Below are 55,305 nucleotides of genomic sequence, written 5' to 3'. Positions count from 1 at the left end.
CGACGTTCGCACTTTCATAGCACGCGAGAATCCGGCGGCACTCGTGGCGATCGAATCCTGCCTTGCGCGATTGCATGAAGCTGCGCTCTGGAGAACCAGGCGTAATTCGATTGCAGCCGCGCTGCGGGAGGCTTCATGAGCGCGGTTGCGATCAAGGGCTGGTGTCCCGGCGCCTTACGGCCGATGCGGTCGGGGGATGGGCTCGTGGTTCGCATCCGGCCACATCGTGGCCGGCTTGATGCGAAGCAGGCCGCAGGAATTGCGGCTCTCGCCAAGCGCTACGGCAACGGCCTGATCGATCTGACCAGCCGGGGCAACCTGCAAATCAGGGGCGTCAGCGATGAAGGCCACCGGCCTCTGATCGAGGAGCTCTCTAGGCTGCACTTGATCGACCCGGATCCGGAGACGGAGGCGCGGCGCAACATCCTCGTTACGCCGTTCTGGAGTGCGGGCGATGATACCTGTTCGATCGCTACAGAGCTTGAGCAGGGGCTTGCGATGGGACCGCCCGGCCTGCCGACCAAATTCGGCTTCGCTGTCGATTGCGGTATGGAGCGCGCGCTTGTCAGCGCCTCCGCCGATATCCGCATCGAGCGCAGCATCGCGGGAGAGCTGATCGTGCGCCCCGACGGCGCCGCGCATGGTCACCCCGTAACGCGGAGAGACGCCACGAAGGTGGCGCTCGCGCTTGCCGAGTGGTTCGTCACCTCCGGCGGCACCAGAGGCGGGCGAGGGCGGATGGCAGCGTATATCGGGGCAGGCGCAAAATTTCCAAACGCGCTTTGTGGCCACGTTGAGCCGGCTCGAATAATCGCCGAGCCGCGCCCGCGACTCCATCCGCAAGGCGCGATGGTCGGCGCCGCATTTGGGCAGGTGACACATGCGGCGCTCTCCGATCTGGCTGGACGCTCGCCAGGATTACGAATGACGCCGTGGCGCATGATCCTGGCCGAAGAGTTGCGTGAAATGCCCGGTTGTGAGGGCCTAATCACGCAAGTCGACGATCCGATCCTGCGCGCTGTCGCATGCAGTGGTGCGCCCGCCTGCCGCGAGGCTCATGCCGATACCCGCGCATTTGCGGCGGCGCTTGCGCCGCACATTGCCGCCGATTCCCGGCTCCACGTCTCCGGCTGCGCTAAGGGCTGTGCCCATTCCGGCCCGGCTTCGATCACTCTCGTCGCCACCAGAGACGGCTTCGATCTCGTCCGCGGCGGCTCGACGCGGGAGGCGCCGGTCTTAAGTGGACTGAACGCCGATCGCATGATTGCAGATCCTTCCGTTATTACGGGAGAGCGGTGATGCCGCACGTCTATGAGACCAATGGTGCAGCGATTTATCGTCAGTCCTTCGCCACCATACGTGCCGAGGCTGACCTTGAGCGTTTTTCGGCCGAGGAGGAGCCGGTGGTCGTGCGCATGATCCATGCGGCGGGCATCGTTGGTCTCGAATCCTACATCCGCTTCACGCCTAGCATGGCGCGCATCGCGCGGGCTGCGCTGCAGAACGGCGCGGCTATCCTCTGCGATACGCGCATGGTGTTGGAGGGAATCACACGCGCGCGCCTGCCGGCCGGCAACGCCATCATCTGCACACTTGACGATCCCGCAGTGCCGTCGCTAGCGGAATCGATGCGCAACACCCGCTCGGCTGCAGCGCTGGAACTGTGGCGAGTGCATCTAGATGGCGCGATCGTCGCTATCGGTAATGCACCAACCGCGTTGTTTCATCTCCTCAACATGCTGGAAGATCGCAACTGTCCAAGGCCGGCTGCTATCATTGGTTGTCCGGTCGGCTTTGTCGGCGCAGCTGAGGCCAAGGCCGCGCTGATGGTGGACCCGCCCGCACCGGCGCTGACCATCCAGGGACGTCTTGGCGGCTCGTCTATCACGGTTGCCGCCGTGAATGCGCTGGCAAGCCGGAGCGAATAGCGATGGGGCGCATCATTTGTTGCGGCCTCGGGCCAGGCAATCCGGACTTGATGAGCGTGCGTGCCGATCGCGAGGTCCGCGCGGCCAAGCACATTGCTTATTTCCGAAAAAAGGGGCGGCCTGGCCAGGCTCGACGCATTGTCGACGGGCTTCTGGCAGATGACGTCTGCGAATACCCGATGGAATATCCAGTCACCACTGAGATTGCCTTCGATAGTCCGGAATATGTACGCCTCCTGGCTGCCTTCTACGACGAATGGGCGGAGCGTCTTGCGCGGCTGACCCGCGCCATCGACGTCGTCGTGCTCTGCGAGGGCGACCCCTATTTCTATGGTTCCTTCATGCACCTCCACGCCCGTCTGCAGGGACGAGCCGAGATCGAGGTGATCGCGGGCATTCCCGGCATGGCCGGCTGCTGGAATTCGGTCGGTCAACCGATCGCGCTCGGCGACGATGTGATGACCGTGCTGATGGGCACGCTGGCGGAGGACAAGCTCGAACGGCGCGTGCGCAATTCTGATGCGCTCGTCATTATGAAAACCGGGCGCAATCTGCAAAAAGTGCGCCGCGCCCTCCAAGCCGCTGGCCGCCTTGGCGACGCATGGTTGATCGAACGCGGCACCATGCCGGGCGAACGCGTCGTGCGGCTGAAGAATGTGGACGAGACCGAGTGTCCCTATTTCGCGATCGTGCTAGTGCATGGGCATGGCCGGCGAATGAAGGCCGCCGAATGACTGGCACATTGATCATCGCGGGACTTGGGCCGGGTGACGAAGCGCTGGTCACGCCAGAAGTTTCCGACGCGCTCGCCGCCGCGACCGACCTAATGGGCTATGCGCCCTATGTCGCGCGCGTGAAGCCGCGTGAAGGGCTCACGCTGCATCCATCAGACAATCGCATGGAGTTGCAGCGCGCAAATGACGCCTTGCGGCTGGCAGCGGAAGGACGCCGCGTCATCATGGTTTCCTCGGGCGATCCGGGAATATTCGCAATGGCTTCCGCCGTGTTTGAAGCGCTCGAAGCCGCACCGCAATGGAAGGGACTTACTATTCGCGTAATGCCGGGCGTGACCGCGATGCTGGCTGCGGCTGCGCGCGCCGGCGCGCCGCTCGGCCACGATTTTTGCGCGATCAATCTCTCCGATAATTTAAAGCCGTGGTCGATGATCGAGAAACGACTGCGGCTGGCAGCCGAGGCCGACTTCGCAATCGCGATGTACAATCCGCGCTCAGTGAGTCGGCCCGAGGGCTTTGGACGCGCGCTCTCAGTTCTGAAGGAGGCGAGCTGCGGCGAACGCCTAGTGATCTTCGCGCACTCTGTCACTACGCCTGAGGAGCGAATTGAAACGCTGATGCTGCACGATGCTCGGCCGGAGATGGCCGACATGAGAACCCTTGTCATTCTCGGCAATTCCGCGACACGCCGCGTCGGTCCCTGGGTCTATGCGCCGAGGCATGCCCGATGACCAAGCCATTGAATGACCTCGGTCACGCTTCCCACTCGCAGCCTGTCGGGCAAATCGGGCCGCGTGAGCATGACAACGGGAAGACCAAACTCGCGCGCGGCGTCGATCTTGGCACGTGCGCCCGTTCCCCCGGAATTGCGGGCAACGATCCATTCGATGCGGCGCGACCGCATCATCTCCATTTCGCAAGCAAGCTTGAATGGTCCGCGCGACACGATGACATCGGTGTCCGGAAATGGCAGCGATCCATCCGGAGGATCGACAAACCTCAAAGTGTAAACGTGCTGCGGCTTGGTGCTGAAGGCTTCGATATGCTGCCGGCCGATCGAAAGAAGCACCCGCGCGGGATTCTCCGGCAACGCCGCGACAGCGGAGGTGATATCCGCGACCTCAATCCAGTTGTCGCCTGGCACTTTCGCCCAGGGCTCGCGCTCAAGCGCGATCAGCGCTGTTCTGGTCGCCATGCAAGCTGCAACCGCGTTGCGGCTCATCTCGGCCGCGAAGGGATGGGTCGCGTCCACGAGATGCGTAATTCCTTCCCGAATAATGAATTCGGCGAGGCCACTCGCGCCGCCAAACCCACCGATGCGGGTTGGCAGCGACTGAGCGCTCGGAGCTCGCGTCCGTCCGGCATACGAATAGATCGCGTCGAGCCCGGCGCGTGCGGCGGCATCAGCAAGCAGATTAGCATCGCTCGTTCCGCCCAGAATGAGGGCGCGCATCATGGATAATCCTTGGTTAACCATTATCGGCATTGGCGAAGATGGCCTTGTCGGCCTCTCGGAAGCAAGCAGAAAGGCGCTTGGCGAAGCGGAGACCGTGTTCGGCGGCGAACGGCATCTGCTGCGGGCGGGCATTACGGGCCGCGGTCGCCGCTGGCCTATACCCTTCGATGCAGATTGCGTGCTGGCGTGCCGTGGCCGTCCGACGGCGGTGCTCGCCTCGGGCGATCCGTTCTGGCACGGTGTCGGCAGCAACCTCGCGGAGCGGCTGAGCAAGAGTGAATGGATCGCGCATCCCGCTCCCTCGACATTTTCCCTTGCCGCGGCGCGGCTCGGCTGGCGGCTCGAATCTGTCGTTTGTCTCGGACTTCACGCTGCGCCGTTCGAACACCTGGTGCCGTATCTCGCACGCGGAGCCCGTATCGTTTGTCTTGTGCGCGACGGCAGGGCAGCCGGCGATCTTGCCAACTGGTTGACGGCGCGTGGCTGGGGTGCGTCACCGCTCTGGACTCTCGGCGCGCTCGGTGGGCCGCGCGAATCCGTGACGCAGTGTCGTGCCGACAGCTACGCGGCCGATGCGGGCATGGGTCCGCTGGCAGTTGCGCTCGAAGCCAATGGATCGGATGGAGTTCCGCGCAGCTCCGGCCTTTCAGACGCACTCTTCGTGCATGACGGCCAGATCACCAAGAGGCCAATGCGCGCGCTCGCGCTTTCGGCGTTGGCGCCGAGGTCTGGTGAAAGATTGTGGGACATCGGCGCGGGTTCCGGTTCGATATCTGTAGAATGGGCTCTCTGCGGTGGCGCGGCGATCGCAATTGAAGTCCGAGGCGATCGTGCAGTGAACATCCGCAGCAACGCCGCGGCCTTCGGCCTGACGCATCGGATCACGGTGATCCAGGGAGCGGCACCTCAGATCCTTTCAGGCCTTTCGACCCCGCAAGCCGTCTTCATCGGCGGTGGGTTCGACGCCGCGATGTTCGATGCCGTCTGGTCGCGCATCGAGGCAGGAACGCGGATGGTTGCGCACGCAGTCACACTCGAGACAGAAACGCTGCTTTCGGACCTACATCAACAACACGGCGGCGAGCTGATGCGGGTCGAGATCGCGCATGCCGGTCTCCTCGGCCGTTACCGTTCCTGGGAAGTGGCGCGGCCGGTGGTGCAATGGAGTGCTCTGAAGTGAAGGTCGCAGGTTTTGGATTCAGGCGGGACGTCAGGCTTGCTTCGCTGCGGGAAGCGCTCGATGCGGCGGGAGGTTCTGACGGTCTCGCTGCAGTCGCCACCCTCCGCGACAAGGCCGAAACCGCCGCGCTCAAAGCGTTGGCGTATGAATTAAATGTGCCGGTCAGGCCCGTTCCGGCCGATGTCCTGGGTGGCACCGTCACGCCCACACAGTCCGAATTCGTTAAGGCGAAGTTCGGCACCGGCTCCGTCGCTGAAGCTGCGGCGCTGGCCGTAGCCGGCCGTCGCTCGCGCCTTGTTTCGAAGCGGGCCGTTTCGCAGGATCGAATAGCGAGCGCAGCGATCGCGGAAGGGGACGGCGAATGACAGTGCACTTCATAGGTGCCGGACCGGGCGCAGCCGATCTGCTCACCTTGCGCGGACGCGATCTCATCGCCGCCTGTCCGGTCTGCCTCTATGCGGGCTCGCTCGTGCCCGAGGGAGTCCTCGCGTACTGCCCAAAGGATGCGCGCATCGTCAACACTGCACCGCTATCGCTCGACGACATCATATCGGAGCTCGTCACGGCGCATCGTGAGGGCAAGGACGTCGCACGGCTGCATTCTGGAGATCTCTCGATCTGGTCGGCGATGGGCGAGCAATCGCGCCGGCTGAGTGTGCTGCAAATTCCATATTCAATCACGCCAGGCGTGGCGGCCTTTTCCGCCGCCGCGGCAGCGCTCGAGGCCGAGCTCACGCTGCCGGGCCGCTCGCAATCCGTCGTGCTGACGCGAATGGCGGGCAGGGCGAGCGCGATGCCGGAGAGCGAAAAAATCGCAGCCTTCGCTGCCACCGGTGCGGTGCTCGCAATTCATCTCTCGATCCATCTGCTTCTCGAGGTGATTGGCGAGTTGACCCCGTACTATGGAGCGGACTGCCCGGTCGCGATCGTGTGGCGCGCGAGCTGGCCGGACCAACGCATTATTCGCGCCACGCTCGGCACGCTGGATTCTGCTGTAAGCACCGAACTCGAGCGCACGGCCGTCATTCTGGTCGGCCGCACCCTGGGTTCGGAAGATTTCGCAGAAAGCCGCCTGTATGCTGCAGACTATGACCGCCGATATCGGCCGCTAGGGCCGGCGCCGCGCTTTCCAGAAGCCTCGTGATGACAGCGAGCCTCGTCATCTCCGCGCCCGCATCCGGTGTCGGCAAAACGACGCTGACGCTGGCATTGGCACGCGCCTATCGCGATCGCGGGCTGAAGGTGCAGTGCTTCAAGAGCGGGCCCGACTATATCGATCCAACCTTTCATGCCGCCGCCGCGGGACGCACCTCGCTGAATATTGATAGCTGGGCCATGCGTCGTGAGGCGATCGAATCGGTTGTCGCATCGCGCAGCGCCGATGCGGACCTCGTTCTGGCTGAGGGTTCGATGGGTCTATTCGACGGCGTTGCCGCACCGGGCGTCTCGGGGACAGGCGCGACCGCCGATATCGCCGAGATGATGGGCTGGCCGGTCCTGCTCGTGATCGATCCTTCCGGACAGGCGCAAACCGCCGCGGCGGTCGCTGCGGGACTGCGCGATTTCCGCGCGGGCGTGCGTCTTGCCGGCGTCGTTCTCAACCGCGTCGCCAGCGCGCGGCACGAAGACCTGGTGCGCCGTGCCCTGGCAGGCGCCGGCATTCCGGTGTTCGGGGCGTTGCCCCGCCAGGCCGCGATCACCTTGCCGAAGCGTCACCTAGGCCTTGTGCAGGCGGAGGAGCAGGCTGAGGTCGATGGCCTCATTGCAGAGGCCGCGCGGGTCGTCGCCGAGCATGTCGATCTGGATGCGGTGCTGCAATCGGCATGCGCCTGGATGGCGCCATGCGACGCGCATGGCCTAAGCTTCACGCCGCCCGGCCAGCGCATCGCGCTCGCACGCGACGCTGCATTCTCGTTCGTCTATACGCATCTACTGAAGGCCTGGCGCGCAGCCGGAGCCGAGATCGTGACCTTCTCGCCGCTCGCCGATGAAGGCCCTGATGACAGTGCCGACGTCTGCTGGCTGCCCGGCGGCTATCCGGAATTGCACGCTGGCAAACTCGCGACAAATCGCCGATTTCGCCGCGCCCTAACATGCTTTGCGGAGACACGTCCGGTGCATGGCGAATGCGGGGGCTATATGGTGCTGGGCTCCGCCTTGATCGACGCCAACGACGTGCGTCACGAGATGATGGGATTACTCGGCCTGGAAACGAGTTTTGCTCAACGTCGCATGCATCTGGGCTACCGACTTGCTGAGCTTACAGTCTCAATGCCTGGACATCAGGCCGGCGCGCGTCTGCGTGGCCATGAATTCCATTACTCCACGATTGTCTCTCAGCCCGATAAACCCCTGGCTATCGTGCGTGACGCGACCGGCGCGGTCGTTGCGGAGACCGGCTCGCGGCGCGGGTACACTACTGGCACGTTCTTCCACCTCATTGCGGAGGACAGGTGAGCGGCTTTGTTTCCATTGTCTCGGCTGGTCCAGGCGATCCCGAGCTCCTGACGCTCAAGGCGGCCGCGCGTCTGCGCGCCGCCGATGTCGTGCTCTATGACGACCTTGCCTCGGGCGCGATCCTCGATCACGCCCGCCCCGGCGCCAATCTGGTGGCGGTTGGCAAACGTGCGGGCCGGCCCTCGGCCAAACAGGAACACGTCAACCGGCTGCTCATCGACTACGCCGCCGCAGGTGCCCGAGTCGTTCGCTTGAAATCGGGAGACGCCGGCATCTTCGGTCGGCTTGAAGAGGAGATCGAGGTGCTGCGCGCGGCGGGCGTCACCTACGAGATCATTCCGGGCGTTACCTCAGCCTGCGCTGCGGCGGCGCGCTTCGGCATTCCACTGACCCGCCGGCATACCTCGCGCCGCGTCCAGTTCGTGACCGGCGCTGACGTCACTGGCCAATTGCCCGCAAATCTCAATTGGGCGGCCCTGGCCGATCAGGAAGCGACAACCGTGGTCTACATGGGCAAACGGACATTTCCGGCGCTCGTGGCAAGGCTGATCGAGCACGGCATGGGCCCCGATACGCCGTCGGTGATTGCCGAGTCTCTCGGCGGCGCCGAAGAGCGGCTTGTCCGTATGACGATTGCGAAGCTCGCAGAGCAGCTCGCGGAAAGTGGCGCCGCAACGACGCCAGCGCTCATTCTTTTCGGCGCGCTGGCGGGAGAGACTCCGTGTTGATGATGCCGTCGTCCGATCTCGCGTGCCCCTTGACGCGTCCTCGTCGAAAGGCGCACACAGTACAGGCATGGTACTCGAAGCCGGAGCATAATCAGGAATGGCGAAGGGCGGACCTAGTTGCGGCGCCTGAAGACCCGGCCGTCCCCGCGCCTGTTAGCGATGAGGGCTCCGGTCCGCCACTGGCCGTCAGGCTGGGGATGGAAGGAGACCCGTTTCGAACCGCGAGCCAGGAGACCTACCCTGCAGCTTTTAACACCAACGCCGTCGGGTGGGACGGCAGAAGGGACGTAGATATGCATATCGAACCAAGTATCGTTACGGGCGCCAAGCTCGTGCTGGGCTACGCGACAGGTGCCGTCGCCGGTGGCTGCACTTTGAAGCTTGCGGCAGAGACCGTGCGCGAGCAGGGAATCGCTTCACTAGCGGTGCGCATCGTCGCAACAACGGTCCTGGTCTTCTCATTCTTCGAACTCCTGCCGCATTTCCGGGTCGGGGTCTCTGAGGTACATTTCATTCTCGGCTCGACGCTGTTCCTCTTGTTCGGTGCAGCGCCGGCCGCGTTCGGGCTGGCCCTTGGTCTTCTGCTTCAGGGGCTATTCTTCGCACCGGCCGACCTGCCGCAATACGGCATGAATGTGACCACGTTGCTGGTGCCGCTGATTGCGATCTGGGCGCTGGCCGGGCGGATTATTCCCTGCAACACCGCCTATGTAGACCTGCAGTATCGCCAAGCACTGGCGCTTTCGGCCGCCTATCAATCCGGCATCGTGACGTGGGTCGCTTTCTGGGCGCTGTATGGTGCTGGCTTTGCCGCCGAGAACCTCACTTCCATCGCATCTTTCGCCGCTTCCTACGCGGCCGTCGTGGTCATCGAGCCGCTGGCTGATCTGACCGTGCTCGCACTGGCGAAATCGCTGCGTGGCGTGACAGCGGACGGTTTCGTCACCTACCGCCTGCACAACGCCACGTAAGGTTAAGTGAAGGTGGTCGCAGGCAGCGGCCGCCCTCCGCATAACTTATGCTGACGCTCTCCCTGATAGGAATCGGTTGCGGCGATCCCGAGCAGCTAACGCTTGCCGCGGTGCGCGCGATCAACGCCGCCGACCTCGTCCTCATCCCGCGCAAGGGGGACGTGAAATCTGATCTCGCTGAATTGCGGTGGACGATTTGCGCCCAGGTGCTTTCGAACGACCGGACGCGGATCGCCGAGTTCGTCATACCCGTGCGTGACGCCCGCCAAGGAGATTACCGCAAAGGAGTGGACGAATGGCACGATGCCCTAGCGGCGACCTGGTCGCAGGAAATTGCGCAGCATCTCGGGAGTGAGGGGCGAGTTGCCCTGCTGATCTGGGGAGATCCTTCGCTATACGACTCGAGCCTGCGGATCGCGCGAAGGCTCGATCCGTCGCCAGCCATCGAAGTGGTCCCCGGTATCACGTCAATCCAGGCGCTTTGCGCGGCACATTCGCTGCCGCTGAACGACATAGGCGAGCCTTTCCTGGTGACAACGGCACGGCGGCTGCGCGAAGGTGGCTGGCCCCACGGCACGAACACGGTGGTCGTGATGCTAGATGGCGGCGCGGCGTTTCAGTCGCTCGATCCGGCAGGGCTGCACATCTGGTGGGGCGCCTATCTTGGCATGCGTGAGGAGATCACGATGTCAGGTGCGCTCGCCGAAGTGGGTCCAAGCATCGTCGCCGCGCGACAGCAAGCGCGCGGAAGGCATGGCTGGATCATGGACAGCTACATTCTCAAGCGGCTACCCGCGAACGGGCTCGCTCGCTAGCGTTAACATCTAACGGCAGGACATCATGCTACCGGAGTGGGTCTACCAGGAGTGCCCCGACGTTTCGGCCATCCATCGCGATGCAGCGCTGGCCCGCCAAGCTGAACTTACCAAACCGGACGGCGCGCTCGGCCGGCTCGAGCATCTCGCGATCGAACTCGCCGGTCTGCAACAAACGGAGCAGCCGCGGGCTCAACGCGTGCCGATCATCGTCTTCGCCGGCGATCACGGGATCGTCGCTCAGGGCGTATCGGCGTATCCGCAGGAAGTCACGATCGCGATGATGTCCAACTTCGCGTCGGGTGGCGCCGCAATTTCCGTTCTGGCACGCGAGCTAGGCTTGAGTCTCGAGATCGTCGATGCTGGCACGCTCGCGGAAGTTCCGATTGAGGGTGTCGTGATCGATAAGCCGCGGCGGAGTAGCCGCGACTTTAGCGAGGAAGCGGCACTTGAGCCCGCGGAGCTGGCCTTGGCTTTTGACTGCGGCAAGCGCGCAGTTGTGCGGGCTGCAACGACGCAACCCGATCTTCTGATCCTTGGCGACATGGGCATCGGCAATACCACGACTTCGGCAGCAATCGCCGCGGCCCTGCTTGGCGTGAGGGCCGAGCAGGTGGCCGGCAGCGGAACGGGCTTGGATACAGCCAGTCGCGCACGTAAGGCGCAGCTGATAGAGGTTGCGTTGGCTCGTCACGGGCTTACAACACCAGGTACTGCTCCCGAGCGGATCTTGTGCGCGGTCGGCGGTCTGGAAATTGCGGCGATCAGTGGCGCGATCATAGCCGGCGCACAGCGTCGCCTTCCGGTTCTGATCGACGGCTTCATCGTTTCCGTCGCGGCATTAGCAGCGGTACGTCTCAATCCTTCATGTCAGCGATTTCTTTTGTCCTCTCATCAATCGGCAGAGCAAGGCCACCGCCTGGTTCTTCAGGCCTTAGATGTTCAGCCACTATTCAATCTGGATCTTCGGCTCGGCGAGGGATCGGGCGCCGCGCTCGCATTGCCGATCCTGCGGCTTGCATGCGCCCTGCACAACGGCATGACGACCTTCGCGCAGGCCCAGGTTCCGAACCGCTCATAAGGTGACATTCTGATTTACCGACACAACCCGCCAATCGTCCCGCAGCCGATCAATTCGCGTAATGGACAGCGGATGGATAACGAAGCGCAAGGCTGCTTGCGGCGCGATGTCGAGCGCGGTGCAGAGTGCAGCGCGAATGGTGCCAGAATGAACGACGAGCGTTGCCAGACCGGGAGCTATTTTGCGAAGCCCGTGCCGAACCCTGGCAATTTGATCTTCGAAGCTTTCGCCGCCGGGTGGCCTTGAGCGAGCGGCATCCTTCCAGAACTGCGTGTAGCTTTCTCCTCCGCAAGCGGCGAGATCGTCGTGACGTCGGCCGGTCCAATCTCCGAAATTCTGCTCCATGAACTCAGGCACCGAGATCGGATCAAACCGGAGGGCACGCGCTGTATCGAGAGTTCGTTGAGACGGACTAGCATAGCTGAGGGCGTTCTGCGGCAAGCACCTACGCACGGCTTCCAAATGCGTCCGATCACCAAGATCGGCCGGAGCATCGGAAGTGTGAATCGTGCCTCCAGGGCAGTCGACAACCGCATGCCGGACCAGCCAAAGGAAGGTCTCTCCCTGCATTCAAATATCTCCAAAGATGTGACGGTGGCCGTCGCGTGTAGGGCGCAAATGGCCAGCAGCAGACCGCCTTCAGTACCACGACGGACGAACGGCGCCATCCATGTTGACCAAGATCAATGGCGCTGCAGGTTTTTCTGATTATAATGGGTGATCTGGTCATTTGGAGCCACGGAATGTCAGCAACTGAAATCGCAGCACGCCATTTCTCTGCCGCTATTGCGGATGGTACAGGCGCCGGCCACGCGACTGACAGCGTTTGTCGAGCGCTGCTCGGTCTGCTGGTCACAAAATATCTCGAGAGCCGGCCCGTTGCTGACGTTCAGTCGGAGCTGCGCTTTGTGGCCGACAATTGCGACCCCGCCACCGATTTTATGTTCATGCGGCCGTAGTGAGCTGTTTCCTATAATGCGTCGCACTCAGCCCGTCATTGCGACCGTTGGCTCGTAATAACGATGAGGTTTGGCGGGCGAGCCCACCAACAACAGGCAGGCGCGCCCACCATGTCGGCTGCCGCGCCAGTGAGACCGCGGGCGACAGCAGGATGAGCAGCGCCTGCGCGGCGAAGATCGCGGCCCGCCAGATAGAGGCAAGTCTCCGTCCCATCAGCCCGCCGTCGATGGCTCCTAACGCGGAGCCGAGCTGGCGGCCGCCATAGCTCATCAGTGATCGCGAAGATGCGGCCGAGCAGGCGGCGTCACCGATTGCCGCAGCGTCGTCGCGAGATCACCCATCGGATCCCGCCCGCGCTGAGCAGGAAGAAGCTGAGGCCCCCGCGAGGAGCGGCGTCGGCACGATGGTGGTCAGCGCCATCACGGCTGGAGAGATGAATCCCGTCACTGGCCCGAGTCGATCACGATGCCGAAGGCGAGCCGCTGCATCACCCGCGTAGCCGCGAGACCATACATCCCGAGCGTCACGCCGACGGCGGTCGCGGACATGTGGAGGTGCCGGACCGCGGAGGACACGCAGACCGCCAGCAGCAGAGTGAGAGTGGAGTATTCGTGGGGAGCGTCGCACATTGGGTCCACCCGGTGATCCTGAATAGAGACTAGGCCGGCTTGGGACAACGGGGTTTGTACGCGTTCAGTGTTTGCCGCGACCGCGGCGATGCTGGGCGCCGTGGTTAGGGTCGATCAAGCTCAGACATAGCGGGGTCGTTTCCTTTTTGTCGACTGGTATGTCTGGCATCACGTGCTCGGTTTGGTGGACCAGTTGAGCGACGCCGAGCTCAATGCCGCCGCATCCACGCCGCTTGCGTTACTCATTTGGCGCTTCGGAAATAGTTCGCCGGAACAAAGATCTCATTCGGAAGTCGATCCGGAGCTTGCCGGTTTGGCCGAGCAGCCGAGCCCAATTTCCGGGAGCAGGCCGAGGCAGACGAACGACTGGATCGTATCCAGGCGCTATCCTCCAGCCCTCTTTGCGGACGGCTGTTTCCATAATCCCACCAGCCGAGATCAATCAGGGTAGCAGATCAATGCCGCGCAAAACTCCCGTCAAGAAATTGACGTCGTGTCATCTTCATGCAGATCAACCTAAGTTCGAATTGTGGCGCGATCGGTATGATGGCGCAGAGCCGAGGACGGGCAAGAATAGAATATCGTTAAGCGGACTATTGAAATGCCTTGAACCTCACGTAGCGTCAGGTTGTAGCATGCAATCCTGATCAAAACTACACCGCGGTCGCGTCGATGGTGAATGGGTTCGGTCGACGGCTTCGCTGCGGCGTGAAAGGTAATATGGACTGAAGGGTTGTTTGCATCGGCCCATCGCCGTGAAAGGCGCAATAGCGCGAGATTTGGAAGGTCCATATCACCGCATAGGCTGCGCAACGCCTAAGCGGCAATGCATGAAAAAAAACAAGAGGGAGTAAACGTCATGGCGGCAACGATTGCGATGGAGAAGGCGCCGACTGCGCCCGCCGCATCTAAACCGTGGTACCGCATCCTCTACGTTCAGGTGCTGATCGCGATCATGCTCGGTGCCCTCGTTGGCTGGCTCTGGCCAAATCTAGCTACCAATGACTGGATCAAGGCGCTCGGCGATGGCTTCATCAAGCTGATCAAGATGGTGATTGCGCCGATCATCTTCTGCACGGTGGTTTCGGGCATAGCGCACATCCAGGACGCCAAAAAGGTCGGACGCATCGGCATTAAGGCGCTGGTTTATTTCGAGATTGTATCCACTTTCACTCTGGTGATCGGCCTCATCGTCGGCAATCTGGTGCGGCCCGGCGCAGGATTTGGCAGCGCCGCGGCGAACGCACAAGCAGTGGCCAACTACGCGAAGCAGGCGGAGGCGCAGAAGACCGTCGACTTCATCCTGCATATCATTCCCGACACCGTGGTCGGCGCGTTCGCGCAGGGCGAGATCCTGCAGGTGCTGTTGTTCTCAATCCTGTTCGGCTTCGCGCTAATGGGCCTTGGCGAGCGCGGTCAAACCATCCGCTCTTTCATCGACGACGCCGCGCATGGCGTGTTCGGCGTGATCTCGATTGTGATGCACGCGGCGCCGATCGGCGCGTTCGGCGCCATGGCCTACACCATCGGAAAATTCGGCTCCGGTGCGATCCTCAACCTGATCGGGCTGATCGCGACGTTCTATGTCACGGCAGCGCTGTTCGTGTTCGTCGTGCTCGGCATTATCGCACGGATAGCCGGCTTCTCGATCTTCAAGTTCCTGGCCTATATCAAGGATGAACTGCTGATCGTGCTCGGGACCTCCTCCTCGGAAAGCGCGCTGCCGTCCCTGATGGAGAAGCTTGAGCGTCTCGGTTGCTCCAAATCTGTGGTCGGGCTCGTCGTGCCGACGGGATATTCGTTCAACCTCGACGGCACCAACATCTACATGACGCTGGCGACGCTGTTCATTGCGCAGGCGCTCGGCGTCAATATTTCCTTTGGCCAGCAACTGACCATCCTGTTCGTTGCCATGCTGACCTCAAAGGGCGCCTCCGGCATCACCGGCGCGGGCTTCGTTACGCTGGCGGCGACGCTTGCCGTAGTCGATCCGCGGCTGGTGCCGGGCATGGCGATCGTGCTCGGCATCGACAAGTTTATGAGCGAATGCCGCGCGCTCACTAATCTCTGCGGAAATGGCGTCGCCTGCGTGGTCGTCGCCTGGTGGGAAGGTGAACTCGATCGCGAGAAGCTTACGGCCAACCTCAAGAAGCAGATCGATCCAACCGATCTCGAGACCGCCCTGGTAACGGACTTGAATCGGTTTACCCTGCAATCAAACGAATTCACGGGAATCGATAGAAGTCAGGGCAAGCTCAACGGCTGCGCTGACGTTTCTTCGCAAGTCGCTTCTGATTCTAGTATTTGCGTTGCCCGCGACGGACGAACGCCGAACGAGTGGCAACAAGGTGTAGCAATCTCGCCCAAATCGCGAAATCGCTCGACCAGGTGAGGGCACAAGACTGCGGCGATCGAACTGGTTCGGAGCAAACAGAGCGTTGATGCCATCCGGCCGTGGTTCGCGGGCCACGGGACGAGAAGGCAAACAGCATGCCGCAACTGATGCTAATCGTTGTGCGCCAGACAAGGAAGATCGGACAGCGCAGAGCAGCTACCGCCCGGCATTGGCTGAGCGCCGTATCGTCGTTGTGGTTACGGATATCGAACACGGCGCCAATTCGGTAGTTCAAAGCATAGAGGGGCCCTAGAGGGCCCCGCTGGTAACTCTCCTCAATGGAAACACCAACTCTATTCCCAAGGTTCATAGAATGCCCGCCGCTGGTAATTGAATGGGGCGTTCTTCGGAACAGGAACTTGTCTGAACGTAAGGCGCGTGCGGACGACAGCGCTCACGCCGCCTATTAGAACGCCCTACGAGCGCGGCGCAACACACCGCGACGCAAGCAAAGTAGACTGGAAGCAGAATGAGGAATGGGGGCATCGGGACATCTCAGGTTGCGGGCGCTTGCTTCTTCCCAAACACACTGTGGCGCCATCGGCGGGCGCCGATTTTGCTAGGAAGGTCGTACAGCCTAACGTTACGTACGATTCAAGCCCCTCTAAGATCCCGAATAAAATATGCTTAACTCTCGGCTTACAAGAGCGCTGTTCACTCTCATCGGTCGGCCGGACTTCTGTTTTTTCAGTCAAGCGCGCAATTTATCTCTTGAGAGATGCCACTGGTAAGGTGACGGTGGATACGCATAAGTTTTTGTAGTTTTTCAATCAGCGCTCACTCGCGCCGTTTCGCGATTAACGAAATTGGTTTGCCCAACAGCAACACCAAGTGCTTGGTCAATGCGGGCTCCCGGCCCGAATTTGCTCCGTAAATTGTTCGAATGGTTGTGAACAAAGCTGGGTAAGAGACGTGCTCCGACGTCGATCCGCACGTCAACCTCTTGCATTGTGCACTGCCAATGCATATTGGTGCGTAGCGGTAGCGCCGTGCGCTATCGCTGCCCTCCTTGGGCGTTTCCTCCCTAGACTTGGGCCGCTTGTTCATTCAAGCGGCCCTTTTTTCGTGTGCCGAGTATGAAGCCTGAAGGGAGAAGTCCTCTCCCCAGCCTGAGGTCCAATCTCAAATTGGAATCCATGTGTTCTCAGAGAAGCACGTTATGACCACTCGTCAGACCTCTTCATCAGCGCTTGGTCTGGCTGGTTGTAGAAAGCGGGTTCTTGCTGCGCTTTCGGCACCGATTGGCGACCGAAACGCCCAGCTCTGCTCCTCAAAATCCGATGGCCTACTCTTCCGAAAAGCGGAGGCGCTTCACGCTGAGCTGCGGAGTGTCGGAGTTACGACATGTCGCCGCGCCCACGACAACGCAAAGGAAAAATTCCGAGATAAATCAAGTTCCGAAGTTTTGGCACGCGCCTTGAAAGGGAGGAAGACGTCCGGCTCGCCTCCTCAAGGAATCACAGTGATGGCTTACAAGATTATGGCCTCCCAGTGCAGCGTCTGTGGCGCATGTGAGTTCGAATGTCCCAATGCTGCAATCACGCTCAAGAACGACACGTACATGATCGATCCGAAGCAGTGCACGGAATGCGATGAGCATTTCGACACGCCGCAATGCGCTGCCGTCTGTCCGATATCCGATACCTGCGTGCCTGCATAGAGGCGCGGCCGGTGAGTGGGCCTTGCGACGCGGGACAAGATCGAGACTTCGGACTTTCTGATCCGGCTGCTTGATTGGCGTGGTCGCCGGCCCGGAGCGGCGGGTAGGATAAGGGGAGGGTATGCGGCAGAGCCGGCACACAGTAGCCCTCATCGGAAACCGGGACTGTGCTCCCTCGAGCTCCGGGTTGCATGTACAAGAGAAGGTCCCGACCAGTCCAGCGGATCGACGTCGACCAGTATCGATACGGTTCGAGACGTTTATTAAGTCCGACGCGGCTGCCGAAGAAACTGTCTTCGATCGATGAAATTGATCAGGAAATCTCAAGACCTACGAGAAGCTCGGCAGCCCCGTGCGTGAGGTTGCGATCCCAGAAGGGGTCGCACCGGCCCGGCGAAGAGCCGTCAGGGCAGCGCAAGATCGCCCGTCGACGCCGTGTTCGATTCGGTCTCCGCTGTCACCACTTTGCATAAGGAATTGCAGAAGGCCGGCGTGGCGCAAGCTGAGCTCCTCGACCAGCAGCTTGGGGGTTCGGCTGTGACCATCGCGGTGGGCTGGCTGGCCCATAGCATTAGGATCAGGATGGCGACGAGGCACGCACAATGTGCACCGTCGCCGATGAAGGTGAGCACCGATCGGCCTTCTCGCGATGGATGGTGGTGGCGGGCCGGACCTGGATGGCGCAGCCCTGCATTAAATTCGCCCGGTTACATGCTGCTTGCGCCAGCAGGCCCGCCGCGTACCGCACCCTTCGGCGGCTTCGGAGGTGCAAAGCCACCTAGCCACCGTTGTTTTGTTTGAAACAGGAACAAACCAAACGTCTCTAGGTCCCTTCGATGTCGGGTTTGCAACAACAGTCCAGCTCGCCGTGCGAACGCACTATCTACTTCTAAACGCGATGAGTTTTGCGTTCAGGCCCTGCTGGCATGCTCGTTGCAAAACGCATGGCCGAGCCGTCTCGAAACAGGAAACCTTCGAAGGATATCAGCATGAGTCTCGTCACGACGAGGAGTGTCGCAGAAATCAAGGCCCGCAATAAAAAGATTATCGAGGAAGTGCTCAAGGTTTATCCCGAGAAGACCGCGAAAAGGCGCGCCAAGCACCTCAACGTGCACGAGGACGGCAAGTCCGATTGTGGCGTCAAGTCCAACCTCAAATCCATCCCGGGCGTGATGACGATCCGCGGCTGCGCTTACGCGGGTTCGAAGGGCGTGGTCTGGGGGCCGATCAAGGACATGATCCACATCAGCCACGGTCCGGTTGGCTGTGGCCAGTACTCGTGGGGATCGCGGCGCAACTATTACGTCGGCACGACGGGCATCGATACTTTCGTGACGTTGCAGTTCACTTCCGATTTCCAGGAAAAGGATATCGTGTTCGGCGGCGACAAGAAGCTCTCCAAGATCATCGACGAGATCCAGGAGCTGTTCCCGCTCAACAACGGCATCACCATCCAGTCGGAATGCCCGATCGGCCTGATCGGCGATGATATCGAGGCGGTGTCCAGGGTGAAGTCGAAGGAGTATGGCGGCAAGACCATCGTGCCGGTTCGCTGCGAGGGTTTTCGTGGTGTGTCGCAGTCGCTAGGGCATCACATCGCGAACGACGCTGTGCGGGATTGGGTGTTCGAGAAGGTCGCGCCCGAGAGCAAGTCAAAGTTTGAGTCGACGCCCTACGACGTCGCGATCATCGGCGACTATAACATCGGCGGTGACACCTGGTCGTCCCGCATCTTACTTGAAGAAATGGGCCTGCGCGTGATCGCGCAGTGGTCCGGCGACGGGTCGCTGGCCGAGCTCGAGGCAACGCCGAAGGCGAAGCTCAATGTGCTGCACTGCTATCGGTCGATGAACTACATCTCGCGCCACATGGAGGAGAAGTTCGGAATTCCGTGGTGCGAATATAACTTCTTCGGGCCCTCAAAGATCGCGGAGTCGCTGCGCAAGATCGCCAACTATTTCGATGACAAAATCAAAGAGGGCGCCGAGCGGGTGATTGCGAAATATCAGCCACTGGTGGACGCAGTGATCGCAAAATATCGCCCGCGCCTGGAAGGCAAGACCGTGATGCTGTTCGTCGGTGGTCTTCGTCCGCGCCATGTGATCGGCGCTTATGAGGACCTCGGAATGGAGGTCGTCGGCACCGGTTACGAATTCGGGCACAATGACGACTATCAGCGCACCGCCCAGCATTATGTGAAAGACGGAACGCTGATCTATGACGACGTCACCGGATACGAGTTCGAGCATTTCGTCGAGAAGATGCAGCCCGACCTTGTCGGCTCCGGCATCAAGGAAAAATATGTGTTCCAGAAGATGGGTGTGCCGTTCCGGCAGATGCACTCCTGGGACTATTCGGGTCCGTATCACGGCTATGACGGGTTTGCGATCTTCGCGCGCGACATGGACATAGCCATCAACTCACCGATCTGGAGGAAGACCAAGGCGCCCTGGAAGGACGTCGCCAAGCCGAAGCTTCTGGCTGCGGAATAACCTGCCTGTCAGACTCTCGGCGTGAGGCCGAAGCAACATTGATCACGATTATTCGAAAGGGACACCATGGCGCAGAATGCAGAACACGTGCTCGATCACTTCGAGCTGTTCCGCGGTCCGGAATACCAGCAGATGCTGGCCAACAAGAAGAAGATGTTCGAAAACCCCCGCGATCCCGCGGAGGTCGAACGCATCCGCGAATGGACTAAGACGCCCGAATATCGTGAAAAAAACTTTGCGCGGGAAGCGCTGACGGTGAACCCTGCCAAGGCCTGCCAGCCGCTCGGCGCGGTGTTCGCCTCCGTTGGCTTCGAAGGCACGCTGCCCTTCGTACACGGCTCGCAGGGCTGCGTGGCCTATTATCGCAGCCATCTGTCGCGGCACTTCAAGGAGCCGAGCTCCTGTGTCTCCTCGTCGATGACGGAAGATGCTGCGGTATTCGGCGGTTTGAACAACATGATCGATGGGCTCGCCAACAGCTACAACATGTACAAGCCCCGGATGATCGCGGTCTCCACCACCTGCATGGCTGAGGTCATCGGTGACGACCTCAACGCCTTTATCAAAACGTCCAAGGAGAAAGGCTCGGTTCCGGCGGAGTTCGATGTGCCTTTCGCGCACACGCCAGCCTTTGTGGGTAGCCACGTCACCGGTTACGACAATGCGCTTAAGGGCATACTGGAGCATTTCTGGGACGGCAAGGCTGGAACAGCGCCGAAACTCGAGCGCGCCCCCAACGAGAAGATCAACTTCATCGGCGGCTTTGACGGGTACACCGTCGGTAATCTCCGCGAGATTAAGCGCATCTTCGAACTGATGGGCATCCAGTACACCATCCTCGCGGACAACTCCGATGTGTTCGATACGCCGACTGACGGCGAATTCCGGATGTATGACGGCGGCACTACGCTGGAAGACGCCGCGAACGCGGTTCACGCCAAGGCGACAATCTCAATGCAGCAGTGGTGCACGGAAAAGACGCTCCCGTTCATTTCCGATCATGGCCATGAGGTCGTGGCTTTCAACTATCCGGTGGGCGTGTCCGCAACGGATGAGTTCCTGATGGCGTTGTCGCGCATCAGCGGCAAAGATATCCCAGAGGAACTGACGCGAGAGCGCGGCCGCCTGGTCGATGCGATGGCTGACTCCAACGCGCATATCCATGGCAAGAAATTCGCGATCTATGGCGATCCAGATCTCTGCTATGGGCTAGCTGCCTTCCTGCTAGAACTTGGCGCCGAACCGATCCATGTGCTCGCCACCAACGGCAACAAGGCCTGGGAGGAGAAAATCCGGGCGCTGTTTGCGGGCTCGTCGTTTGGGCAGAACTGCCACGCCTATCGGGGGCGAGACCTCTGGCACATGCGCTCGTTGCTGTTCACCGAGCCCGTCGATTTCCTGATCGGTAACACTTATGGCAAGTATCTGGAGCGCGACACTGGCACTCCGCTGATCCGAATCGGCTTCCCGATTTTTGATCGGCATCACCATCACCGCTATCCAGTGTGGGGCTATCAGGGCGGCATGAACGTGCTGGTGAAGATTCTCGATAAGATCTTCGAGGAAATCGACAAGAACACCAACATTGCCGGCAAGACTGACTACAGCTTCGATATCATTCGTTAATGACGACGACATGCGCCATCGCCGGCGGACGAAAGCCTCGCCCGGCGATGGGCCCGGCGACCGAAGGGCTGCGCACGAAAACCTCGGTTAAGGGGAGAGAGATGGGTTCGCTTTCAGCCACCATTCAGAATATCTTTAACGAGCCGGGCTGCGCCAAGAACGCCAACAAGTCGGAGGCCGAGCGCAAGAAGGGCTGCACCAAGCAGCTGCAGCCGGGAAGCGCCGCGGGCGGCTGCGCCTTCGACGGTGCAAAGATCGCGCTGCAACCGTTTACCGACGTCGCCCATCTGGTGCACGGGCCGATCGCCTGTGAGGGTAATTCCTGGGACAACCGCGGTGCAGCTTCATCTGGTCCCAGCATCTGGCGCACGGGCTTGACGACCGACATGAGCGAAACCGACATCGTGTTTGGCGGTGAGAAGCGACTTTACAAGGCAATCAGGGAGATCTTAGAAAAGTACAATCCGGCGGCGATCTTTGTCTATCAGACCTGCGTTCCGGCCATGATCGGCGACGATATCAACGCGGTCTGCAAGGCTGCTTCTCGGAAATTCGGCAAGCCGGTGATTCCGGTCAATTCGCCCGGCTTCGTAGGTCCAAAAAGCCTCGGCTGCAAGCTTGCCGGGGAGGCCTTGCTTGAGCACGTCATCGGCACCGAAGAGCCAGACCACACCACGCCCTACGATATCAACCTGATCGGTGAATACAACCTGTCGGGCGAGCTTTGGCAGATCAAGCCGCTTTTCGACGAGCTCGGTATCCGCATCCTCTCCTGCATCTCGGGCGATGGCAAATATCGCGAAGTCGCCTCGTCGCACCGGGCGCGCGCCGCCATGATGGTATGTTCGAAGGCGATGATCAATGTCGCGCGCAAGATGGAGAAGCGTTACGGCATTCCGTTCTTCGAAGGCTCGTTCTACGGCATCCAGGACTCTAGCGATTCACTGCGCGAGATTGCGCGACTTTTAGTCGAGCGCGGGGCGCCGGAAGATCTGATCGAGCGCACCGAGGCGGTGATCGCGCGCGAGGAGGCGCGGGCCTGGGCCGCGATCGAACCCTATAAGCCTCGCTTTGCGGGCAAGAGGGCGTTGCTGATCACCGGCGGCGTCAAATCCTGGTCCGTGGTGGCGGCCCTGCAGGAGGCCGGACTCGACATGATCGGCACCAGCGTCAAGAAATCCACCAAGGAGGACAAGGAGCGGATCAAGGAGCTGATGGGCGAGCACGCCCACATGATCGAGGACATGATGCCGCGCGAAATATATAGGATGCTGAAGGACGCGAAAGCGGACATCATGCTCTCGGGCGGCAAGTCGCAATTCGTCGCGCTCAAGGCGGCGATGCCCTGGCTCGACATCAACCAGGAGCGCTACCACGCCTACATGGGCTACCTCGGGATGGTGAAGCTGGTCGAGGAGATCGACAAAGCACTGTTCAACCCGATGTGGGAGCAGTTGCGCCGCACGGCGCCGTGGGACGATAAAGGCAATATTCGGCACCTCAAGGCCATTGCGCCGACGGACCCGCACGCCGCCGAAATCGCTCTCGATCACGCACTTGCCGAGACGACCCGCCGCGCGAACAAGATCTGCCTTTGCAAGGCAGTCGATTTCGGTACAATCGAGGATGCGATCCGCTCGCGTGGCCTCACCAGCGTCGAGGCAGTCAGACAGCACACCGACGCGGTCGGTGGCTGCTGCAAGAGGCGGATCGAAGACATCTTGGCGGCCATGCCGGTCTCCTCGCCGCCTGCCTTGCTGCAGGCCGCGGAGTAGGATGTGGTCATGGCCATCGTCACCGCGCCGAAGAAGGCCTGTGCGGTCAACCCGCTGAAGGTGAGCCAGCCGATCGGCGGCGCATTTGCCTTCTTAGGGCTGCGTGGGGCGATGCCGATTCTGCACGGTTCGCAGGGCTGCACATCCTTCGGGCTCACACTGTTCGTGCGGCATTTCAAGGAGGCGGTGCCGCTGCAGACCACTGCGATGAGCGAGGTGACGACCGTGCTCGGCGGCTATGAAAATGTCGAGCAGTCTATACTCAACATCTACAACCGGACCAAGCCGGAGATCATCGGGATCTGCTCGACCGGGGTGACCGAAACGAATGGCGATGATGTCAACGCCTACATCAAGCTGCTTCGCGACAGGCATCCGCAGCTCGCCAAGTTTCCTCTGGTCTATGTCTCGACGCCCGATTTCAAGGACGCGTTCCAAGACGGTTGGGAGAAGACAGTGGCTCGCATGGTCGAGGTGCTGGTGGAGGCGCCGGCGGTCGAGACTGAGCGCGATCCCGCGCAAGTGAATGTCCTGCCCGGATGTCACCTAACGCCGGGTGATCTCGACGAACTCAGGACCATTTTGGAGGATTTCGGCCTCAAGCCATCCTTCCTGCCTGATCTGGCGGGATCGCTGGACGGTCATATCCCCGACGAGTTCACACCGACGACCATCGGCGGCATCGGGGTCGACGAAGTCGTGAGCATGGGCCGGGCCGGCTGGACCATTGCCATCGGTGCGCAGATGCGGCGGGCAGCGGAAAACATGCAGGCCAAGGCGGGGGTGCCGTTCCGCCTGTTCGAGCGGCTTTGCGGACTTATCCCCAACGATCAATTCATCGCGTTCCTGAGCGAGATCAGCGAACGCCCGATACCATCAAAATACCGGCGGCAGCGAGGCCAGCTCGCCGATGCCATGCTCGATGCGCATTTCCACATCGCTGGCCGGAGGCTCGCGATCGGCGCGGAGCCCGATTTGTTGTTCGATGTCTCCAGCATGCTGCACGAGATGGGCGCGCAGGTCACTGCGGCCGTGACTACGACGCAATCGCCAGTGCTCGAGCGCGTTAAGACGAACGAGGTGCTGATCGGCGATCTCGAAGATCTGGAGGAACTCGCGAAGGCGCGCGCATGCGATCTTTTGATCACCCATTCGCATGGTCGCCAAGCCGCCGCACGGCTAAACATTCCGTTCTATCGCGCGGGATTTCCAATGTTCGATCGGATCGGCGCGGGACACCAGCTATCCGTCGGTTACCGCGGCACGCGCGATCTGATCTTCGATATCGCCAATCTCATTATCGCCGACCGCGAGGAAAATCACCAGCCGACGCCCGATACCTGGCGATCACCAACGCCAGCCTGCAGGTCCGGCCGCCACAGCTTTATTGACGCGACAGAGAGGTCGATTGCATGAAGGTCGCATTTGCTACCCAGGACTTGAGGCGCGTTGATGCGCATTTCGGCTGGGCCAAGAACATTGCCATCTATGATGTTTGGCCAGACGGGCACGTGTTTCTGAAAGCCTTCCAGTTCGACGGCGATGTCAAGGAAGACGGCAACGAGGACAAGCTTGCGCCCAAGCTCGAGGCCATCAAGGATTGCGCCATCCTCTATGTCGTTGCCATCGGCGGATCTGCCGCCGCGCGAGTGGTGGCGAACGGTATACATCCCATCAAGGTGAACAAGCCCGAGAGCATACTTGACCTGCTCGAAAAGCTACAACGCGTGCTGAAGGGTACGCCACCTCCCTGGCTGCGCAAGGCACTGGCAAGGGGACAGGAGCGCACGTTCGATTTCGAAAAGTGAGGGTGATATGACTGAGACAGTAGAAATACTGCAAGCCACGAGCGTCGCTCTCGATGCGCCGTTCGTAAAAGAGCTGGTCAGGATCTGGCGCGCTCAGGACATAAATGGCGCCTGGGAAGACAAGAGCGATCTCGATCTGCTCGAGCCCTACATACTCGACAGGGAGAAGCGGCGCGCGTTGCCTATCGTCGGCGATCCCGATCCGGATACGGTCTGGCGGCTGGAGCTGTTCTTCAATGCAGTTGCCCTCTCGATCGAGAAGGCGACGGGTGTGATGATCCAGCCGATGCTGAAGATGCACCATGAAGGCTTTGGCCGCATGGTGCTGATCGGCGGCCGGCTGATCGTATTAAGCAAGCAGCTGCGCGATGTGCATCGATTCGGCTTCGACAGTCTCTCAAAGCTGGCTGCCGAGGGTGGCAAATATGTCAGAAGCGGCATCAAGATGATCCAGAAATATCCTGACGTGGCGAACTATTGAGGGGCAGCTCATGAGCGATCTTGAGACGCTGAAAGTAGAGATAAAAAAGCTGTCGACCAAGGCCACACAGGCCAAGATGGATCTGCACGACCTTTCGGAGGAATTGCCCGCCAACTGGACGTCGATCATGGCGGTGGCTCAGAAGGCGCACGATGCCTTTGCCGAACTTGAGCGAAAGCGCGAGGATCTGAAGGCACTGGAAAAGACGTAAGGGGGATCCCAGCATGTCATTTGCAACGCGCGATGGTCGCAACTGGACGCCGGATTACCTGATCTCGATCGATCCAAACCACTGCATCGGCTGTGGCCGCTGCTTCAAGGTCTGCGGTCGGAACGTCATGACGTTGAAGGGGATCAACGAGGAGGGCGAGCTTGTCGATCTCGATGATGACGACGATGAGATCGAGAAGAAGATTATGGTGATGGATGATCAGGGCGCCTGCATCGGCTGCGGCGCCTGCGCCCGGGTCTGTCCGACCGACTGCCAGACTCACGCGCCCGCCTCGGCGGAAGCGGCTTAGCGACGCCTCTGTTTACTTCTCCTATGGAGCGGAGCGAGGTCGACACCAAGCATCGGGCGAGGGGACTCTCCATGTGCTGCGCTCGCGGATGAGCCCCTCGCCCGACCCTCCGCGGAGGGGGAGGGAGGATCACTCGATCCTCTGTTCGCGCGCGCGCCTTCCACATCGCGGCGATGCGGAAACGTTCGTTGCTGGCGCCGGGATTGCCAGCGTCGTCGCTTCGGCTTGCTTGAAGGGAGGCGAACGCGATGTCCGCCCCTCTCGCGTCAACAGCACGCCGCCCCGGACATATCGGTGGCCTGTGGGACAGCGGCCAGGATGGCGCGCCGATTCGGGTGCGCTAGCATCACGATCAATTCAATTGCTTCGAGCTTGTCGTCGAGACAAATGGCAAGCCCAATAACCTCGAGCTTGTGTCCGTCCAGTGTGGTTTTGATCAGCGTCGCCATCGGGTGATCCAAATATTGGTGCGCATACTGGCTAGCCGCCCTGATTCCAGAGCCGCGCCAATGCCTGGTTAGCACGCAACGCCGGAAGCTGCCGGCGCAAGGCCGTGTAGTAGGCATCGAAGCGGCCTCGGTCGCGCCTGCAAGATGCGACAAAATGGTCAGTCCTGGACAGCAACATGAAGGAGCTGCGGTCGACGCGGCCTCAGATCAAATATCTCGCTCATCGAAATGAGGTCGACGTCGCGCATCGGGTTCCCCAAAAGGTGAGGAGATCCGCCACTTGCGCGATTTTTGCAGGGCTGATCGCAGGGTGATCAATGACAGGGGTCTTGTCATGAACGAGCAACGGATGCCGCCGAATTCCGCCTATGCGATCTGCGGCTTCAACGACATTCCAAGTCGGCGCGCCATGGGCTTCCACCTCGTAATACTAGACGAAGACGGCAGCCACAGGCCGTGGCCCATTATTGTCGTGCGCTGGGGTAAGCAGGTGTTTGGCTATCTCAACAGATGCCCGCACAAAGGCGTCAATCTCGACTGGGATCGCAACCAGTTCCTCGATCCCAGCGGCCTCCGACTGATGTGCGGCAAGCACGGCTCGGCCTTCGAGCTCGGCACCGGCCGCTGCGTTGATGGCCCGTGCAAGGGTAGCGGACTCACGCCCATCACGTTGACGGTGTTGGAAGGCGACATCTGCGTCACCGGCGTGCGGCTCCTCGAGGACGAGGACCCCTCCGGCAAGAGCTGAAGCCAGCGCTCAGACCGGCCGGTTCTCGTTGCGGTTTTTCACAGGCTCCATCTTCTTCAGCCCGTATTCGTAAGAGACATCGTCAAAGGACGCATCGACATGCTTGGCCGCGTCGATTAGATAATCGAGCCTGCCACCCGCATCGAGCCTCTTGATATCGTTCTTGTCGACGCCGACCAGGTACATCATTTCCTTCCAGACGGTGGATTGATCGCACGGCAGCACGTGGAAGGTGATATCGCCGAGCTTGGTTCGGTATTTCGCCAACAGGTCTATGTTGTTGCAGAAAATGAAGTAGCTGCCGTCAGGGCTTAGCGCGCCGTCAAGAACCTTGGCGACGTCAGCGAGATAGGCGAAGGAGTGCAGGTAGCCGGCCAGCACCGGAATGGTGTTTTCGCCTTCCTCGGCGACCGTCAGCACCTGCTCGATCGAAAAGTCGGGCGGCCGTTTCTCGTCCGCGACCTGGGCCTGGAATTTCAGCGCGATATCGCCGCGAAAGCCGAACCGGCCCGGCCTGATGGTCGCGCCCTTGAATACGGCGTTGAGCAGGCGCCCCTCCTTCTCCAGCCGGCCGAGCGCGGTGTTCTCAATTGCTGTCATGAAAAATCGTTCCTCGATCTAAGACAATCGCCGGACACCTCGGCCGGCGCGACACGCAATGCAAGTTGTTTGCCGCCGCGTACGCCACGCTTTATCGGCGGAATCCATAAAGAAAACAGGCAAGCGCGCCGCGATCGTTGGAAGACCGTTGTCAGGAACCGGACAAGCGTCGCAAGGCCAACAGGCGCGATTCGAAAAGGCGAGCATTTTCAACTGCGTGCTCGCTGGCATGCGACTTGCCAATTCGCAGGCAACCGACCGAGGCAAATCAAGGGTGATCCATGATTAATCTGACGAATAGCGCAGTGAATGCGGTCAAGGGCGCGATTTCAACGTCGCCGCAGCCGGCGAGCGGCCTGCGCATTACGGTCGAGGCCGGCGGCTGCGCCGGATTCAAATACATGATGGGCCTGGCCGACGAGCCGAAGCCCGACGACACCGTGATCGAGCACGATGGGGTCAAGTTGTTCGTCGACAATAAAAGCCATGAGCACCTCGCCGGCACGACCATCGATTTCGTGGTGGCGCTGGAGGGTTCGGGCTTCAGGTTCGACAATCCGAACGCAAGGTCGAGCTGCTCCTGTGGCAAATCCTTCGGCTGATGACAAGAGAACTCGAAGCATGCTGGTCGAGTCCAAACAACTGAAGCAACCGCCGGTGACTGAGACCGATCGGGCGCAAATCATTCGCGCTGTGATCGAGGAGATCCGTCCCAATCTGCAGCGCGACGGCGGCGACTGTCAGCTTGTCGAGATCGACGGCAACAAAATCATGGTCAAGCTGACCGGTGCCTGCGCGTTCTGCAAGCTTTCGAGCTTTACGCTGGAAGGTATTCAGACGCGACTGGTCGAAAGGCTCGGCGAATTCGTTCGCCTGATCCCGGTCGCCGGCGCCGCCAAAGCGCGGCATTGAACGAGGCGTTTGTGTCGGTTTATCTCGACAACAATGCGACAACGCGGACGGATCCCTGCGTTGTCGAAGCCATGTTGCCGTTCTTCACCGAGCAGTTTGGCAATGCCTCCTCCGCTCATGCCTTCGGGAACAAGGTCGCGGGCGCCGTGAAGCAGGCGCGCCGCAGCCTGAAGGCCTTGTTAGGGGCTGCCTACGATCATGAGATCGTCTTCACATCTGGCGGCACCGAATCCAACAACGCCGCCATTCTCTCCGCGCTTGTGACCCAGGAGGGGCGGGACGAGATCGTCACCACCTCCGTCGAGCACCAGGCGATCCTGGCGCTGGTCAAAGAGTTGGCGACAAGGGGTGTCAAGACCCATCTGATCCCGGTGGATTCGCGCGGCAGACTTGATGTCGAGGCTTTTCGCTGGGCGCTTGGACCACGCACGGCGGTAGCGTCTGTCATGTGGGCCAACAACGAAACCGGAAACATTTTCCCGGTTGAAGATCTGGCCAGGATGGCGCGCGCGTCCGGCGCGCTGTTTCACACCGATGCGGTGCAGGCCATAGGCAGGGTGCCGATTGACCTAAAGGTTAGTGATATCGACATGCTGTCGATGTCCGCGCACAAGCTGCACGGACCCAAGGGAGTTGGCGCGCTCTATTTGCGCAAAGGCACAAAATTCAGGCCGCTGATTTGGGGCGGAGCACAGGAGCGACGGCGCCGCGGCGGAACCGAGAACGTTCCCGGCATCGTCGGTCTTGGAAAAGCTGCAAAACTTGCGGCAGAGCGCCTCGAGGCCGAACGCGTTCGCGTTGGTGCGTTGCGCGATCGCCTGGAACAAGCGATGTTACAGAACGGCCACTGCATGGTCCTCGGCGATGTCAGCTGCCGGCTGCCGAACACGGCTAATATCGCCTTCGAGCATCTCGAAGGCGAAGCGATCGTCCACCATCTCAATCGCGCCGGCATTGCCGCTTCGCTCGGATCAGCGTGCAGCTCCGGCTCGATGGAGCCATCTCATGTGCTGAGCGCCATGAACCTGCCGGCGAGGAGCCTACGTGGCGCGGTGCGCTTTTCGCTGTCGCATGAAACCGCTGTCGAAGAAATAGATCTGGTCATCCGCACTCTGTCCGACATCGTAGCTCACTTGCGCGCCATGTCGCGGGAGCGCGCCAATCCCATCAGCGATCCGGCCCATTCACGGAGTTGATCTCATGAAAATCATGATCCGCCGCTCTCCGGAGGCGGGCCTATCGATTTACGTGCCGAAAAAGGATCTTGAAGAGCCGATCGTGGAGTCCGAGCACGAGACGCTGTGGGGCGGTTGGATCAGAATAGCCAATGGCTGGGTGCTCGATCTGCCCGACATGGCGAGCGACACGCCGCTGCCGATCACCATCAATGCCAGGAAGCGTGGCGAGAACGGGGACGAGCGATGAAGGCGATCCGACAAATCGATTTTGTAAACGCGGCCGATGCTGAGGCGATTCTCACTAACGTCGCAGCTAGGCTGCGTGCCGGCAGCATTGTTCCCTATCTCGGACCTGGCGTCGCCGAGTTCTCCAAGCCGGATGTCCCGATGACGCCGGAGGCGCTAGCCGCCTTTTTCGCCAGCAAGGTCGCGCTGCCGCGCCGGGTCAAGGGCAATCCCTGGGCGTCGGCGCAGCACATCGAGAGCAATAAGCATCGCTCCACCGTGACGGCATTGATGGCGCAGGCCTTCGCCGCGCCGGTCGATCCGACGCCGCTGCATCATCATCTCGCCTCACTATCCCTGCCTGTCGTCGTCGACGCTTGGTATGACGGCGCAATGCGTGCTGCGCTTTGCAAGCACGAGGGATGGGGCGAGGTGCAGGGCATCACCCGCGCAAGCATCGGCGAAAACCGCTGGTATCGCTTCTATGATGCAGAAGGCAACGAGATCGATCGCGCTGCGGCTGGCAGTTGGACGACAGTCCTCTACAAACCGCACGGTGGCGCGCTGCCCGCCGAGAACTTCCTGGTCTCCGACGCAGATTATGTCGAGGTGCTGACCGAGATCGACCTCCAGACGCCGATTCCCGAAATCGTCAAGGAGCGGAGGACCGGGCGAAGCTTCCTCTTCATCGGCTGTCAGTTCAACGACCAGCTGTTGCGCACCTATGCGCGGCAGATCAGCAAACGCTCAGCCAATAACCATTACGCAATTGTGGAGCCGGACGCGCTCTCGCGCAACGAGCTGCGCTTCCTGGCCGAGCAGTCCCTGACGCCGCTCGCGATTGCGCTTCCGCGCGCGGTCGAGATCTTGATCTCTGCCTGATGGGATCTTGCCTTCAGCGGAGCTTGGATAGCGTAAAACGCGAGCGTCGTTTGACGCGTTGATATGCGCCTGATCGGATTCCAGTGTCGACACTGCGCCTTCTGTCACGTTTGCAACAACCGCGAAAGATCTGTCGCGTGCGAGAGGGCATCGCTAACATCCTGACATCGGACAGAAATTTCCGAGGCGCCGTTAATGGCACGCGAGTTGCTAACTCTCAATTGAAGTTTCCGCCTGCAGAGAGAATGGCAAATGGATGTGTCGGAATGTAATGAGGCAAGCTCTTTTGGCGGCGCCGCTGGTCTCGGCGAGATCAAGCAAGCCCACACCCGGCATAAGGGCTGCGGCACCTTTGGCGGCAGGGACAAGGCGAGCTGCGGATCGCAGGCCCGCCAAGGCGATCTGCCACAGGCGATCTGGGAAAAGGTGAAGAACCATCCCTGCTACAGCGAAGAGGCGCATCACCATTACGCCCGCATGCATGTCGCGGTCGCGCCGGCGTGCAATATCCAGTGCAATTACTGCAATCGCAAATATGACTGCGCCAATGAATCGCGCCCGGGTGTGGTAAGTGAGAAGCTCACCCCTGAGCAGGCGGCGAAGAAAGTGCTCGCCGTTGCTTCCACTATTCCGCAGATGACCGTGCTTGGCATCGCCGGCCCCGGCGATCCCCTGGCCAATCCGGAAAAAACATTCAAGACGTTCGAGCTGGTAGCCAAAGCCGCGCCGGACATCAAGCTGTGCCTGTCGACCAACGGGCTGGCCTTGCCCGATCACGTCGACACCATCGCCCGCTTGAACGTCGACCACGTCACCATCACCATCAACATGGTCGATCCCGAAATAGGTGCCAAGATCTATCCGTGGATTTTCTATGGCCACAGGCGCTACACCGGCGTCAAAGCCGCAAAGATGCTGATCAATCGACAGCTGCAAGGCCTTAAGATGCTCGCGGAGCGCGAGATCTTGTGCAAGATCAATTCGGTCATGATCCCGGGCATCAACGACCAGCACCTGGTCGACGTTAACAAGGCCGTCAAGTCGCGCGGCGCGTTCCTGCACAACATCATGCCGCTGATCTCCGCGCCCCAGCACGGCACCGTGTTCGGTCTCAACGGTCAGCGCGGCCCAGCGGCGCAGGAATTGAAGGCGCTGCAGGACGCTTGTGAAGGCGAGATGAACATGATGCGGCATTGCCGGCAGTGTCGCGCCGATGCTGTCGGCCTGCTCGGCGAGGATCGCGGCGCGGAGTTCACCACGGAGAAGATCATGGCGATGGATGTCAAGTACGACCTCGAGACGCGTAAAGCCTATCAGGCCAAAGTTGAGGAGGAGCGCGTGGCCAAGGTCGCGGCCACACAGCAGAAACTGGCCGACCTCGCGGGCGAGACGAGTGATATCAATCTCCTGGTCGCGGTAGCAACCAAGGGCTCGGGCCTGATCAACGAGCATTTTGGACATGCCAAGGAGTTCCAGGTGTACGAACTCTCGACATCGGGCGCCAAATTCGTCGGCCACCGTCGCGCCGATCCCTACTGCCAGGGCGGTTATGCTGAGGAGGGCAGCCTTGCGACCATCATCCGCGCCATCGATGACTGCCATGCGGTGTTCGTGGCCAAGATCGGCGGGTGCCCGAAGAGCGAGCTGATCAAGGCCGGCATCGAGCCGCTTGATCAATACGCGCACGAGTTCATCGAGAAATCAGCGATCGCCTGGTTCAAGCGTTATCTCGACAAGGTGCAAAGCGGTGAGATCCAGCATGTCGAACGCGGCAACGCGGCGATTCGGCAGGGCGCGCTGATTTCGGCGGCGTAAGGACATATCGATGCCGTTCAAGATCATCGCCTCACAATGCACGGGCTGCTCGGCTTGCGAACTCGAATGCCCGAATGTTGCAATCTCGGAGAAGGGCGGGACGTTCGTGATTGAGCCTAAGAAATGCACCGAATGCATCGGCCATTTCGACGAGCCGCAATGCGTGGCGGTCTGTCCGGTCGACAATACCTGTGTGCTCGATCCCTCATTGCCGCGCTATCAGGCGCGGGCATAAGGGAGTAAGGGATCGTGAATTCCACGCTGACGCCGGCTGCGGAAAAATTCATGAGTTTTGAGGTGCGCGCCCATTGCGCCGCTGAAACCGGCTTCCGGCTCGCCGTTACGGCCTGCGGTTGCTCGGGATTGTCGGTCGATATCAGTGTTGCGCGGGCACCGGAGTCCGGTGAGCAAGTCGGCGAACGCAACGACCTAAACTCTCTCTATGCCGGGGGCAGGCCGCTGGTCGGCGGTGTGACGATTGTCTCAACCGATACCGCTGCGCAGACCGGCCTGATCTTCCCCGAAGCAGGTGTGCTGCTCTAGCAAGGCCACAAAGGCCGCCCATTCGAAGAGGAAAGCTGCCGATGGACCTGGACGTAGCAGGCAATCCGCTTTCCGGGAGCGCGAGGGCACTGATCGCGCACACGCTTCTCGGCAAAGGCCTGCCGCGCGAAGCCGAGGATCATATGTGGCAGGCCGGGCTCTCCTATCACCTGGACGCGATCGCAGAAAAGCACCTGCACCAAGCGCAGGCGCTGGCACCGGGCCACGCCGCCGTCCTGATCGGCCTTCACCGTTTCTATTTCTACAAGGGCCGATTGTCGGAGGCGCTGGAGATCGCCAGGCGTTACATCACCCAGGCCGCGCTTGAAAACGGACTCTCGTACGATTGGAGGCAGGTCAAAGCGGCCGATGCCGCGTTCGGCAGCTACGAAAGCATCCTGCCGCGCTTCTATCTGTTTTCGCTGAACGGGCTATGCCTACTTGCAGATGCGCCTCGGCAATCTGGACGAAGGGCGCGTGGCCACGAAAAAGCTGCTCGAACTCGACCCGACCGACAAGATCGGTGTCAGGCTCCTTCTGGACGTGCTGAAGCGGATAGGGCAACGATGACGGATGACATCGACGAGGCCCGCGACTGCCAGGGCCATGAGGTCAATTGCAGCGCCTGCACTCATCTGTCGCTGAAGAAAACGGGCGGCTGCCGGCTGATGCATGCCTGTGTCAACGACCATTATCCCGGGCACAACGACCGTTTTTTCAACTGGAGTCCCGCGCTCGCCAATGCCTACACTGCGCATCCGCATTTCGAGGTGCGAGCCATCGCGGCCAAGCACGTCAATCTCTTTCTATTGCTACCGCTGCTAGATGGCGCCGAAGAAGCCGTGCGCGCGAATGCAGCGCGGCGACTGCTCAAGAGCAATATCCTGACGCTGCGCAACGATTCGCATCGCGAGGTGAAGATAGTGGTCGCGACTCTGCTCGATGGTGAGGAATTGGTGCCGATGCTGTCTGACCAGAACTATTGCGTCCGCCAGATCGTGGCTCGCCGCGCAGCGACTGTCGCCGAAGTTCCTGCCGCTCTGCGGTGCGATCCCGATTGGCGTGTCCGCCGGGAAGTGGTGACCCGCGTTGCGGCTTTTGAGTTGGCTCGTCTCACCGAAAATGAGGACAGTATGGTGCAGGAGGTCGCGCGTGGCCGTCTGGCCTGCAAGTCCGCAAGGAGGTGATAATGAGCAACATCGTCCGCGACAGTGATGTAGTCGAGCTAACTGGGCCACCGTTCTTCAACCTTGGCGAAAAGGTACGGGCCAAGCGCACCATTCGCAACGACGGCACCTATGCCGGCAAGGAGATCGGCGATATCCTGGCCAAGAAAGGCGAGGTGGGTTACGTCGTCTCCATCGGGACGTTCCTGCAGCAATTCTATATCTATGGCGTCGAGTTTCTTGAAAGCGGCCACCGCGTCGGCATGAAGCGCAAGGAGCTCGATCTGGTGGAAGCGCGCGACGAACCCGACTACCTGCCGTTGCCGGAAGAGATCGCGTCATGATCGAGCCGCGCCTCCCGAAATATCAATGGGGCCAGCGAGTTAAAGCCGCTGTCGACCTCGTTAACGATGGCTCCTTTCCCTATGCGCCGGCTAACGGGCTCTTGGTGGGCGCCGGCGGCATCGGCGAGATCGTGAAGGTCGGCATGCAAACCGAAGCGAACTTGCCGATTTATGTTGTCGAGTTTGGTGAGCGGCTGGTCGTCGGTTGTCTTGAAGAAGAGATCACAATGCTTTGAGGGGGCTTTCGCGATGAACGCCGCGGTGATGAGAAAGGTAGTGAACGGACTTATCGCTCATCCGAACGAGCTCGATCGCAAGCGGATCGAGCGTGGCTTGAGCTCGCGCAAACGCTATCGTTATGTCTCGCCGAATGTGAAACCGGTACGGAGTGGCTATCTCATCGAGAGTCCCTGCTGCTCGGGCAATATCGACAAAGATGGCGGCTTGATTGAAGTAGCGCTGATCCATCATGACTCGAGGAGCGCGACATGGAAGCTGTTTCGTAAAGATCACATGCGGGGGCTCTGGGAGTTTTACAGCATCTACCAGCGGCTGACCGCAGCGATCGACGAATTGAACACAGATCCGGAGCGGGTGTTCTGGCAATAACGTTGCTTTTGGAACTAATCATATAGGAGTCGCGATGGCGCTCGGCACCGACGAACTTATCGAAATCGAACGGCTGCTTGCGGCAGCTGATGCCGATGCAAGCGCGTTCGCCGAGGTGCGGCGCCGCTTTCCACAGCTCGCCTGCACGCGCTGTGACGCGTCCGACATGACGGAGCCGCCGTTCCGCAGTTTTCCACGATTCGACCTGCATCTGATCGATGGCTCCGCTCATTGTGTGCAGATCACCGCCGATCTAGCGCGCGCGACTGGCATCGTGCTGGCGGCAAGGAGTACTTGACGATGACTAGCGTTGCTCTCGCAAAGGATCACGATGCGAACGCGGTCAACGCGGACGTATCTTTCATTCGGATGTCCGATCCGGATGTCACCTTCGCCGAGCTCTCTGCCGTGGAAACGCTGCTGTGTTCGCCGCGGGTCTCGAACGGGCCGGTGACTGAAACCTTCGAGAAAGCCTTTGCCGCCTATCTCGGCCGGAAATATGCCGTTGCCGTCCCGAGCGGCACCATCGGGCTTCTGCTTGCGCTAAAGGCCCTCGGCATCGGGCCGGGGCAGGATGTGATCGCCTCACCGTATTCGTTTCGCGAGACGGTGCATGCTATCAGTCTCACGGGCGCGCGCACCGTATTTGCCGACGTCGACTATTGGTCGGGAGCATTGGTTCCGGCGAAGGTCGAAGAGCGGATCGCGGCCAACACACGGGCGATTGTTGCCGGCATTCCCAATGGCAATCCGGCGCCATGGTCGGAGCTGCGCGCGATCGCGCAGCGCCATCAGCTGATGCTACTGGAGGATTCCACCGAGGCGATCGGATCGAGATACAAGGGCGAACTCGTCGGCCGCTTTGGCGATATCGCCGTGTTCGACTTTGCCCAGCCTCTGGCCCTGACCTGCGGCGAGGGCGGCATGGTGGTGACCGACGATATCGACATTGCCGTTGGCTTGCTTCGCCATCGCGCGCATCGGCTGGATAACCGCTCCTCCGTCGTCGTCAGTAGCGCAGCGCCTTACCAGGCCGGCATGAGCGATCTTACATGGCCTTGCGCAGCTGAAGCGCCTCGATGAAATCCTGGAGCGGCGCCGGCTCATCGAGCAGCTCTACAATCCACATATCCAATCATTCGAGGGCATCAAGCCGCCCTATATCGGTCCCGATGTGACCGAGGTGAACTGGTTCCTCTATCTCGTCCATCTTGGAACGCGCTTCACGCGCTCCAGCCGTGACGCCATTGTCGATGATCTGCGCATTGAGCATGTCGAGGCCGCCGCCTATTGCCATCCGATGCATTTGCAGCGTCACTATTTTGAGATTGGCTATCGATATGGTGATTTACTGGTCACGGAAAAGATCGCCGATCGTGCCGTGGCGCTGCCGTTTCACACCCATCTCACCGACAACCAGATCGAGTTCATTGTGGAGACGATGAAGGACGCGTCCATCAATATAGGCGCGGGCGCAGCCATCTATTAGAGCCCCGGCGCCCTCATTACGCGCAAAAGGAGGAGCGAATGTCGAAAGTCAGAATCTTGCCGTATGGCAAAATGATCGAGGTCATTGAGGCCACGTCACTCTTGGCGGCGGCGCTGGGCCCCGAGATTGCCCTTCAACAGTCATGCAAGGACAGGCCAAATTCGGACTCCTGCCATTCTTGGTCCAGCAAGGCCGCAAGGGAACCCGCGCAAAGAGAATGAGAAAGCTCAACGATCGTGGACGTTGGCTCTAAGTTTCGGCACGCCGGCCCTGCAAGGTGCTCGGATCAGGAAACATGATCATTGAGCTCTTGGGGCTTCGGCTCGGGTTTTTTCAAGCTTGACCTTAGCGGGTGGGAAGGCACAAAGATCCCTAACAAATCATTGTTCTTCGAACGGGAGTGGTCGAGCTTCCGGCCGGAGCCCGGCAGAGCTGTTGCCGTACCATCGGCATGATTTTGTCAGCGAAAGCGCAGGCGATGCCTATCGGCCGCTATCTAATGATCACGGCGTGTCTCGGCTGACCCGGGTCGCAATCCATACATTCGCGACGATAGCATGACCAAAGAAAGTATCCGCGATATGGCCAGCCAAGAGATCGTGGTCTTCGCCGTCTGTCCCGCCGAGGCCATCGAGCCGGGTGACGCTAAGGGTTTCAGCCTGTCGCGGATCGATGACAGCGGCGAGAGCCGGCCGTTTCCGATTGTCGTGGTGCGGACCTTCTGCAACGACTATCTCGGTTATGTCAACCGCTGCCCGCATGACGGCGTCTGGCTCAACATCGGCTCCGGCAAGTTTTTCTCGCCGGACCGCTCCTTTCTCAGATGTGGCCGGCACGGGGCGACCTTCGAGATCGGCAGCGGGTTTTGCATCGATGGCCCCTGCAATAGGAAAGCCCTTGAGCCGGTCGCGCTGGCCGTGATCGGCGGCGACGTCTGCCTGTGCGGTGTGAAGCTGGTAGAGGAAAATCGGTTTCCCGATCCGTTCGAGGATAGTGACGATACCATGGACATCATGATTCATCCGGATTAACGGGCATTATTTCATGATCATGCGCTCCGTTAAGAAGAACTGTCAGGTCGCAATCTTTTATTTCACCAGGATTGTCCGTGCATCTCGCGCGGACCTTTCGATCGATTCCTCGAATTGCGTGCCGGATCATCCGGATCGTTCAAGCGGCCGATTCCCCCACAACGGCAATGTTGGAGACCGCGCGGAGCCGAACTCAGCGATAGGAATCGCTTTTTTGACAGAGCCGACGACGAGTGGCAGGCTCGACCAGTATGACAACTCAAGCAATGGGCTGCGGGTGGCCGGCCCGACGCTGAGCAAGACTATGCGGAGTCCGGCATCGGCGACTATGACGGCCTGACCGAGCAAGTCGGTCCGCAAGACTTCCATCAGGCGGGCCTGGGTTGAAGGAAACAAGCCCGCCGGTTCACGCCGGCGGGGTTTGCCTTGCCGGGGATTGCGTTACCGCTGTAGGATGCGGCTCTTACTTCACGGGAGAACGGATAGTGGCGACAGGTACGGTAAAGTGGTTTAACGCGACTAAGGGATATGGGTTTATTCAACCTGACAACGGCGGCAAGGATGTCTTCGTGCACATCTCGGCCGTTGAAAAAGCGGGCCTGAGCAACCTTAATGAGGGCGCCAAGGTGAGCTACGAAGAAATGAGCACCCGGGGCAAAACGTCTGCGGAAAATCTAAGGGTCGGATGAGTTCAAGCCCGCCGGTCCGACCGGCGGGCTCTCAATGCGCGCATCTCCCATCTGGTCTGCGCCAGATCCCGCAGCCTAAGGTCTGTTGAGATTCACCTGGAATGGATGACGGCGGTAGCGAGGTAGATCATCGCTTCGAAGCTGCCGTCTGTCTTGTCGCATCGCATCGCTATGCGTTTGAATTCCTTCAGCTTGCCGAAGAAATTCTCGATCAGGTGGCGCCATTTGTAAATGTCCTTGTCGATGTTGAGAGGCTGGGCGCCTTTGATGCTGCGAGATGACGATCTTGGCCTTGCGTGCGTTCAGGTCTTCGATGATCCAGTTGGAATCAAAAGCCTTGTCGGCGATCAAGCCGCCGAATTCGATGTCTTTGATCAGAGGCGCGACGCCGACTGTGTCAAAGCGATGGCGAGGGAGCAGGATGAACCGCACCAAGTTCCCAAGCGCGTCGGTCAGCGCGAGGATTTTGGTGGTCCAGCCGCCCTTCGATTTGCCGATGGCCTGATTTTTGGTCCCCCTTTTGCTCCCTGCCCCTGACGATGAACTTTGACGATTGTCGCGTGGACCATCGCAAACTCCATGTCTGGATCATCCGATACAGCATCGAAAATCCGCTTGAAAACGCCGGCCTTCACCCAATCACAATAGCGCTTGAACACCGTATTCCAGTTGCCGAACGTCGGCGGCAGATCCCTCCATGGGCTGCCCGTGCGCGCGATCCAAAGCACAGCTTCGAGAAACAAACGGTTGTCACCCCCTGTGCGGCCGGGGTTCGTGGCCTTGCCCAAACAAAGCGACTCCATCTTCGCCCACTGGGCGTCCGTCAAAACGAATCGGTGCATGCCAAGCTCCTTTCGGAGCTTGAATCACGGACATTCCAATCTGTGAATACTGAATCTCAACAGACCCTAGTACGGAGACCATTCATCGCGATAGGCGCGGTCGCCGCGCGAAGGCGTAGGCCGGGTTGATGCCGCAATAGGCGTCAGTACCTGAAGCACTTGCCACGCACTGTCCGCGGGTTGCGAATTGGCAATTGCCTGGGTAGCCCCAGATCCGTCTCTGCAAGCAGTAGCGATCATACGGTCCGCTCGGGGAGACGTCGCTATGGCGATACTGCCGTGCGGTCGCAGGCGAGCTCGAAACCGCCAACACTAAAATTAGGCTAGCCTATGCAATGGCGAAAAGCAGGCGGGTCATCTTCATCTCCTGAAGTTCGGTTCTCGTCGGCGAATTTGTTCTTGTCCCTCACTCAGACCGGCTGGCCTCAGCTCGACTCACTGGTTGCACGTCGGCTTGCCCCGAGGCCGAGCCAATCTCGATTTCTTCGAAGAATTTCAGCTCGAAGTAAGAAAATTCGCCCGATATATGCGGTACCAAGCAGAAGTTGGCTAGTTTTCTTCTTTTATGACGAGGTAAGTTTTTGTTTGTGCGCGGTACCCGGTCGAGAGCCCGGGTCCGGTCGGCCGGATGAAGGCTCAAGCTGAATGAGCGCACGCAGCAACAGCTTTCTCAACAGCTTTCTGTCGGATGCGAGCGCGACGTTGCTCGGGATGCTGCACATGAGAGTCTAACTTTGCGCCCGCCGCCCTTACCTGCGGTAAGATTGGCGGATCACTACGATCCTGGAGCCGAAGTTCACCTGTGTACGCACAGTGAGTCAGCGACTCCGGAGTTCCACTCCCAGGGTGGGCCCAAAGAAGATGAAGATGTACGATTGCCGCAAACGGTTTGAGTGTCGCCCAGCAGCGACAAGCTGCGCCGCATGTGGCGGAAAGTTTGGCCCGATCAGGTACTACTCATGGCGGGCGGCGCTGTGCTTCAAGAAGCGCCTGGACCACTTCAGGGCACGCCGGGAACGAGACCGCCGCTGGCTGTTTCGATTTGAGGCGGTGGGCCATGCAGCAGCACCTCAAGGGCGGCAACAAGATCGATCTGGAGCTGCAAGAACTGTTCGACAGTGTGCTCGATGAAGAGGTACTATTTTGATATCCGCGACGGCAGCCAATTCATCCACGATGATGAAGGTGTGGAGCTGCCGAACATCGAGTCTGCGCGGCAAGAGGCGACCACTGCGCTCTCGGAGATGGCCCGCGAATGGGTCAGAGGCGGGCCGCAGCACCGCATGGCAGTTGAAGTTCGCGATGATCATGGCCCTATCTTGGAGGCGAGCCTTGGCTTCGTGATCAAAGATGAAACAGCGCGCGACGTGAAAGCCATCGATTGGGATCGAAATGCAATTTTGGACGCCGGTTGACCGCTGAAATCGCGGGCAATCAGGGCGTTTTCATACAACCAAGACCCACAGCAGAGATCAGCTGATTGTGAGGGTGGTCCACGCGGAAGAGCCAACAGGCTCTGGTCCGAGGTGGTAGCGAATCTCAGCTGGCCTTGTCTCTGTCTAGTTGGTCAGGTGCACCAGCATGGCCTCACAGGCCTGCTCGGCTTCGGCGAACGTCTTAAAGGGTGATCCGCCCACCCTGCTGGCCGGCCTGTTGAGGTTGATGGGGCGCCAAGAAGCTACAAAGCCCGGCTGTCCGTGGAGGCCAGGACCGCTCCTACTCTCATTGCTGATGACGAATGAGAAGTCGCGCTCGCACGCGCTCCAAATCTCTAGCTCCTCTGTCACGGGAGCAATGCGGCTGAAGTGCAGGGCCATTCCACCGATCCAGCGAGTGTCTAAACGACCCCAGCAAATTGTCGCCAGCATTGCAAGAAGGCGGCCCACACAAAAGACAAAGGTTGCGGGTGACTGGCTGCAAATGGCCGAAGACGCTGAGGCCCGGAAGGGGCGACAAATTCGAGCTGAGGCACCACCGTAGTCACCGTAATAGACTAGGACCCAGTGAGGCCGGACTGACGCACTAATGACGCATTTCCCCCAGGGTAATCTTTTGTCGCCGCTGCATCGCGCCCAATTCTGACAAAAATCACTCACAGCCAAATGGCCGCTCCGGGGATCCGAAGTGAGAGATCGGCGTTATTGATCCCGCTAACCACCCTGGAGAAGTGCGAAGATGTTTCAATCATACTTGAAGGTGTTTCAATCATCCTTAAAGGTGCGTGCTAATCACTACTTCAAGGTGCGGTCGGCAGGCCGAGACTGCAAAACTGATCGCGCTCGCGCTACACGCATTTTTCGGTCGATAGAGGATGCGCTGGAGGGGGCAAAGGCTGAGCAAGCTGGCCTGAAATCACGTATCGATGATGCCTTAGCCCGCGCCGCAGTAACGTTGGGCAATGATTCCGATGAGTACCTAACGCGCGACCCGCAGGACAATCATTATCAGAATTTGCTCGGCACTGAGATCGCAGAAGGGCAGCGGCGATTGAACGAGTTAGGAGTGGCGATCGGGCACATCAAGTTTTTGAAGACCGCGCTTGTTACAAGGTTTCCCGACTTTGACTTTGAACACAACACTTCCCGCGCGAAAGAAGCGTAATCCGTGGTAGGACGATTCATGATCGGCACAACGCGCTTTTGGCACCTGCAAGTGCGGTGCCTGACTTTACTGCGAGGTTGCCACGGCGAGGCAGACTTTTTGGGTGCACCGCATCGCCCTTAGCTTTGCGCGCGTGCCACCTCCACGCAATGACGAAGGACCGCCCGATCAAGGCAACGAGGCCGGTGGATCATTGCACACCCCCCGGTCGCCCTGAACGGATAGCGGAAGGACGTGTTGCGCATCAGCGCCTGCGCCAGGCTATCACGCTGGAGAACGAGCGCACGGCAAAAAAGGGGAACACGGTCGATAACAGGAGAGCGCGGTTCGCGAATGTCTTTGACTCGTCGAGCGATTAGCGGCCAGCCTTGCGACTGATGCTGCCGGGCCTCCAGCATCCTTGATCTGCCGCTACTGGAATTTCAATGAACGCAGGCGCTGCATAGCGGCAGTTTGGACTGACGTGTGAATGGCCTGGGAAAACCCATTGGCAATTCGTTTTCTATTTTGACGAGGGCAGCTTCAGCGGTAGCGGCGACAGCTTCGATTGACTCCTGTACCAGCTTTTTCGGTACGCCTGCCGCTTCCCCCGTCTGCACGAAATGCCTGCCTTGCACTCGGCAATCCGGTAGTGGTTGTTTGTTCCGACCGACATTGCGAGTTCCATCTGCTTGCGCTGAATTTGGCCGGTGTCGAGACTGGGCTGCGCGGTGATTACGTCGTACACCCGCGATACGCCGCGGCGAGTTGCCAGGATGTTCGTTGAGGAAGTGCTGCGCGGCCGTTACGACGCGGCGCCGATCCCGAATTCGAAAACGGCATATTATAACCTTGACAAAGCAAGCGACCATAGGTAGGGTTCCAACATTGGAGCAACCCTATGACCGACCTTCTCAAGAACCCGATCTTCCAAGACGAAACCGCAGCCCGCGAGTGGCTTGAAACCCGCGTCTGGGCGAACGGTCGGGTTTGCCCGCATTGCGGCAACGCAGACCAAGAGAAGATCACCAAGCTTGAAGGCAAGGCGCACCGTCCCGGCGTGTACCAGTGCAATGAACCTGCGTGCCGTCAGCAGTTCACCGTCACTGTGAACACGGTATTTGAGCGCTCCAAAATCCCGCTGACCAAGTGGCTTGCTGCGCTGTTCCTTATGACCGCCTCCAAGAAAGGCATTAGCGCCTATCAGGTGCATCGTATGCTCGGTATCAGCTACAAATCGACGTGGTTCTTGATGCATCGCTTGCGTGAAGCAATGCGTGTTGGTGGCTTGCAGCCGCCGATGGGCGAGAATGGCGGCGCGGTAGAAGCCGACGAAACTTACATTGGCCGCTTGAAAGGCGTTGCCAAGAAACGCGCTGGCGCGGCCCATAAAACACTGTGCTTTCGTTGCTTGATCGTCAGACCGGCAAAGTCCGCAGCTTTCATGTTGCCATGGCTTCCGTTGACGAAGTTGCGCCCATCGTTCGCGCCAACATTTCCAAGGAAGCGCACCTGATGACAGACCAAGCGAAGATTTACAAAAAGCTTGGCACTGAGTTTGCGCGCCACGATACGGTCAACCACCAAGAAGACGAATACGTTCGCCGCGAGGGTGAGACCGTCATCACGACGAAGACCATCGAAAGCTACTTCTCAGTTTTCAAGCGCGGCATGCGCGGCACCTATCAGCACTGCGCTGAGAAGCATCTGCACCGTTATCTGGCGGAGTTCGATTTCCGCCACAACAACCGCGTTGCCCTCGGCGTCAACGATACCGACCGCGCCAACGAACTCGCCAAGGGGCATCGTTGGCAAGCGCCTGACCTATCGACGGCCTAACAGCAAAAACGTTCAAGCTTAAGGCGCTGCGCTTCCTGCGCTGGCGCTCAAAGCTGGCGAAACCCAAGCCGAAATTCGTCAAATACTGGCGGACAAGTTAAAGTCCGTGTGGACTCTCGCGCGCGGAAAGCTAATATTTCAGCCGGGGGTTATTCTATACCTTCTCTGGGGCTGGGGATGCGCAAAAGCCATGCATGCTTGCGGCGTCCATTTCGCATTCCAAGCAACAAACAACCCCATTTGAGTAGAGCCAGAATGCGTGACTGCCGCACCGGCATTGCCACACGTCCGGCTCTGCACGTCTATGTGCCGCAAAATTTATTATTCCCATTGGAGAAACCCATGAGTTCTAAAGACAAGGAACCGAAGAAAACCGTCCGGCGCGATTCCGAGGATGGGCAATTTGTCACGAAGCGATACGCGGAGACCCATCCAAGGACTACGGAGACCGAACGCGTTAGGGTAAGACCCCCGTCGCCACCTAAGAAGCCGAGTAGGTAATCAGAAGCCCGGCCTACTTGCCGGGCTTCTTTCTGGTTTGGATTTCGTAGCCGTAGCCCAAGCCGCGATTCGTTAAATACTGGCGAACGCGCTGACCTGTTCACAGGTGTGCACAGACCGGGAACGGATTCGGGAGTCCGCGCCCTCCGTGGTAGAAATACGAATCGGCGCACCCGATTCGCGCCTTCTCCGCCCTTCACCCGGCAGCCCTGTTTAGGGCCACGGGGCACAAGGGTGCCTCGGGCACCGGGACCATTCCCGGCATGGAGAAGTGCAATGAAACTGTGGTGTCCGACAAACCAACCCGTCGCGGTACGCGAGTATCGTCGTTTCAGGTTTGGAAAATGGGAAACTGTTCGCGAACATTGTCGGGGCTTGCCCCGCTTTTAGCGAAACAAGCCCCTAACAACTGTCTCTGCCAAGACTGCCTCCCCTTCGGGGGAGGCTTTTTTGTAGTGAGACTAGACACTACGATTCGTATTGATTCTGTAAAGAGTCAGATCATCTCTTTTGCAGTTTTAGGCTTCTTTGTGGCGCGGCGCTTCTGTGTTGCCGTCTTCTTTGAAACTCGATGCTGCGGCGGGCTTTTCGCCACCACCTTCACGGCGCGCTCAAAGCGCTGCATCGCGTCGGGGTGAAACTCAATTTCCCTCTCTGGGGCTTTTGCCATGTTAGCTCATCTGAACTTATGACCGTTACCAAACTGGATGCCGCTCGGAGACACCTTTCTACAGCAATTCGGCTTTGGTTTGCAGATGGCGACCCCGTATCAATACATACCCTTAGCTACGCTGCTTACGAAGTCATTCACGTCCTGAGCAGACAGGCAAACAGGCAAGACAAGCTGATTTTCGATAGTGATTCGATCATACTCGCGGACTCCAGGTCGTTTCTCACAGAATCGGTAAGTAGTTCCGTTTGTCCGGGCGCGCCATCCCAGAAGTTGCCGGGGCGGCCTCTGAACTACCCATAGTGATTTGCTTTGTCAAGGTTATAATGTGCGCTAGAATGCATAAAATGAGGTTATCGGAGCTGGCGCATAACGGGGGCTGCCGGGCTCTTGGCGGGCTGGGTCGACGGCGCCACGGCTGGCGGGCGGCCATACAAAGAAGGAAATTGTCCCACCTGGCAGAGAAGGACTTGAATCTATGAGGTTATAAGTTCCTAGCGAGCGCCATCCTTCAATCTGATCTGATTTTCCTGAAGAATTCGCCGGAAATTGTCCCACTCGCCGTTGGGGGGACAATGATGTTCACTTTCTGAGCTTTTCCATTCCGGAGTCGGCGAGCCTGCGGCGCTGCGCGGCGCGTGTGTAGCGCTCGACCTCTTCAAGACTCTGGTGGCCAGTGATCGCCATGATCTCGTGCGCGGTTGCGCCGCGTTCGGCAAGACGGGCAGGCGCCGCCTTGCGCAGATCATGTGCCGAGCAGTGGGGCAGATCGGCCTGACGGCACTAGTCCTTGAACTTGTTGCCAAAGCCGTTTGCCGTGTGCGCCTTGCCGAACTCGGTCACGAGATAGGAGAGATGTTGTGAGGCAACCGCATCAAGGCTGCGCTACAGATAAAACGATTATTGGGGATTTCATTCAGCGCGTCCCACAGTGCACTACGCCTAGCCGCCCTCTAATCTTGAACCCGTATTCGCGAGCCAGCATTTTGCGAAGCAATGCGTGCGACAACGTCGCGAGACCTGCATCGATCTCAATTCCATGCACGCTGCGCTTTGCAGGCGTTTTCCACCGAACAACCACGCTCAATACTCTTACTAACCAGATGGCGTACGATAGGTGTGATAAACGATCCGCCGCCGCAGGCTGGGTCCAATACTATTTTATGGTCAAATCGACCCAGTATGTGTGCGCGGGCTTCCATCACAGGCCTGCGACAGAACAGGAGGTGTGAAATAAGCTGAGAGTTGCTGCCGTTTCTTTTCGCCGATGAGCAACGAGTATGCGCTTGCTATGGGACGTAGTCGCGCTCGTCGGGCTCTGCCGTTGCAAAGTCATGAGCATCTTCTCCAGCAAAGAGAGCTGCTCATTTTCGGTCGCCAATTTTCCGCAAAAAGCAAATTGCGCCACCATGTTTGGCAAGTATCTTTTTCCGTTCTCTACGTATGTATGCAAAAAAATCCTTCGTCATGTCGCTTTAACTTAACGCTTATCCCGGAAATAGCCCCGGCATCCAGCGGGACGCGAGGCGAGCAGGGAAGGCAAGATAGAGCGGCGCGCGCGGGCTTTCGGAGGTCAGCACTTCGGCATCAAGCAAGGCCGATGTGACCCTGCGGGCACTGCGCTCGCTTGTTTGCAGCAGCGTTGTGACATCGCCGCGTGGCAACTCACCCCGGAATAAAAGCGCTTCCAGCACCGCACCGGATTTTTGGGGCAGGCGGTTGGCGCGCGTTTCTTCTTCGGCCCAGATCAGGATGCGGTTGCGCAGCTGATCAGGCTGCACGAGGCCTTGCATGAAGGCTACCTGATCGATGCAGGTCTGAAGGAAGAAGATCGCGAATTCCGCCAACGCTTCTTCACTCAGCGTGCCGCGTCCGTCGAGATCATTGCGGCGCTGCATGTCGCACGCAGTAAGGTGTTGCTTGTAGGCCGCCTCGTTGCGGGCAAGGCCGCGCGCAATCGACCATATGCCGCCGGTATCGAGCGTTTCCCGCTGCATGGCATAGGACATGAGCCGGGCGACACGGCCATTGCCGTCAAGGAACGGGTGAATCCAGAGCAGGCGGTGGTGAGCGCAGGCCGAGGCAATGATCGCGTCGGTCTTGCCGAGCTTTGCGTAGGCTTCTTCGCAGCGCGTCAGGAAGCGTGGGAGCGCGCCAGGACTGACCGGCACATGGCGGCCTACCGCCACGTCGCGGTCGCGCAGTTTGCCGGCGATGACCTGGATGCGTTCCTTGGTGTCTGGATTTTCGACCCAGAGCAGTTCTTCGGGAAGCAGCTCGCAGAAGCGGCGGTGAACTTCGATGATGCCTTCCTGCGTTGTGGCGCGCCCGTTCAGGCCTCCTTCATCGATCCACTCCTGCACAGCGATATGGGCGATAGCTTCCTTCTGCAGGTCGCGTTTCTTGGGATCGGCGCTATAGTCGTTGTTGAGGGCGCGTTCGATGTCGACCGGATGCGTATCGTGGCCCTCGATCAGGTTGCTGTAGTAGCAATTCATCGAGCGCACCAACTTGGCCAGCGAGGTGATGACGCCGTTCGGCAGGCTGTGCTTGAAAGCGGCTGACTTTGCCGCCAGCTCTACCGTCAAGTCTGCGAGCTGGGTCCGGCGGCTGGAACTCTCCGATACCAGCATCGGTTCCATCAGGCCGGTGCTCTCGCCCCGGTGTGGGACCGCTGATTTGGCCGGTTCTTTGTCCTGTTTTATGACGCTCATTTTACAACGATAGCAGCAACTTACGCCATGTTCCAGACCTTCTTATGGACCTAATATTGGCCGGATGATTGGCCGCTTTGGCATTCTCCGCATGCGATGCGGCGAATATGGCGCTATTCTCAGCATAAGTCGCGCTGAAGATCATCATCTTGCGCCCGCGTGGGCAAGGCCCACAGAGCTGCACTACCGCACCTTCTTCAGCCGCTGCTCACGAAGCTGCGGCATGCGCAGGAAACGCTCGGCATCGGCATCTTCCGGCTTGCCGCGAATGGCGGTGCAATAATAGCAGTCCGGCTTCGGCTTCGCCGTAGTGAGTTTGGGTACGTGGCCGTAGTAGTTGATAAGGCGCTGCGGCTCTCTCATACCGGTGACTGCGACCATGAACTCGGTTGCGGCGAGCGCGGCGACGACGCCATTGATGGGGGACACTGAAGGCCCGGTCTCGCGCAGCGCATCTACCGGCACGCCATAGATCGCGGCGCGGCCCGCCTTCTCGGTGTCCGTGCTCAGATATGCCTCGACATCGCGAGGATCGAGCACGTCGAGGCAGTGCAGGCAGCCGCCGCCCTGCCACGCGACGCAGATGCGCCCGCCGTATACGCCTGCTTCCGGCACGTCTGATGCGATATCGACATAGTCCTTTGCATAGGCCGCGCAGAGCTCGTTCAGGATTGATCGCGGGCCATCCTCATCAAAGCAGCCAAACACCCAATCGGCCTGACTCACGGCAGCGAACGCTTCCTTGCTAATCAGGCTTGCCCTCACCGGCGTGACGCGAATGGTGGGATCGATCTCGCGCACGAGACGCGCGGCCAGTTCGATTTTCGGACTGCCAGGCACAGGATCGTCATGTCTTGCGCCGACGAAGCGGTTGCGATTCGTTTCGTCCTGCTCCTCGTCGTCGACCAGCGTGATGCCGCCGACGCCGGGACAGGTAAAGCATCCCTGAAATCACACCTCTTTCTTTGGCGCGGATATCGGCCATGACGACTGTGTTGTTGGCGGTCTGGAATACGGCGTAGCCGGCAGTGATGATGAGCGGGCCTACCTGACCTAGGGCCGGTACCAGCAAGCGCTCACGTCGGTATGTCGTCCGATCATTTTCACGTCTATGGCGAAATTGCTGCCGGCGTTTGAGGTCGAATTTCGAGAAGCCTTCGCACGGCGTGATCCCAAGATTGTCTATCCCGATTACTTTGAACATCTTCCTAATTCGGTTCTTGAAGGCGAACGGGCTCCAGGTCGACCTAGCGGGACTCCGTAAGTGGCAAGTAGCGGACGCGTCGCGACTGCGCTGAACGTGTCCGGTCCCGGGCGGATTGTGTTGCAAACCTCGAAAGTTACTGGCCGACGAATTTCTCGCGAAAATAGAAGCGGGAAGCAATCGCCCATCGTATACCCGCCATCGTCGATCGCGCCGCGATAATCAGAACGATCCCCGCGAAAGTCGGACAAAGAAGATGCCAGGGCGACAACAGTGGAATGCAAAGCTGCTGATTCCAGCCGCTGCCGATATGGCGGCGCATTGCCCAGAAGGCTCAATTCGCAAAAATGACATTCGCTGTCTGACCAAGACCAGAAAAGCGCCTTTCGTGGAGCAATTCTACAGCGACCATACCTATCATCTGACGAGGCCCAGGACACCATCCATTCCATATCTGCTCCTATCAATCGGGTTTCACACTGCGTTATTTAGCCTTTCTGGAAAATGCCGCTTTTACAAACGAAAGTGAACGGTTGCGCAGCTCCCTCAGGTAACCCTCCGGATCTTCATTAAGTGTTGGAAAATGGAGGAGAGACTGCTTGGGAGTTTGGTGGGGAGTTGAATGGCTCTCCGTCTCGTCTTGAAATGTGCCCTTCAGTGCGGTCTTTCCCTCGACCAGCATGATGTACTCAGAAAGGTGGGGATGCTGTTCGTTGCTCAGCTGCTGAAAAACATCCCGCGGCATAGGGTCATCGACGTCTTTTCCCAACAATGCCTGCAGCTAGTTGTTGTTCGCTGCAGCTTGCCGAGCGCAGAGGGATATGTGCCTTCCCAAATATCGCCGCCTGAGTGGCGTTCAAATCCAGTAGAAATTTCTGGACAAATCGCTGCTGTTTTACGGTCAGCCGCCAGGCGGCGAGACGTGGCACGCGAATAGTTGTCGCACAAACAACTACTGCATTTCCCTACATGGGAATGGACGGGATGGGCGGATTCATCAAGCCCGCGGAGGGTACGCGCGGGGCAATTGCTCCGGCCATGCACTACGAATCGTGTATCCGGTGACCTGTCGCATTACTTCGCCGGCAATGTACTGACAGCCCATCACAATGTGGCCGGTTTCAACTCGTCCAGGCTGGTCGGCGGAATACGATTCTCAACGTAGCGGGGAAGGGTCGCAATCATTTGCGAGACGCGGTCGCTATCGAACGCGCTGTGCTGCTCCTTGAATTGGCTCGCCGCCGCTCCGAGGTCGTGTCCGTGTCGCCTATATTCCTTTTCCGTGGCACCGTCAGCCAAGAGACCGCCTTTAATTGAACGTTCGGCTCCGATTAAGGCTGATTGGTTGCGCCTCTAAAGTCGAAGGCGGCGCTCAAGGTAGCGGCGACAGCCTGGAGTTGGACGGCCGCAAGCCAGAAGAGCTCAAGTGCGGTGTCGGGTGGACGTTTATAGCTGCGAGGTGTCCCAGAAAAATCCATGGTGTCCGAAAACTGATCCAAAAGCCCTGATAGTCAGCGGGTCTGATAGCCAACCACGCGAGCTGGTTTTTCGTTAAGTCGGTCAGAGTGAACGGATCAAGCTTCACCGTTCCGTACGCAAACGGAATGTAGATGCGGGCGAATACATCACGGAATATAAAGATGCCGCCGTGCACCCCGCCCATCCCTAGATCCTTCTGGCGATACTTGGAGGAGTGGACGGAAAGGATTTCGGCGACCATCGGATGAGCCCCGCTACCGAATAGGACGTATCCACCGTAGCCGAGGTTCTTCATCACCTTGGAGGTGACTCGCAGGCCGCGCTGATTGGGAGCCGCTCCCTCATCCAAAGCTTCGTCGTCGGCCGCGATGACAAGGTCGCGGAGATCTCTTTCGAAATTGCTGACGTGCTCATCTGTGGTCTTTTGAGTTCTTAGTCAGTGGCACACATTGTCGATTTCCATAATAATTTTCATCGCACCTTTGGCAAACCCGTACTGGAGCCGCCGGGAAAGCATCCTCGAAGTAAGGGAACGATGACTTGTCTCCTGCAAGGTCACTCGTAACGATCGAGACGAGGTGGTGCACTGAGGCATAGGATACGAGGTGGCACAACGCTGGAAGCTCGACCGAATGCGGAGCGCAAACGCGTGAGAGATCGTTACGCAGGAGGTCGACAATCATAATGTTCTCAGCACGGTCGAGCGCGCGCTGCAGGAGCCCGATGGCAGTACTTATTTCAATGCCATTCGATGCGAAAGTTCAGTTTAGCTGATTCTGCGTTGGTGAGCTCGGGGAGGATGTCATATCGATCTTGTCGACGTCCGTCTGTTGGGATTCCTGCGGTGCAAAATGCCGAATTTCTGCGCGCTTTGGGCGCGTCTCTGACGCCGATTGTGGGATTTGCGACATGCCGTTGGGCCCAGGACACGTCCGATTGAGCAAATAGCCTTTACAAATCAAGCTCTCGCAGCTGGCACAAGCCTTGAAAAGGAGATGTCACCCAGCATCGGATGCTGAAGGAATCGCAGTTGATGGCTCATAAGATTGTCGCCTCTCAGTTCACGTATGCGTCGCGTACGAATTCGGCTGCCCCAACGCCACTATCCGTCTCAGTGCGCGCTCGCGCACGATTTCGCCACCGTGATCGACCACGACGCGATCGCGGTTCGCGCCGGCACCGATCGCGCGATGCCGATGACCGACCGTTTCGGCGTGCCAGCTACCTGCCGCGTCTTCTTTGCGCCAACACGCGCCAAAAAGTCGATGCGCTGGCGGAGGCACTGATCAAGGCCTCATCAGCCTGCGAGCAGGCCGCCAGACCCCAAGGTCAATGGCAATCCAAGCCGATGGCGCGCCTTGTCTGTGACGCGGAGCTGCTCAAGGGGTGCGCGTGAGTCCGCATCGGCAGGCTATCGCGAATTCAGGGCGGGGAAGAGCGTCTTCTCGGTGGAACAAACGTCGTTTGCGGCCGAGGCAAACCGAACAGCATGATTTCCATGGACAAAATAGCCGAAACAAAACCGGTATCAGCTTTGCGGCACGGAATGACGAGACGGACGGCTGGCCATCACCTCACTATCGAGCTCAGCGAAACTGCGAAGCTCGCGTGGCCGATGGTGTTGACCCAGCTTGCGCAGGTCGCGATGATGACGACAGATCTTGCCTTTATCGGGCACATCGGGCCTGAGGCGCTCGCCGCGGCCGCGCTGGCCGTCACGCTCTATCTCGTCAGCTTCACCTTCGGCGCGGGCCTGCTGGCGCCGATCGCACCTTTGGCGGCGCAGGCGTATGGGGCCGCGAAGGTTGCTATGGTACGGCGCGCGGTGCGCACGGGGCTGTGGGCGGCGCTGATGCTATCGTTCCCGATCATAGCGTTTGCGTTTCGCGGAGAGCAAATACTGCTCGCTTTCGGTCAGGCCCCAGACGCGGCGCGGCTCGCCCAGCAATATCTGTTCGGACTGGCCTTGGGCGTGGTGCCGGCGTTATGGCTTCAGGTCATCCGTAACTTCATGGGCGCGGTCAACCGGCCGGAGCCGATCTTGTGGATCACGCTGGCGGCCATCCCCCTCAACGCCCTTCTCGTGTATCTGCTGGTCTATGGGAAGCTCGGGCTGCCGCGACTTGAGCTGTTCGGGGCGGCGCTTGCGAGCACGCTGGTGAACTGTGCGATGTTCCTGGCCGGTTTGTGGTTCGCCACAATGCGTCGCCCTTTCCGTGACTACCACGTGCTTGCAGATCTCTGGCAATTCGATTGGCCCTTCTTGCGACAGCTGATCGTGATCGGAACTCCGATCTCAATCGCCTCCCTCATGCAGTACGGAGTTTTGTCGGCTGCCGCGCTCCTGGCAGGCCTGATCAGCACAAGCGCACTCGCTGCTCATCAAATCGCGCTTCAGATCACCGTGATTATATCCATGATCCCTTTCGGCATCAGCATGGCGGCGGCCGTGCGCGTTGGCCATGCAGTCGGCCGCAACGACGGTCCCGGCATCAAGCGGGCAGGCCTGGTCGCGATGCTGCTCGGTATCGTAATCGCTGCATTGCTGACGGTTGCGGTGATCGCCGCGCGTTTTGAGATCGCCGAGGTATTTCTGGACAAATCGGCCGGAGATGCCGACGCGACGATCGGACTGACTACAAAGCTCCTTATGGTCGCCGCGAGCTTTTTTGTCACTGATGCCGCGCAGAGCATTGCGGCGGGTGGTCTGCGGGGACTGAAGGACACTCGGGTGCCGCTTCTATTCGTCGGTATTGCTTATTGGCTGATCGGCTTCTCACTTGGCTACGTGCTTGGTCTGAAGATCGGGCTTGGCGCGATTGGTATCTGGATTGGCTTGTCAATCGGGACAGCCATCTACGCGGGGCTCCTCGTCCTGCGTTTCCAACTGCTGGCGAGCAGGCTTGCCCTCAGAGCCGTCACTTGATCCGTAAATCACAGTTATTGGCGAGCGAGAATCCAGTAATGCGAGGCTACTTAAGGGTTCGCTCCGCCTTCCCGTTCGATTCGGAAGACGATGCTGCTGTCGGGTAATCTCATCATTTTGGCTAAGCTTACTTGTCACACGCATCGATCCTGTTCCAATCTCATTGTGGCCGCGCTGACTTTGAATCGTGGTTTCTATTGGATCACCGATTGCCGCTTCCTCTGGCCCACCGGTACACAGTGGATTTATGATCTCGCCCTCATAGTGCGAAGACGGCGCGAGCAGATGCTGGTCTGCTATCCGCATTATCGATCCTCGAAGTATATTTGCGATCAGCCCGGCATTCGTGTCGGGTTTTTCGGCATCTTAGTTCGTGTTCTTGGTCGGCCAATTGACAGACGGACATCCAAATACGTTCATTGTCTGGCCGCTCTGAAGTGGATCGGCTGATGTAAGGTTCTATTTCGATTTCCACGATGCTAGTGGCATCCTTAGAGACGACGCTGGCGAGGAACTGCCAAGCACTACCATCGCATGGAAGGAAGCGCTCGGTCGATCAAGCAGTTAAGGACTTGACGTACCGAGGGTCAGAGGGATGCATTGTGGTCGAGGTCCACAACGGTGAAGGGCCTAATCCTCAGGGTCTCGGCAGTCGTCGAAACGACCCTTCTCGAAAAGTAAGACACCCCTCGTTTGCAGGCTCACAGGAGGCTTGTTCGTTAAGCGGCCTACACGATCTCGATTGCGGGTTCTTGGCCCGGACCAAGCACATCCGAATCGAATGGCCTAATCCGGCGCTCGACTACCCCAGACACAACCAACAGAGCCGGGTCCGCAAATTTGAACAGGTCGATGAGTGGAGTTTCTGCCTGGCAGCGGGCACGCTAGTGCCTGCGAATCAGGAGCGACGATGAGCAGACGAGCACGCGCCGGAACCACTCACCGGCCTTCAAGACGAAGGTGGCGCTTGCCGCCGTCAAGGGCGGCGGACGATAGCCCAGCTTGCCGAGCAGTTCGAGTGCACCCCAATCAGATTACGGCGTGGAAGGCGCAGCTGGAGGGTGGCGCTTCCGGAGTTTTTGGACGTGGGAGCGCTGTGCCGGCCACGCCTGCGACCGATGTGAAGTCGCTGCATGCCAAGACCGGGGAGCTGACGCTGGAGAATGATTCCTAAGAAACGGCAGCACCTACTTTCGGCTCCAAGGGCTGGAGAACAAAGCCGAATGCCTTGGCACGCCGATGCAAATTGTTGAGCACTCGCGTCCGGTAACGCGTCTCGTAGGACGAGGCCCCGGGATCGACATAGTCCATTCCGTATCTCACAGCATTGTAGAACAGAACTGCGATCTTGCGGGCCGTGGCGGTCACGGCCTTGGCCTTGCCGATGCGCGCTGAGAGCCGTCTATAAAAGGCGCCGAGCGCGGTGTCTGTACGACCCACGGTCACGGCAGCAAGGCGCAGAAGTGCCGCCGCCCGGCCGCCGGATCGGCGCGTTCGGGACGAGAGCATTTTGCCGCCGGAGACCTTGTTGCTCGGCGCCAGTCCCAGCCAGGAGGTAAAATGCTTTGCACTTGGCCACGAGGAGAGGTCGTCGCCGCATTCAGCGATCAGCTTCAGCGAGAGGTAAGGACCGAGGCCGTCGATCGTGGTGATGTCCTTTCCGAGCAACGCGAACAGCGCCTCGCGGACGTCGAAAGCTAGAGCGTTCACCTGATCGGTTCGATTCCGACGCCGCGAGGCCCGCGGCGCTGATCCATGGCAATGACCGCGATGGATGCTGAGTTCCTTCAACACGGCTTCGATCCGGGCGTCGCAGGCAGATGCCTTCTCGTGGTAGACGTCGTAAAGCGCAAGTGCCTGCTCGAGCGCAAACAGATGCTCGGCGCGGTAGCTTCCGGTGAGCGCCTTCGCGATCGTCTTGGCGCTGGAGTGGCAACTGTAATGGTGCAAGCACGCCAGCGCCTCAGGATCGCGCTCGCCGGCAAGAATCGCGCGTATGATACGCAGGCCGGTCGCGCCGGTGATGTCGGCGACGACGTGGTGCAGCTGAAGATACGTCTCCGTCAAGGCCTTCTGCATATGCTGGATGTGTGAGGCCGCGTACTCCAGCAGACGCTCGCGCTGACGCACGTAGGCTCGCAGCTCGGCAATCTGCCCTTTGGGCCGAAAGCTG

The 55,305-nt window shown here is 59.6% G+C and carries 57 protein-coding genes, 9 pseudogenes and 1 riboswitch (1 of these 67 only partly in view); of the genes and pseudogenes, 49 read left to right on the top strand and 17 right to left on the bottom strand.

What is annotated here, in order from left to right; genetic code table 11:
* The 5 genes in view from cobN to cobJ are tightly spaced (at most 2 nt apart) and all read left to right on the top strand, a layout consistent with a single transcriptional unit that may run on beyond the window.
* Positions 1–139 carry the end of a cobaltochelatase subunit CobN gene (gene cobN / locus IVA95_RS04240; protein ID WP_247509359.1) on the top strand. Its footprint begins 3,113 nt before the window's first position, so the window shows 139 of its 3,252 coding nt (coding positions 3,114–3,252); its start codon lies beyond the left edge, outside the window; the stop codon is at positions 137–139.
* Entirely contained in the window at positions 136–1,299 is a 1,164-nt protein-coding gene (gene cobG / locus IVA95_RS04235) for a precorrin-3B synthase (protein ID WP_247509358.1), read from the top strand. The genes cobN and cobG overlap by 4 nt, the downstream gene beginning before the upstream one ends.
* Positions 1,299–1,928, top strand: a complete 630-nt coding sequence (locus IVA95_RS04230) for a precorrin-8X methylmutase (RefSeq protein ID WP_247509357.1) — start codon at positions 1,299–1,301, stop codon at positions 1,926–1,928. The genes cobG and IVA95_RS04230 overlap by 1 nt, the downstream gene beginning before the upstream one ends.
* A 2-nt stretch (positions 1,929–1,930) precedes the next feature.
* On the top strand, positions 1,931–2,662 hold the full coding sequence (locus IVA95_RS04225) for a precorrin-2 C(20)-methyltransferase (RefSeq protein WP_247509356.1): 732 nt from the start codon (positions 1,931–1,933) through the stop codon (positions 2,660–2,662).
* Positions 2,659–3,393 carry a precorrin-3B C(17)-methyltransferase gene (gene cobJ, locus IVA95_RS04220; protein ID WP_247509355.1) on the top strand — a complete coding sequence of 245 codons (735 nt, stop codon included), beginning with the start codon at positions 2,659–2,661 and terminating at the stop codon, positions 3,391–3,393. The genes IVA95_RS04225 and cobJ overlap by 4 nt, the downstream gene beginning before the upstream one ends.
* On the opposite strand, the gene IVA95_RS04215 is transcribed toward cobJ, so the two are convergent.
* Positions 3,369–4,118 carry a cobalt-precorrin-6A reductase gene (locus IVA95_RS04215; protein ID WP_247509354.1) on the bottom strand — a complete coding sequence of 250 codons (750 nt, stop codon included), beginning with the start codon at positions 4,116–4,118 and terminating at the stop codon, positions 3,369–3,371. The two genes, cobJ and IVA95_RS04215, sit on opposite strands and share 25 nt — an antisense overlap.
* Between IVA95_RS04215 and cbiE the strand changes: the two genes are divergently transcribed.
* From cbiE to cobT, 8 genes are all read left to right on the top strand, one after another.
* A complete protein-coding gene (cbiE, locus tag IVA95_RS04210; RefSeq protein ID WP_247509353.1) occupies positions 4,117–5,298 on the top strand; it encodes a precorrin-6y C5,15-methyltransferase (decarboxylating) subunit CbiE in 1,182 nt (393 codons plus the stop codon). The two genes, IVA95_RS04215 and cbiE, sit on opposite strands and share 2 nt — an antisense overlap.
* A complete protein-coding gene (locus tag IVA95_RS04205; RefSeq protein ID WP_247509352.1) occupies positions 5,295–5,663 on the top strand; it encodes a cobalamin biosynthesis protein in 369 nt (122 codons plus the stop codon). Before cbiE ends, IVA95_RS04205 begins: the two co-directional genes overlap by 4 nt.
* Positions 5,660–6,442, top strand: a complete 783-nt coding sequence (cobM, locus tag IVA95_RS04200) for a precorrin-4 C(11)-methyltransferase (RefSeq protein ID WP_247509351.1) — start codon at positions 5,660–5,662, stop codon at positions 6,440–6,442. The genes IVA95_RS04205 and cobM overlap by 4 nt, the downstream gene beginning before the upstream one ends.
* A complete protein-coding gene (locus tag IVA95_RS04195) occupies positions 6,442–7,755 on the top strand; it encodes a cobyrinate a,c-diamide synthase (protein WP_247509350.1) in 1,314 nt (437 codons plus the stop codon). The genes cobM and IVA95_RS04195 overlap by 1 nt, the downstream gene beginning before the upstream one ends.
* On the top strand, positions 7,752–8,483 hold the full coding sequence (cobA, locus tag IVA95_RS04190) for a uroporphyrinogen-III C-methyltransferase (protein WP_247509349.1): 732 nt from the start codon (positions 7,752–7,754) through the stop codon (positions 8,481–8,483). Before IVA95_RS04195 ends, cobA begins: the two co-directional genes overlap by 4 nt.
* A gap of 51 nt (positions 8,484–8,534) precedes the next feature.
* A riboswitch (cobalamin riboswitch) is annotated at positions 8,535–8,741 on the top strand.
* Between the two features lie 35 nt (positions 8,742–8,776).
* On the top strand, positions 8,777–9,454 hold the full coding sequence (locus IVA95_RS04185; RefSeq protein ID WP_247509348.1) for an energy-coupling factor ABC transporter permease: 678 nt from the start codon (positions 8,777–8,779) through the stop codon (positions 9,452–9,454).
* 47 nt (positions 9,455–9,501) lie between these two features.
* A complete protein-coding gene (cobF, locus tag IVA95_RS04180; RefSeq protein ID WP_247509347.1) occupies positions 9,502–10,269 on the top strand; it encodes a precorrin-6A synthase (deacetylating) in 768 nt (255 codons plus the stop codon).
* Between the two features lie 25 nt (positions 10,270–10,294).
* Positions 10,295–11,350 (top strand): nicotinate-nucleotide--dimethylbenzimidazole phosphoribosyltransferase, encoded by a 1,056-nt coding sequence (gene cobT, locus IVA95_RS04175; RefSeq protein ID WP_247509346.1) that lies wholly within the window; start codon positions 10,295–10,297, stop codon positions 11,348–11,350.
* On the opposite strand, the gene IVA95_RS04170 is transcribed toward cobT, so the two are convergent.
* On the bottom strand, positions 11,345–11,920 hold the full coding sequence (locus IVA95_RS04170; protein WP_247509345.1) for a histidine phosphatase family protein: 576 nt from the start codon (positions 11,918–11,920) through the stop codon (positions 11,345–11,347). The two genes, cobT and IVA95_RS04170, sit on opposite strands and share 6 nt — an antisense overlap.
* A gap of 116 nt (positions 11,921–12,036) precedes the next feature.
* Here IVA95_RS04170 and IVA95_RS04165 point away from each other — a divergent pair, with 116 nt between their 5' ends.
* Entirely contained in the window at positions 12,037–12,309 is a 273-nt protein-coding gene (locus tag IVA95_RS04165) for a hypothetical protein (protein WP_247509344.1), read from the top strand.
* Here the strand turns inward: IVA95_RS04165 and IVA95_RS04160 are convergent.
* Positions 12,296–12,580: a hypothetical protein gene (locus IVA95_RS04160; protein WP_247509343.1), complete on the bottom strand. Its 285-nt coding sequence runs from the start codon at positions 12,578–12,580 to the stop codon at positions 12,296–12,298. The two genes, IVA95_RS04165 and IVA95_RS04160, sit on opposite strands and share 14 nt — an antisense overlap.
* A 173-nt stretch (positions 12,581–12,753) precedes the next feature.
* The gene (locus IVA95_RS04155; protein WP_247509342.1) at positions 12,754–12,939 is read right to left on the bottom strand and encodes a hypothetical protein; all 186 of its coding nucleotides are present in this window, start codon (positions 12,937–12,939) and stop codon (positions 12,754–12,756) included.
* A gap of 859 nt (positions 12,940–13,798) precedes the next feature.
* Between IVA95_RS04155 and IVA95_RS04150 the strand changes: the two are divergent.
* The 11 genes and pseudogenes from IVA95_RS04150 to fdxB all read left to right on the top strand — a co-directional run.
* Positions 13,799–15,133: pseudogene (locus tag IVA95_RS04150) on the top strand (dicarboxylate/amino acid:cation symporter); the annotation flags it as partial.
* A gap of 1,666 nt (positions 15,134–16,799) precedes the next feature.
* Entirely contained in the window at positions 16,800–16,994 is a 195-nt protein-coding gene (locus IVA95_RS04145) for a 4Fe-4S dicluster domain-containing protein (protein WP_247509395.1), read from the top strand.
* Between the two features lie 281 nt (positions 16,995–17,275).
* Positions 17,276–17,489 (top strand): annotated as a pseudogene (locus IVA95_RS38960) (Fe-S cluster assembly protein SufB); the annotation flags it as partial.
* A 494-nt stretch (positions 17,490–17,983) separates the two neighbouring features.
* Complete coding sequence (nifD, locus tag IVA95_RS04140; RefSeq protein ID WP_247509341.1) at positions 17,984–19,486, top strand: nitrogenase molybdenum-iron protein alpha chain; 1,503 nt, start codon at positions 17,984–17,986, stop codon at positions 19,484–19,486.
* Positions 19,487–19,552: 66 nt separating this feature from the next.
* Positions 19,553–21,112: a nitrogenase molybdenum-iron protein subunit beta gene (nifK, locus tag IVA95_RS04135; protein WP_247509340.1), complete on the top strand. Its 1,560-nt coding sequence runs from the start codon at positions 19,553–19,555 to the stop codon at positions 21,110–21,112.
* Between the two features lie 101 nt (positions 21,113–21,213).
* Positions 21,214–22,887, top strand: a complete 1,674-nt coding sequence (gene nifE, locus IVA95_RS04130) for a nitrogenase iron-molybdenum cofactor biosynthesis protein NifE (RefSeq protein WP_247509339.1) — start codon at positions 21,214–21,216, stop codon at positions 22,885–22,887.
* Positions 22,888–22,896: 9 nt separating this feature from the next.
* Positions 22,897–24,303 (top strand): nitrogenase iron-molybdenum cofactor biosynthesis protein NifN, encoded by a 1,407-nt coding sequence (gene nifN, locus IVA95_RS04125; protein WP_247509338.1) that lies wholly within the window; start codon positions 22,897–22,899, stop codon positions 24,301–24,303.
* Complete coding sequence (gene nifX, locus IVA95_RS04120; protein ID WP_247509337.1) at positions 24,300–24,695, top strand: nitrogen fixation protein NifX; 396 nt, start codon at positions 24,300–24,302, stop codon at positions 24,693–24,695. The genes nifN and nifX overlap by 4 nt, the downstream gene beginning before the upstream one ends.
* A gap of 7 nt (positions 24,696–24,702) precedes the next feature.
* The gene (locus IVA95_RS04115) at positions 24,703–25,176 is read left to right on the top strand and encodes a NifX-associated nitrogen fixation protein (protein WP_247509336.1); all 474 of its coding nucleotides are present in this window, start codon (positions 24,703–24,705) and stop codon (positions 25,174–25,176) included.
* 10 nt (positions 25,177–25,186) lie between these two features.
* Entirely contained in the window at positions 25,187–25,387 is a 201-nt protein-coding gene (locus tag IVA95_RS04110) for a CCE_0567 family metalloprotein (RefSeq protein ID WP_247509335.1), read from the top strand.
* A gap of 13 nt (positions 25,388–25,400) precedes the next feature.
* Positions 25,401–25,697, top strand: a complete 297-nt coding sequence (gene fdxB, locus IVA95_RS04105; RefSeq protein WP_247509334.1) for a ferredoxin III, nif-specific — start codon at positions 25,401–25,403, stop codon at positions 25,695–25,697.
* Between the two features lie 266 nt (positions 25,698–25,963).
* Here the strand turns inward: fdxB and IVA95_RS04100 are convergent, their stop codons facing one another.
* Positions 25,964–26,146 (bottom strand): hypothetical protein, encoded by a 183-nt coding sequence (locus tag IVA95_RS04100; protein ID WP_247509333.1) that lies wholly within the window; start codon positions 26,144–26,146, stop codon positions 25,964–25,966.
* Between the two features lie 349 nt (positions 26,147–26,495).
* Here IVA95_RS04100 and IVA95_RS04095 point away from each other — a divergent pair, with 349 nt between their 5' ends.
* Complete coding sequence (locus IVA95_RS04095; protein WP_247509394.1) at positions 26,496–26,894, top strand: Rieske 2Fe-2S domain-containing protein; 399 nt, start codon at positions 26,496–26,498, stop codon at positions 26,892–26,894.
* 9 nt (positions 26,895–26,903) lie between these two features.
* Here the strand turns inward: IVA95_RS04095 and IVA95_RS04090 are convergent, their stop codons facing one another.
* Complete coding sequence (locus tag IVA95_RS04090) at positions 26,904–27,494, bottom strand: hypothetical protein (RefSeq protein WP_247509332.1); 591 nt, start codon at positions 27,492–27,494, stop codon at positions 26,904–26,906.
* A 281-nt stretch (positions 27,495–27,775) separates the two neighbouring features.
* On the opposite strand from IVA95_RS04090, the gene IVA95_RS04085 reads away from it, so the two are divergent.
* The 17 genes and pseudogenes from IVA95_RS04085 to IVA95_RS04005 all read left to right on the top strand — a co-directional run bounded on the left by IVA95_RS04085 (position 27,776) and on the right by IVA95_RS04005 (position 38,377).
* On the top strand, positions 27,776–28,096 hold the full coding sequence (locus tag IVA95_RS04085; RefSeq protein ID WP_247509331.1) for an iron-sulfur cluster assembly accessory protein: 321 nt from the start codon (positions 27,776–27,778) through the stop codon (positions 28,094–28,096).
* A 19-nt stretch (positions 28,097–28,115) separates the two neighbouring features.
* Positions 28,116–28,406 carry a NifU family protein gene (locus tag IVA95_RS04080; protein WP_247509330.1) on the top strand — a complete coding sequence of 97 codons (291 nt, stop codon included), beginning with the start codon at positions 28,116–28,118 and terminating at the stop codon, positions 28,404–28,406.
* An 11-nt stretch (positions 28,407–28,417) separates the two neighbouring features.
* Positions 28,418–29,602, top strand: a complete 1,185-nt coding sequence (gene nifS / locus IVA95_RS04075; protein ID WP_346657977.1) for a cysteine desulfurase NifS — start codon at positions 28,418–28,420, stop codon at positions 29,600–29,602.
* 4 nt (positions 29,603–29,606) lie between these two features.
* Entirely contained in the window at positions 29,607–29,831 is a 225-nt protein-coding gene (gene nifT, locus IVA95_RS04070) for a putative nitrogen fixation protein NifT (protein ID WP_247509329.1), read from the top strand.
* Positions 29,828–30,691 (top strand): SIR2 family protein, encoded by an 864-nt coding sequence (locus tag IVA95_RS04065; protein WP_247509328.1) that lies wholly within the window; start codon positions 29,828–29,830, stop codon positions 30,689–30,691. Before nifT ends, IVA95_RS04065 begins: the two co-directional genes overlap by 4 nt.
* 252 nt (positions 30,692–30,943) lie before the next feature.
* A complete protein-coding gene (nifB, locus tag IVA95_RS04060) occupies positions 30,944–32,506 on the top strand; it encodes a nitrogenase cofactor biosynthesis protein NifB (protein ID WP_247509327.1) in 1,563 nt (520 codons plus the stop codon).
* Positions 32,507–32,516: 10 nt separating this feature from the next.
* Entirely contained in the window at positions 32,517–32,741 is a 225-nt protein-coding gene (locus tag IVA95_RS04055) for a 4Fe-4S binding protein (protein WP_247509326.1), read from the top strand.
* Positions 32,742–32,755: 14 nt separating this feature from the next.
* Positions 32,756–33,049, top strand: a complete 294-nt coding sequence (locus tag IVA95_RS04050) for an iron-sulfur cluster assembly accessory protein (protein WP_247509325.1) — start codon at positions 32,756–32,758, stop codon at positions 33,047–33,049.
* Positions 33,050–33,090: 41 nt separating this feature from the next.
* Positions 33,091–33,619 (top strand): annotated as a pseudogene (locus tag IVA95_RS04045) (hypothetical protein).
* Positions 33,616–34,236, top strand: a complete 621-nt coding sequence (locus IVA95_RS04040) for a 4Fe4S-binding leucine-rich repeat protein (protein WP_247509324.1) — start codon at positions 33,616–33,618, stop codon at positions 34,234–34,236. Before IVA95_RS04045 ends, IVA95_RS04040 begins: the two are co-directional and overlap by 4 nt.
* Before the next feature lie 2 nt (positions 34,237–34,238).
* Positions 34,239–34,559 carry a nitrogen fixation protein NifZ gene (locus IVA95_RS04035; protein WP_247509323.1) on the top strand — a complete coding sequence of 107 codons (321 nt, stop codon included), beginning with the start codon at positions 34,239–34,241 and terminating at the stop codon, positions 34,557–34,559.
* Complete coding sequence (locus IVA95_RS04030) at positions 34,556–34,795, top strand: nitrogen fixation protein NifZ (RefSeq protein ID WP_247509322.1); 240 nt, start codon at positions 34,556–34,558, stop codon at positions 34,793–34,795. The genes IVA95_RS04035 and IVA95_RS04030 overlap by 4 nt, the downstream gene beginning before the upstream one ends.
* Positions 34,796–34,808: 13 nt before the next feature.
* Complete coding sequence (locus IVA95_RS04025; RefSeq protein WP_247509321.1) at positions 34,809–35,168, top strand: DUF3024 domain-containing protein; 360 nt, start codon at positions 34,809–34,811, stop codon at positions 35,166–35,168.
* Positions 35,169–35,202: 34 nt separating this feature from the next.
* Positions 35,203–35,466 carry a hypothetical protein gene (locus IVA95_RS04020; protein WP_247509320.1) on the top strand — a complete coding sequence of 88 codons (264 nt, stop codon included), beginning with the start codon at positions 35,203–35,205 and terminating at the stop codon, positions 35,464–35,466.
* Positions 35,467–35,468: 2 nt separating this feature from the next.
* A pseudogene (locus IVA95_RS04015) lies at positions 35,469–36,657 on the top strand (DegT/DnrJ/EryC1/StrS family aminotransferase).
* Positions 36,658–37,238: 581 nt separating this feature from the next.
* Complete coding sequence (locus tag IVA95_RS04010; RefSeq protein ID WP_247509392.1) at positions 37,239–37,688, top strand: Rieske 2Fe-2S domain-containing protein; 450 nt, start codon at positions 37,239–37,241, stop codon at positions 37,686–37,688.
* A gap of 485 nt (positions 37,689–38,173) precedes the next feature.
* Complete coding sequence (locus IVA95_RS04005) at positions 38,174–38,377, top strand: cold-shock protein (protein WP_247509319.1); 204 nt, start codon at positions 38,174–38,176, stop codon at positions 38,375–38,377.
* Positions 38,378–38,469: 92 nt separating this feature from the next.
* Here the strand turns inward: IVA95_RS04005 and IVA95_RS04000 are convergent.
* Together IVA95_RS04000 and IVA95_RS03995 are read right to left on the bottom strand one after the other, a co-directional pair.
* Positions 38,470–39,219 (bottom strand): annotated as a pseudogene (locus IVA95_RS04000) (IS5 family transposase).
* An 82-nt stretch (positions 39,220–39,301) separates the two neighbouring features.
* Positions 39,302–39,532: a DUF3551 domain-containing protein gene (locus IVA95_RS03995; protein WP_247509318.1), complete on the bottom strand. Its 231-nt coding sequence runs from the start codon at positions 39,530–39,532 to the stop codon at positions 39,302–39,304.
* An 814-nt stretch (positions 39,533–40,346) separates the two neighbouring features.
* Between IVA95_RS03995 and IVA95_RS03990 the strand changes: the two genes are divergently transcribed.
* The 3 genes and pseudogenes from IVA95_RS03990 to IVA95_RS03975 all read left to right on the top strand — a co-directional run bounded on the left by IVA95_RS03990 (position 40,347) and on the right by IVA95_RS03975 (position 43,660).
* Positions 40,347–40,634 carry a hypothetical protein gene (locus tag IVA95_RS03990; protein ID WP_247509317.1) on the top strand — a complete coding sequence of 96 codons (288 nt, stop codon included), beginning with the start codon at positions 40,347–40,349 and terminating at the stop codon, positions 40,632–40,634.
* A gap of 760 nt (positions 40,635–41,394) precedes the next feature.
* The gene (locus tag IVA95_RS03980; protein WP_247509315.1) at positions 41,395–41,820 is read left to right on the top strand and encodes a hypothetical protein; all 426 of its coding nucleotides are present in this window, start codon (positions 41,395–41,397) and stop codon (positions 41,818–41,820) included.
* Between the two features lie 880 nt (positions 41,821–42,700).
* A pseudogene (locus tag IVA95_RS03975) lies at positions 42,701–43,660 on the top strand (IS1595 family transposase).
* 975 nt (positions 43,661–44,635) lie between these two features.
* Here the strand turns inward: IVA95_RS03975 and IVA95_RS03970 are convergent.
* From IVA95_RS03970 to IVA95_RS03935, 8 genes and pseudogenes are all read right to left on the bottom strand, one after another.
* Entirely contained in the window at positions 44,636–44,809 is a 174-nt protein-coding gene (locus IVA95_RS03970) for a hypothetical protein (protein WP_247509314.1), read from the bottom strand.
* Between the two features lie 582 nt (positions 44,810–45,391).
* Entirely contained in the window at positions 45,392–45,577 is a 186-nt protein-coding gene (locus tag IVA95_RS38715; RefSeq protein ID WP_256470148.1) for a tyrosine-type recombinase/integrase, read from the bottom strand.
* Between the two features lie 719 nt (positions 45,578–46,296).
* The gene (locus tag IVA95_RS03960; protein ID WP_247509313.1) at positions 46,297–47,451 is read right to left on the bottom strand and encodes a Fic family protein; all 1,155 of its coding nucleotides are present in this window, start codon (positions 47,449–47,451) and stop codon (positions 46,297–46,299) included.
* A 255-nt stretch (positions 47,452–47,706) separates the two neighbouring features.
* On the bottom strand, positions 47,707–48,432 hold the full coding sequence (locus tag IVA95_RS03955) for a ThiF family adenylyltransferase (protein ID WP_247509391.1): 726 nt from the start codon (positions 48,430–48,432) through the stop codon (positions 47,707–47,709).
* The gene (locus IVA95_RS03950) at positions 48,371–48,727 is read right to left on the bottom strand and encodes a hypothetical protein (RefSeq protein ID WP_247509397.1); all 357 of its coding nucleotides are present in this window, start codon (positions 48,725–48,727) and stop codon (positions 48,371–48,373) included. Before IVA95_RS03950 ends, IVA95_RS03955 begins: the two co-directional genes overlap by 62 nt.
* Before the next feature lie 484 nt (positions 48,728–49,211).
* On the bottom strand, positions 49,212–49,496 hold the full coding sequence (locus IVA95_RS03945; protein WP_247509312.1) for a hypothetical protein: 285 nt from the start codon (positions 49,494–49,496) through the stop codon (positions 49,212–49,214).
* A 603-nt stretch (positions 49,497–50,099) separates the two neighbouring features.
* Positions 50,100–50,555, bottom strand: a complete 456-nt coding sequence (locus tag IVA95_RS03940) for a hypothetical protein (RefSeq protein ID WP_247509311.1) — start codon at positions 50,553–50,555, stop codon at positions 50,100–50,102.
* A gap of 125 nt (positions 50,556–50,680) precedes the next feature.
* Positions 50,681–50,907, bottom strand: a pseudogene (locus IVA95_RS03935) (chorismate-binding protein); the annotation flags it as partial.
* Positions 50,908–51,318: 411 nt separating this feature from the next.
* Here IVA95_RS03935 and IVA95_RS03930 point away from each other — a divergent pair.
* From IVA95_RS03930 to IVA95_RS03920, 3 genes and pseudogenes are all read left to right on the top strand, one after another.
* Positions 51,319–51,500: pseudogene (locus IVA95_RS03930) on the top strand (aminotransferase class V-fold PLP-dependent enzyme); the annotation flags it as partial.
* A gap of 204 nt (positions 51,501–51,704) precedes the next feature.
* The gene (locus IVA95_RS03925) at positions 51,705–53,132 is read left to right on the top strand and encodes an MATE family efflux transporter (RefSeq protein ID WP_247509310.1); all 1,428 of its coding nucleotides are present in this window, start codon (positions 51,705–51,707) and stop codon (positions 53,130–53,132) included.
* 897 nt (positions 53,133–54,029) lie between these two features.
* Positions 54,030–54,300: pseudogene (locus IVA95_RS03920) on the top strand (transposase); the annotation flags it as partial.
* Positions 54,301–54,302: 2 nt separating this feature from the next.
* Here the strand turns inward: IVA95_RS03920 and IVA95_RS03915 are convergent.
* Positions 54,303–55,305: transposase (locus IVA95_RS03915; protein WP_247509309.1), on the bottom strand; the 1,003-nt coding region annotated here is incomplete at its 5' end.

Origin of the sequence: Bradyrhizobium sp. 157 (assembly GCF_023073815.1) — a bacterium.
Taxonomy (GTDB): Bacteria; Pseudomonadota; Alphaproteobacteria; order Rhizobiales; family Xanthobacteraceae; genus Bradyrhizobium.
This window is presented reverse-complemented; position numbering and strand designations above follow the sequence as displayed.

What these genes read in the sequence shown, in the direction of transcription:
- IVA95_RS04090 (WP_247509332.1), bottom strand. Translation starts at nt 27,494, where the DNA reads ATGACAGCAATTGAGAACACCGCGCTCGGCCGGCTGGAGAAGGAGGGG.
- IVA95_RS04040 (WP_247509324.1), top strand. Translation starts at nt 33,616, where the DNA reads ATGACGGATGACATCGACGAGGCCCGCGACTGCCAGGGCCATGAGGTC.
- IVA95_RS03970 (WP_247509314.1), bottom strand. Translation starts at nt 44,809, where the DNA reads ATGGCAAAAGCCCCAGAGAGGGAAATTGAGTTTCACCCCGACGCGATG.
- IVA95_RS04110 (WP_247509335.1), top strand. Translation starts at nt 25,187, where the DNA reads ATGAGCGATCTTGAGACGCTGAAAGTAGAGATAAAAAAGCTGTCGACC.
- IVA95_RS04085 (WP_247509331.1), top strand. Translation starts at nt 27,776, where the DNA reads ATGATTAATCTGACGAATAGCGCAGTGAATGCGGTCAAGGGCGCGATT.
- IVA95_RS04055 (WP_247509326.1), top strand. Translation starts at nt 32,517, where the DNA reads ATGCCGTTCAAGATCATCGCCTCACAATGCACGGGCTGCTCGGCTTGC.
- cobM (WP_247509351.1), top strand. Translation starts at nt 5,660, where the DNA reads ATGACAGTGCACTTCATAGGTGCCGGACCGGGCGCAGCCGATCTGCTC.
- nifN (WP_247509338.1), top strand. Translation starts at nt 22,897, where the DNA reads ATGGCCATCGTCACCGCGCCGAAGAAGGCCTGTGCGGTCAACCCGCTG.
- cobT (WP_247509346.1), top strand. Translation starts at nt 10,295, where the DNA reads ATGCTACCGGAGTGGGTCTACCAGGAGTGCCCCGACGTTTCGGCCATC.
- IVA95_RS04160 (WP_247509343.1), bottom strand. Translation starts at nt 12,580, where the DNA reads ATGAGCTATGGCGGCCGCCAGCTCGGCTCCGCGTTAGGAGCCATCGAC.
- IVA95_RS03980 (WP_247509315.1), top strand. Translation starts at nt 41,395, where the DNA reads ATGTTTCAATCATACTTGAAGGTGTTTCAATCATCCTTAAAGGTGCGT.
- IVA95_RS04065 (WP_247509328.1), top strand. Translation starts at nt 29,828, where the DNA reads ATGAAGGCGATCCGACAAATCGATTTTGTAAACGCGGCCGATGCTGAG.
- IVA95_RS04165 (WP_247509344.1), top strand. Translation starts at nt 12,037, where the DNA reads ATGGCGCTGCAGGTTTTTCTGATTATAATGGGTGATCTGGTCATTTGG.
- IVA95_RS04155 (WP_247509342.1), bottom strand. Translation starts at nt 12,939, where the DNA reads ATGTGCGACGCTCCCCACGAATACTCCACTCTCACTCTGCTGCTGGCG.
- IVA95_RS04035 (WP_247509323.1), top strand. Translation starts at nt 34,239, where the DNA reads ATGAGCAACATCGTCCGCGACAGTGATGTAGTCGAGCTAACTGGGCCA.
- IVA95_RS03960 (WP_247509313.1), bottom strand. Translation starts at nt 47,451, where the DNA reads ATGGAACCGATGCTGGTATCGGAGAGTTCCAGCCGCCGGACCCAGCTC.
- IVA95_RS04020 (WP_247509320.1), top strand. Translation starts at nt 35,203, where the DNA reads ATGGCGCTCGGCACCGACGAACTTATCGAAATCGAACGGCTGCTTGCG.
- IVA95_RS04095 (WP_247509394.1), top strand. Translation starts at nt 26,496, where the DNA reads ATGCCGCCGAATTCCGCCTATGCGATCTGCGGCTTCAACGACATTCCA.
- IVA95_RS04185 (WP_247509348.1), top strand. Translation starts at nt 8,777, where the DNA reads ATGCATATCGAACCAAGTATCGTTACGGGCGCCAAGCTCGTGCTGGGC.
- nifD (WP_247509341.1), top strand. Translation starts at nt 17,984, where the DNA reads ATGAGTCTCGTCACGACGAGGAGTGTCGCAGAAATCAAGGCCCGCAAT.
- nifX (WP_247509337.1), top strand. Translation starts at nt 24,300, where the DNA reads ATGAAGGTCGCATTTGCTACCCAGGACTTGAGGCGCGTTGATGCGCAT.
- nifT (WP_247509329.1), top strand. Translation starts at nt 29,607, where the DNA reads ATGAAAATCATGATCCGCCGCTCTCCGGAGGCGGGCCTATCGATTTAC.
- IVA95_RS03925 (WP_247509310.1), top strand. Translation starts at nt 51,705, where the DNA reads ATGGACAAAATAGCCGAAACAAAACCGGTATCAGCTTTGCGGCACGGA.
- cbiE (WP_247509353.1), top strand. Translation starts at nt 4,117, where the DNA reads ATGGATAATCCTTGGTTAACCATTATCGGCATTGGCGAAGATGGCCTT.
- nifB (WP_247509327.1), top strand. Translation starts at nt 30,944, where the DNA reads ATGGATGTGTCGGAATGTAATGAGGCAAGCTCTTTTGGCGGCGCCGCT.
- IVA95_RS04025 (WP_247509321.1), top strand. Translation starts at nt 34,809, where the DNA reads ATGAACGCCGCGGTGATGAGAAAGGTAGTGAACGGACTTATCGCTCAT.
- IVA95_RS04100 (WP_247509333.1), bottom strand. Translation starts at nt 26,146, where the DNA reads ATGGCGACGCTGATCAAAACCACACTGGACGGACACAAGCTCGAGGTT.
- IVA95_RS04215 (WP_247509354.1), bottom strand. Translation starts at nt 4,118, where the DNA reads ATGATGCGCGCCCTCATTCTGGGCGGAACGAGCGATGCTAATCTGCTT.
- cobJ (WP_247509355.1), top strand. Translation starts at nt 2,659, where the DNA reads ATGACTGGCACATTGATCATCGCGGGACTTGGGCCGGGTGACGAAGCG.
- IVA95_RS03950 (WP_247509397.1), bottom strand. Translation starts at nt 48,727, where the DNA reads ATGTTCAAAGTAATCGGGATAGACAATCTTGGGATCACGCCGTGCGAA.
- IVA95_RS04030 (WP_247509322.1), top strand. Translation starts at nt 34,556, where the DNA reads ATGATCGAGCCGCGCCTCCCGAAATATCAATGGGGCCAGCGAGTTAAA.
- IVA95_RS04225 (WP_247509356.1), top strand. Translation starts at nt 1,931, where the DNA reads ATGGGGCGCATCATTTGTTGCGGCCTCGGGCCAGGCAATCCGGACTTG.
- IVA95_RS04170 (WP_247509345.1), bottom strand. Translation starts at nt 11,920, where the DNA reads ATGCAGGGAGAGACCTTCCTTTGGCTGGTCCGGCATGCGGTTGTCGAC.
- cobF (WP_247509347.1), top strand. Translation starts at nt 9,502, where the DNA reads ATGCTGACGCTCTCCCTGATAGGAATCGGTTGCGGCGATCCCGAGCAG.
- IVA95_RS03990 (WP_247509317.1), top strand. Translation starts at nt 40,347, where the DNA reads ATGAAGAGGTACTATTTTGATATCCGCGACGGCAGCCAATTCATCCAC.
- fdxB (WP_247509334.1), top strand. Translation starts at nt 25,401, where the DNA reads ATGTCATTTGCAACGCGCGATGGTCGCAACTGGACGCCGGATTACCTG.
- IVA95_RS04230 (WP_247509357.1), top strand. Translation starts at nt 1,299, where the DNA reads ATGCCGCACGTCTATGAGACCAATGGTGCAGCGATTTATCGTCAGTCC.
- IVA95_RS04080 (WP_247509330.1), top strand. Translation starts at nt 28,116, where the DNA reads ATGCTGGTCGAGTCCAAACAACTGAAGCAACCGCCGGTGACTGAGACC.
- IVA95_RS04010 (WP_247509392.1), top strand. Translation starts at nt 37,239, where the DNA reads ATGGCCAGCCAAGAGATCGTGGTCTTCGCCGTCTGTCCCGCCGAGGCC.
- IVA95_RS04195 (WP_247509350.1), top strand. Translation starts at nt 6,442, where the DNA reads ATGACAGCGAGCCTCGTCATCTCCGCGCCCGCATCCGGTGTCGGCAAA.
- cobG (WP_247509358.1), top strand. Translation starts at nt 136, where the DNA reads ATGAGCGCGGTTGCGATCAAGGGCTGGTGTCCCGGCGCCTTACGGCCG.
- nifK (WP_247509340.1), top strand. Translation starts at nt 19,553, where the DNA reads ATGGCGCAGAATGCAGAACACGTGCTCGATCACTTCGAGCTGTTCCGC.
- IVA95_RS04145 (WP_247509395.1), top strand. Translation starts at nt 16,800, where the DNA reads ATGGCTTACAAGATTATGGCCTCCCAGTGCAGCGTCTGTGGCGCATGT.
- IVA95_RS04115 (WP_247509336.1), top strand. Translation starts at nt 24,703, where the DNA reads ATGACTGAGACAGTAGAAATACTGCAAGCCACGAGCGTCGCTCTCGAT.
- nifE (WP_247509339.1), top strand. Translation starts at nt 21,214, where the DNA reads ATGGGTTCGCTTTCAGCCACCATTCAGAATATCTTTAACGAGCCGGGC.